This is a genomic window from Acinetobacter sp. ANC 5378, from assembly GCF_013004315.1.
GTDB lineage: Bacteria > Pseudomonadota > Gammaproteobacteria > Pseudomonadales > Moraxellaceae > Acinetobacter.
This window is the reverse complement of the sequence record NZ_JABERK010000015.1, coordinates 57,672-115,342: the sequence shown is the minus strand read 5'-3', so window position 1 is coordinate 115,342 and position 57,671 is coordinate 57,672. Positions and strand designations below refer to the sequence as shown.

General features: G+C 39.9%; 56 protein-coding genes and 6 tRNA genes (1 of these 62 only partly in view). 34 read left to right on the top strand and 28 right to left on the bottom strand.

The window, feature by feature from the left end:
* The first annotated feature begins 161 nt into the window (after positions 1-161).
* Positions 162-650, top strand: coding sequence for a TIGR00645 family protein (locus tag HLH16_RS06060; RefSeq protein WP_171528651.1), 489 nt, complete (start codon positions 162-164; stop codon positions 648-650).
* A gap of 56 nt (positions 651-706) precedes the next feature.
* Here the strand turns inward: HLH16_RS06060 and rnk are convergent, their stop codons facing one another.
* From rnk to HLH16_RS06045, 3 genes are all read right to left on the bottom strand, one after another.
* Positions 707-1,111, bottom strand: coding sequence for a nucleoside diphosphate kinase regulator (rnk, locus tag HLH16_RS06055; protein ID WP_171528650.1), 405 nt, complete (start codon positions 1,109-1,111; stop codon positions 707-709).
* Between the two features lie 166 nt (positions 1,112-1,277).
* On the bottom strand, positions 1,278-2,531 hold the full coding sequence (glyA, locus tag HLH16_RS06050) for a serine hydroxymethyltransferase (RefSeq protein WP_131286478.1): 1,254 nt from the start codon (positions 2,529-2,531) through the stop codon (positions 1,278-1,280).
* Positions 2,532-2,686: 155 nt separating this feature from the next.
* Positions 2,687-3,916 (bottom strand): alpha/beta hydrolase, encoded by a 1,230-nt coding sequence (locus HLH16_RS06045; RefSeq protein WP_171528649.1) that lies wholly within the window; start codon positions 3,914-3,916, stop codon positions 2,687-2,689.
* A 210-nt stretch (positions 3,917-4,126) separates the two neighbouring features.
* Between HLH16_RS06045 and HLH16_RS06040 the strand changes: the two genes are divergently transcribed.
* The 4 genes from HLH16_RS06040 to HLH16_RS06025 all read left to right on the top strand — a co-directional run bounded on the left by HLH16_RS06040 (position 4,127) and on the right by HLH16_RS06025 (position 6,638).
* A complete protein-coding gene (locus HLH16_RS06040) occupies positions 4,127-4,567 on the top strand; it encodes a hypothetical protein (protein WP_171528648.1) in 441 nt (146 codons plus the stop codon).
* 95 nt (positions 4,568-4,662) lie between these two features.
* Positions 4,663-5,361, top strand: a complete 699-nt coding sequence (locus tag HLH16_RS06035; protein ID WP_171528647.1) for an exonuclease domain-containing protein — start codon at positions 4,663-4,665, stop codon at positions 5,359-5,361.
* A gap of 87 nt (positions 5,362-5,448) precedes the next feature.
* Positions 5,449-6,075, top strand: a complete 627-nt coding sequence (locus tag HLH16_RS06030) for a hypothetical protein (RefSeq protein ID WP_171528646.1) — start codon at positions 5,449-5,451, stop codon at positions 6,073-6,075.
* A gap of 212 nt (positions 6,076-6,287) precedes the next feature.
* On the top strand, positions 6,288-6,638 hold the full coding sequence (locus HLH16_RS06025; protein WP_171528645.1) for a hypothetical protein: 351 nt from the start codon (positions 6,288-6,290) through the stop codon (positions 6,636-6,638).
* A 38-nt stretch (positions 6,639-6,676) separates the two neighbouring features.
* On the opposite strand, the gene HLH16_RS06020 is transcribed toward HLH16_RS06025, so the two are convergent.
* Complete coding sequence (locus HLH16_RS06020) at positions 6,677-7,423, bottom strand: IS5 family transposase (RefSeq protein WP_171528644.1); 747 nt, start codon at positions 7,421-7,423, stop codon at positions 6,677-6,679.
* A gap of 255 nt (positions 7,424-7,678) precedes the next feature.
* Positions 7,679-7,897 (bottom strand): hypothetical protein, encoded by a 219-nt coding sequence (locus tag HLH16_RS06015; RefSeq protein WP_171528643.1) that lies wholly within the window; start codon positions 7,895-7,897, stop codon positions 7,679-7,681.
* Between the two features lie 554 nt (positions 7,898-8,451).
* Between HLH16_RS06015 and HLH16_RS06010 the strand changes: the two genes are divergently transcribed.
* Positions 8,452-8,994, top strand: a complete 543-nt coding sequence (locus tag HLH16_RS06010) for a serine O-acetyltransferase (RefSeq protein ID WP_171528642.1) — start codon at positions 8,452-8,454, stop codon at positions 8,992-8,994.
* A gap of 48 nt (positions 8,995-9,042) precedes the next feature.
* On the opposite strand, the gene HLH16_RS06005 is transcribed toward HLH16_RS06010, so the two are convergent.
* Positions 9,043-9,118, bottom strand: a tRNA-Arg gene (locus tag HLH16_RS06005).
* A 178-nt stretch (positions 9,119-9,296) separates the two neighbouring features.
* On the opposite strand from HLH16_RS06005, the gene HLH16_RS06000 reads away from it, so the two are divergent.
* The 7 genes from HLH16_RS06000 to HLH16_RS05970 all read left to right on the top strand — a co-directional run bounded on the left by HLH16_RS06000 (position 9,297) and on the right by HLH16_RS05970 (position 15,824).
* Positions 9,297-10,232, top strand: a complete 936-nt coding sequence (locus tag HLH16_RS06000; RefSeq protein ID WP_171528641.1) for an ABC transporter ATP-binding protein — start codon at positions 9,297-9,299, stop codon at positions 10,230-10,232.
* Complete coding sequence (locus HLH16_RS05995; protein ID WP_171528640.1) at positions 10,229-11,002, top strand: ABC transporter permease; 774 nt, start codon at positions 10,229-10,231, stop codon at positions 11,000-11,002. Before HLH16_RS06000 ends, HLH16_RS05995 begins: the two co-directional genes overlap by 4 nt.
* Positions 11,002-11,817 (top strand): NADPH-dependent 7-cyano-7-deazaguanine reductase QueF, encoded by an 816-nt coding sequence (gene queF / locus HLH16_RS05990; protein WP_171528639.1) that lies wholly within the window; start codon positions 11,002-11,004, stop codon positions 11,815-11,817. The genes HLH16_RS05995 and queF overlap by 1 nt, the downstream gene beginning before the upstream one ends.
* Before the next feature lie 26 nt (positions 11,818-11,843).
* The gene (locus tag HLH16_RS05985; protein ID WP_171528638.1) at positions 11,844-12,494 is read left to right on the top strand and encodes a hypothetical protein; all 651 of its coding nucleotides are present in this window, start codon (positions 11,844-11,846) and stop codon (positions 12,492-12,494) included.
* Between the two features lie 703 nt (positions 12,495-13,197).
* On the top strand, positions 13,198-14,199 hold the full coding sequence (mltB, locus tag HLH16_RS05980; RefSeq protein ID WP_171528637.1) for a lytic murein transglycosylase B: 1,002 nt from the start codon (positions 13,198-13,200) through the stop codon (positions 14,197-14,199).
* 286 nt (positions 14,200-14,485) lie between these two features.
* On the top strand, positions 14,486-15,094 hold the full coding sequence (locus tag HLH16_RS05975) for a septal ring lytic transglycosylase RlpA family protein (RefSeq protein ID WP_131286504.1): 609 nt from the start codon (positions 14,486-14,488) through the stop codon (positions 15,092-15,094).
* 274 nt (positions 15,095-15,368) lie between these two features.
* On the top strand, positions 15,369-15,824 hold the full coding sequence (locus tag HLH16_RS05970) for an Mpo1 family 2-hydroxy fatty acid dioxygenase (RefSeq protein ID WP_171528636.1): 456 nt from the start codon (positions 15,369-15,371) through the stop codon (positions 15,822-15,824).
* A gap of 33 nt (positions 15,825-15,857) precedes the next feature.
* Here HLH16_RS05970 and HLH16_RS05965 read toward each other — a convergent pair whose 3' ends face one another.
* The 3 genes from HLH16_RS05965 to rpsB form a co-directional block, all read right to left on the bottom strand.
* On the bottom strand, positions 15,858-16,391 hold the full coding sequence (locus tag HLH16_RS05965) for a DUF3465 domain-containing protein (protein WP_171528635.1): 534 nt from the start codon (positions 16,389-16,391) through the stop codon (positions 15,858-15,860).
* Between the two features lie 88 nt (positions 16,392-16,479).
* Entirely contained in the window at positions 16,480-17,355 is an 876-nt protein-coding gene (tsf, locus tag HLH16_RS05960) for a translation elongation factor Ts (protein WP_171528634.1), read from the bottom strand.
* A 140-nt stretch (positions 17,356-17,495) separates the two neighbouring features.
* Positions 17,496-18,245, bottom strand: coding sequence for a 30S ribosomal protein S2 (gene rpsB / locus HLH16_RS05955; protein WP_131286514.1), 750 nt, complete (start codon positions 18,243-18,245; stop codon positions 17,496-17,498).
* Positions 18,246-18,452: 207 nt separating this feature from the next.
* On the opposite strand from rpsB, the gene map reads away from it, so the two are divergent.
* Both map and HLH16_RS05945 read left to right on the top strand, forming a co-directional pair.
* Entirely contained in the window at positions 18,453-19,277 is an 825-nt protein-coding gene (map, locus tag HLH16_RS05950) for a type I methionyl aminopeptidase (RefSeq protein WP_171528633.1), read from the top strand.
* Positions 19,278-19,585: 308 nt separating this feature from the next.
* Positions 19,586-20,812 carry a pyridoxal phosphate-dependent aminotransferase gene (locus HLH16_RS05945; RefSeq protein WP_131270104.1) on the top strand — a complete coding sequence of 409 codons (1,227 nt, stop codon included), beginning with the start codon at positions 19,586-19,588 and terminating at the stop codon, positions 20,810-20,812.
* 87 nt (positions 20,813-20,899) lie between these two features.
* On the opposite strand, the gene HLH16_RS05940 is transcribed toward HLH16_RS05945, so the two are convergent.
* Complete coding sequence (locus tag HLH16_RS05940; protein ID WP_171528632.1) at positions 20,900-21,742, bottom strand: DMT family transporter; 843 nt, start codon at positions 21,740-21,742, stop codon at positions 20,900-20,902.
* Positions 21,743-22,197: 455 nt separating this feature from the next.
* Here HLH16_RS05940 and HLH16_RS05935 point away from each other — a divergent pair, with 455 nt between their 5' ends.
* Positions 22,198-22,629 (top strand): PaaI family thioesterase, encoded by a 432-nt coding sequence (locus HLH16_RS05935; RefSeq protein WP_171528631.1) that lies wholly within the window; start codon positions 22,198-22,200, stop codon positions 22,627-22,629.
* 83 nt (positions 22,630-22,712) lie between these two features.
* Here the strand turns inward: HLH16_RS05935 and HLH16_RS05930 are convergent, their stop codons facing one another.
* Positions 22,713-23,171: a hypothetical protein gene (locus HLH16_RS05930; RefSeq protein ID WP_171528630.1), complete on the bottom strand. Its 459-nt coding sequence runs from the start codon at positions 23,169-23,171 to the stop codon at positions 22,713-22,715.
* 238 nt (positions 23,172-23,409) lie between these two features.
* Between HLH16_RS05930 and HLH16_RS05925 the strand changes: the two genes are divergently transcribed.
* Positions 23,410-23,485 (top strand) — tRNA-Asn (locus tag HLH16_RS05925).
* 278 nt (positions 23,486-23,763) lie between these two features.
* Here HLH16_RS05925 and HLH16_RS05920 read toward each other — a convergent pair.
* A complete protein-coding gene (locus HLH16_RS05920; RefSeq protein WP_131286522.1) occupies positions 23,764-24,942 on the bottom strand; it encodes a trypsin-like peptidase domain-containing protein in 1,179 nt (392 codons plus the stop codon).
* A 171-nt stretch (positions 24,943-25,113) separates the two neighbouring features.
* Here HLH16_RS05920 and HLH16_RS05915 point away from each other — a divergent pair, with 171 nt between their 5' ends.
* The 7 genes from HLH16_RS05915 to HLH16_RS05885 all read left to right on the top strand — a co-directional run bounded on the left by HLH16_RS05915 (position 25,114) and on the right by HLH16_RS05885 (position 28,151).
* Entirely contained in the window at positions 25,114-25,872 is a 759-nt protein-coding gene (locus HLH16_RS05915; RefSeq protein ID WP_171528629.1) for a Nif3-like dinuclear metal center hexameric protein, read from the top strand.
* A gap of 153 nt (positions 25,873-26,025) precedes the next feature.
* Positions 26,026-26,652 (top strand): superoxide dismutase SodB, encoded by a 627-nt coding sequence (gene sodB, locus HLH16_RS05910; protein WP_131286526.1) that lies wholly within the window; start codon positions 26,026-26,028, stop codon positions 26,650-26,652.
* Between the two features lie 159 nt (positions 26,653-26,811).
* Positions 26,812-26,887 (top strand) — tRNA-Asn (locus HLH16_RS05905).
* A gap of 5 nt (positions 26,888-26,892) precedes the next feature.
* A tRNA-Asn gene (locus tag HLH16_RS05900) sits at positions 26,893-26,968 on the top strand.
* Positions 26,969-27,220: 252 nt separating this feature from the next.
* Positions 27,221-27,472 carry a hypothetical protein gene (locus HLH16_RS05895; protein WP_250850236.1) on the top strand — a complete coding sequence of 84 codons (252 nt, stop codon included), beginning with the start codon at positions 27,221-27,223 and terminating at the stop codon, positions 27,470-27,472.
* A gap of 103 nt (positions 27,473-27,575) precedes the next feature.
* A tRNA-Asn gene (locus HLH16_RS05890) sits at positions 27,576-27,651 on the top strand.
* A 56-nt stretch (positions 27,652-27,707) separates the two neighbouring features.
* The gene (locus HLH16_RS05885; RefSeq protein WP_171528627.1) at positions 27,708-28,151 is read left to right on the top strand and encodes a DUF2726 domain-containing protein; all 444 of its coding nucleotides are present in this window, start codon (positions 27,708-27,710) and stop codon (positions 28,149-28,151) included.
* Positions 28,152-28,454: 303 nt separating this feature from the next.
* Here the strand turns inward: HLH16_RS05885 and ubiA are convergent, their stop codons facing one another.
* From ubiA to glnA, 4 genes are all read right to left on the bottom strand, one after another.
* Complete coding sequence (gene ubiA, locus HLH16_RS05880) at positions 28,455-29,333, bottom strand: 4-hydroxybenzoate octaprenyltransferase (RefSeq protein WP_171528626.1); 879 nt, start codon at positions 29,331-29,333, stop codon at positions 28,455-28,457.
* A gap of 23 nt (positions 29,334-29,356) precedes the next feature.
* Positions 29,357-29,866 carry a chorismate--pyruvate lyase family protein gene (locus HLH16_RS05875; RefSeq protein WP_171528625.1) on the bottom strand — a complete coding sequence of 170 codons (510 nt, stop codon included), beginning with the start codon at positions 29,864-29,866 and terminating at the stop codon, positions 29,357-29,359.
* Between the two features lie 113 nt (positions 29,867-29,979).
* On the bottom strand, positions 29,980-30,255 hold the full coding sequence (locus tag HLH16_RS05870; protein ID WP_171528624.1) for a hypothetical protein: 276 nt from the start codon (positions 30,253-30,255) through the stop codon (positions 29,980-29,982).
* An 87-nt stretch (positions 30,256-30,342) separates the two neighbouring features.
* Positions 30,343-31,758, bottom strand: a complete 1,416-nt coding sequence (gene glnA / locus HLH16_RS05865) for a type I glutamate--ammonia ligase (RefSeq protein WP_171458762.1) — start codon at positions 31,756-31,758, stop codon at positions 30,343-30,345.
* Positions 31,759-32,721: 963 nt separating this feature from the next.
* Here glnA and HLH16_RS05860 point away from each other — a divergent pair.
* The 6 genes from HLH16_RS05860 to HLH16_RS05835 all read left to right on the top strand — a co-directional run bounded on the left by HLH16_RS05860 (position 32,722) and on the right by HLH16_RS05835 (position 37,000).
* A complete protein-coding gene (locus HLH16_RS05860) occupies positions 32,722-33,306 on the top strand; it encodes an anthranilate synthase component II (protein WP_131286538.1) in 585 nt (194 codons plus the stop codon).
* Positions 33,307-33,323: 17 nt separating this feature from the next.
* Positions 33,324-34,370 (top strand): anthranilate phosphoribosyltransferase, encoded by a 1,047-nt coding sequence (gene trpD / locus HLH16_RS05855; protein WP_171528623.1) that lies wholly within the window; start codon positions 33,324-33,326, stop codon positions 34,368-34,370.
* Between the two features lie 21 nt (positions 34,371-34,391).
* Positions 34,392-35,198: an indole-3-glycerol phosphate synthase TrpC gene (trpC, locus tag HLH16_RS05850; RefSeq protein WP_131286542.1), complete on the top strand. Its 807-nt coding sequence runs from the start codon at positions 34,392-34,394 to the stop codon at positions 35,196-35,198.
* A gap of 15 nt (positions 35,199-35,213) precedes the next feature.
* A complete protein-coding gene (locus tag HLH16_RS05845; RefSeq protein WP_171528622.1) occupies positions 35,214-35,900 on the top strand; it encodes a Smr/MutS family protein in 687 nt (228 codons plus the stop codon).
* 94 nt (positions 35,901-35,994) lie between these two features.
* Complete coding sequence (gene folE, locus HLH16_RS05840; RefSeq protein WP_171458766.1) at positions 35,995-36,543, top strand: GTP cyclohydrolase I FolE; 549 nt, start codon at positions 35,995-35,997, stop codon at positions 36,541-36,543.
* A gap of 97 nt (positions 36,544-36,640) precedes the next feature.
* Positions 36,641-37,000 (top strand): cupin domain-containing protein, encoded by a 360-nt coding sequence (locus HLH16_RS05835; protein WP_131286548.1) that lies wholly within the window; start codon positions 36,641-36,643, stop codon positions 36,998-37,000.
* 302 nt (positions 37,001-37,302) lie between these two features.
* Here the strand turns inward: HLH16_RS05835 and HLH16_RS05830 are convergent, their stop codons facing one another.
* The 5 genes from HLH16_RS05830 to hemE form a co-directional block, all read right to left on the bottom strand.
* Positions 37,303-38,712, bottom strand: a complete 1,410-nt coding sequence (locus HLH16_RS05830; RefSeq protein ID WP_131286550.1) for a diguanylate cyclase — start codon at positions 38,710-38,712, stop codon at positions 37,303-37,305.
* 139 nt (positions 38,713-38,851) lie between these two features.
* Complete coding sequence (locus HLH16_RS05825) at positions 38,852-40,738, bottom strand: Lnb N-terminal periplasmic domain-containing protein (protein ID WP_131286552.1); 1,887 nt, start codon at positions 40,736-40,738, stop codon at positions 38,852-38,854.
* Positions 40,739-40,809: 71 nt separating this feature from the next.
* Positions 40,810-41,280, bottom strand: a complete 471-nt coding sequence (locus HLH16_RS05820) for a DUF3015 family protein (protein WP_131286554.1) — start codon at positions 41,278-41,280, stop codon at positions 40,810-40,812.
* A gap of 147 nt (positions 41,281-41,427) precedes the next feature.
* Positions 41,428-42,228, bottom strand: a complete 801-nt coding sequence (locus tag HLH16_RS05815; protein ID WP_171458767.1) for a DUF817 family protein — start codon at positions 42,226-42,228, stop codon at positions 41,428-41,430.
* Positions 42,229-42,267: 39 nt separating this feature from the next.
* Positions 42,268-43,338 carry a uroporphyrinogen decarboxylase gene (gene hemE / locus HLH16_RS05810; protein ID WP_131286558.1) on the bottom strand — a complete coding sequence of 357 codons (1,071 nt, stop codon included), beginning with the start codon at positions 43,336-43,338 and terminating at the stop codon, positions 42,268-42,270.
* Between the two features lie 204 nt (positions 43,339-43,542).
* On the opposite strand from hemE, the gene HLH16_RS05805 reads away from it, so the two are divergent.
* The 3 genes from HLH16_RS05805 (at position 43,543) to HLH16_RS05795 (ending at position 47,029) form a co-directional block, all read left to right on the top strand.
* On the top strand, positions 43,543-44,778 hold the full coding sequence (locus HLH16_RS05805; RefSeq protein ID WP_171528621.1) for a L,D-transpeptidase family protein: 1,236 nt from the start codon (positions 43,543-43,545) through the stop codon (positions 44,776-44,778).
* A gap of 232 nt (positions 44,779-45,010) precedes the next feature.
* Positions 45,011-45,709 carry a pirin family protein gene (locus tag HLH16_RS05800; protein ID WP_171528620.1) on the top strand — a complete coding sequence of 233 codons (699 nt, stop codon included), beginning with the start codon at positions 45,011-45,013 and terminating at the stop codon, positions 45,707-45,709.
* Between the two features lie 348 nt (positions 45,710-46,057).
* Complete coding sequence (locus HLH16_RS05795) at positions 46,058-47,029, top strand: methyltransferase (protein WP_171528619.1); 972 nt, start codon at positions 46,058-46,060, stop codon at positions 47,027-47,029.
* A 174-nt stretch (positions 47,030-47,203) separates the two neighbouring features.
* Here HLH16_RS05795 and HLH16_RS05790 read toward each other — a convergent pair.
* The 6 genes from HLH16_RS05790 to lldP form a co-directional block, all read right to left on the bottom strand.
* Positions 47,204-47,293, bottom strand: a tRNA-Ser gene (locus HLH16_RS05790).
* Between the two features lie 97 nt (positions 47,294-47,390).
* Positions 47,391-49,424, bottom strand: a complete 2,034-nt coding sequence (locus HLH16_RS05785; RefSeq protein WP_171528618.1) for an NADPH-dependent 2,4-dienoyl-CoA reductase — start codon at positions 49,422-49,424, stop codon at positions 47,391-47,393.
* 170 nt (positions 49,425-49,594) lie between these two features.
* Complete coding sequence (gene dld, locus HLH16_RS05780) at positions 49,595-51,292, bottom strand: D-lactate dehydrogenase (RefSeq protein ID WP_171528617.1); 1,698 nt, start codon at positions 51,290-51,292, stop codon at positions 49,595-49,597.
* Between the two features lie 419 nt (positions 51,293-51,711).
* Complete coding sequence (gene lldD / locus HLH16_RS05775; protein ID WP_171528616.1) at positions 51,712-52,866, bottom strand: FMN-dependent L-lactate dehydrogenase LldD; 1,155 nt, start codon at positions 52,864-52,866, stop codon at positions 51,712-51,714.
* A gap of 3 nt (positions 52,867-52,869) precedes the next feature.
* Positions 52,870-53,613, bottom strand: coding sequence for a transcriptional regulator LldR (gene lldR, locus HLH16_RS05770; protein ID WP_171528615.1), 744 nt, complete (start codon positions 53,611-53,613; stop codon positions 52,870-52,872).
* Positions 53,614-53,632: 19 nt separating this feature from the next.
* Complete coding sequence (lldP, locus tag HLH16_RS05765; RefSeq protein WP_171528614.1) at positions 53,633-55,312, bottom strand: L-lactate permease; 1,680 nt, start codon at positions 55,310-55,312, stop codon at positions 53,633-53,635.
* Positions 55,313-55,823: 511 nt separating this feature from the next.
* On the opposite strand from lldP, the gene argG reads away from it, so the two are divergent.
* The gene (argG, locus tag HLH16_RS05760; RefSeq protein ID WP_131286580.1) at positions 55,824-57,167 is read left to right on the top strand and encodes an argininosuccinate synthase; all 1,344 of its coding nucleotides are present in this window, start codon (positions 55,824-55,826) and stop codon (positions 57,165-57,167) included.
* A 61-nt stretch (positions 57,168-57,228) separates the two neighbouring features.
* On the opposite strand, the gene HLH16_RS05755 is transcribed toward argG, so the two are convergent.
* Positions 57,229-57,671, bottom strand: the final stretch of a protein-coding gene (locus HLH16_RS05755; RefSeq protein WP_171528613.1) for a diguanylate cyclase. Its footprint extends 817 nt past the window's final position; only the last 443 of its 1,260 coding nucleotides appear in the window; its start codon lies off the right edge, out of view; its stop codon occupies positions 57,229-57,231.

Sequence of the window (57,671 nt, the reverse complement as noted above, 5' to 3'; positions counted from 1 at the left end):
AGATTCCTGATTTAGCGGTTGAACTTTTAGGTATATAGTGAGTGGTATAAGTAAGTATTTAAATAAACACAAGCCTTTAAAAAACATAAAAAAATGTCGAATTTTAAAATTTAATTATTTATGATCAAGTCAAAATATTAAGAATATAGCTTGAGGAATGAATGGAACGTTTCTTTCACAATACCATGTATGCAGCACGCTGGATTTTAGCCCCCGTCTATTTTGGGCTTTCATTTGCACTGCTGCTTTTGGCAATTAAATTCTTTCAGGAAGTCTGGCATGTTTTACCGCATATTTTTGAATATTCTGAAGCAGACTTAATTCTTGTGATTTTGTCTTTAGTGGATATGAGCCTAGTGGGTGGTTTAATTGTGATGGTGATGTTTTCAGGTTATGAAAACTTTGTTTCACAACTGAAAATTAAAAATGAAGATACCCGCCTCAATTGGCTTGGTACCATGGATGCAAACTCACTTAAACTTAAAGTTGCTGCTTCCATCGTTGCGATTTCGTCTATTCATCTGCTGCGCATTTTTATGGATGCCAAAAATATTCCGAATGACAAAATCATGTGGTACATCATCATGCACCTGACCTTTGTCATTTCAGCATTTATGATGGGTTATCTGGATAAAATCAGTAAGCATTAATTATTTTTGTCTTCATCAAAAAAGCCCCTAGATCTGGGGCTTTTTATTCAAAACGATTATAGATAATCGCCTTCACGTTCTGGCTGATACAACACTTTTTCAATCTTCACTTTCATCAAATGACCATCGGGCTGCGGCCATTCAATTTCTTGTCCTTCTGCCAGCCCCAAAATTGCTGCGCCTACCGGTGCCAGTACATTGACTTGCCCTTTTTCACCGCGAAAATCATGCGGATACACCAAGGTAATATCCGTAGATTCGCTAGCAGGCGCAATAATAATACGCACACGCGCATTCATGGTCACTACATTTTCAGGAACATCTTGTGGAGCAACAACCTCAGCACGCGCAAGCTCATCTTCGAGATGCTGCATCGTTGGACTCAGTTTAGATTGATGATCAAGCATGGTTTCTAAACGTTGAAGATCTTGTTGAGAAATAATAATTGTTGGTTTAGCCATTTACCTGATTCCTTTGAACGAAAGATGTCATTAGAGCAATAGCAAAATGAGTTGTATCTTTTATGGAGTATTGTTCTGTTATAGCAGAAATATGAGATTCGAAAAATATGACTTTTAATCATATATAAAAAAAGCCCCCTTGAGGGGGCTTTCTCAAGTCGTTAACTTATTTTGCGTAAACAGGAAATTTAGCACAAACAGCCGCAACTTTTTCTTTAACCGTAGCGATTACCGCTTCGTCGCCTTTCGCATCCAAAATGTCTGCGATCCAGCCAGCAAGTTCACGTACTTCAGCTTCGCCGAAACCACGTGTTGTTACAGCAGGAGTACCAATACGGATACCAGAAGTCACGAACGGAGAACGTGGGTCATTTGGTACAGCATTTTTGTTCACAGTAATGTGAGCAGCACCTAACCAAGCATCCGCTTCCTTACCAGTCACGTCTTGTTTGATCAATGACAATAAGAACAAGTGGTTTTCAGTACCACCAGAAACGATATCATAACCACGTGCGATTAATACTTCAGCCATTGCTTTAGCATTTACCACAACTTGTTTTTGATATTCTTTGTATTCAGGTGTCATTGCTTCTTTAAAGCAGATTGCTTTAGCCGCAACAGCGTGAACCAATGGACCGCCTTGGTTACCTGGGAATACTGCAGATTGAAGTTTTTTCTCAATCTCTTCGTTTGCTTTAGCCAAGATTAAACCTGAACGTGGACCACGAAGTGTTTTATGCGTAGTCGTTGTTGTAACGTCAGCGATTTGTACTGGGCTTGGGTAAACACCCGCAGCAACTAAACCAGCAACGTGAGCCATATCTACAAACAGGTAAGCGCCAACTTTGTCCGCGATGTCACGGAAACGTTGCCAATCAACGATTTGGCTATATGCAGAGAAACCAGCAACGATCATGCGTGGCTTGTGTTCTACAGCTAAACGTTCAACTTCTTCGTAATCAATCTCGCCAGTTTCAACATTTAAGCCGTACTGAATCGCGTTATACGTTTTACCCGAGAAGCTAACTTTTGCACCGTGAGTCAAGTGACCACCGTGAGCCAAGCTCATACCCAAAACTGTATCGCCCGGGTTAAGAAGTGCCAGGTAAACAGCAGAGTTTGCTTGTGAACCAGCATGTGGCTGAACGTTAGCATAGTCAGCACCAAAGAGTTCTTTAGCACGGTCAATCGCCAATTGTTCGATGATGTCTACATATTCGCAACCGCCATAATAGCGTTTACCAGGGTAGCCTTCCGCATATTTGTTAGTGAGTTTTGAGCCTTGAGCTTCCATAACTGCTGGAGAGCAATAGTTTTCAGAAGCGATTAGCTCGATGTGCGCTTCTTGGCGCTCACCTTCAGCATCAATTGCTTTAGCTAATTCCGGGTCAAATTCAGAAATCGAGATATTGGCAAACATTAGCGAGGTCCTATAAATTAGGGCTTTTAAGCCGTGCTAAGATTGGCGCGTATTGTAGCATGAAGTTTATAAATATCGAGAATGAACTTTGTTCAGTTTAAAATAAAAATAGCTCATGTTTAGTTAAAAACATAAGCTATTTAGGTCAAATCAAGTTATTGAATTGGCATTAGAGATTTTACATCTGCAATTATTTTAGGAATATTCGCAGTATATGCAGTTGTATGATCCCAAGCTAAGTCATATTCCAAATCTATATTATCAGTCATTCCTAGTTTCGTCGCATTGGTAATAAGGTCAGCTGTCGCATTTGCTGGAACAGTCGTATCCGACCCACCTTGGTATATCTTCACTGGCGTCGTAACTTTCACAGATAAGGGCTGAGAAGTCGTATTCAAAAATGTTGAAATTGCAGGTATTTGCATAAAATTACTTTGTGTTAAATAACCTGACAATGACTTATTGGTGTCAGCGGCAGTTGCCATTTGATTATTAAAATTTATTCCTAATGGTTCTGAACAGACTGTTTCAGCTTGAGTGGCTATTGTTGCTGCATTTGTTTCAAAGACTTGAGCATATGTCGGTGGTGAAGGTTGACCCTGCAAACCCGCAGTAATCAGGGCAACATAGGTATTTAAAGAAGCTAAGGTGGAGACTTGATCTTTGGCTGGTAAATTCGCTACAAGCTGTTTTCCTGTATTAAAAATCGTTTGTAAATTAGATGCAGGTGCAACTACAACAGCTCCTTTATAATCAAGATTTGCACGCGAAGCATATTGAGCTGCCCCTAATGCTGCATGTCCACCTTGCGAGTGGCCTACTGCCATCCATTGATTAGATACTTTTGCCCCCAAATAATTACGTGCAGCGACAACCGCATCAGTAATAGAATAAGCCTCGCTTTTTAAATTGAGGAAAGGATGAAACTCATTACCACTTGGCTCGCCCAAGCCTTCATAATCAGGTGCCACCACCACATAACCTGCACTTAAAAGTTGAGTAATCATTCCTTCAATCTCTACCTTCAGTTTACTTCGACTCGGTGCACATTGATCCGCCACACCAGTAGTACCATGCGCCCAAACCACAATTGGCCAACCTTTTACAGGTGGCGCTGTTTTTGGTGTAATGACCAATGAGGTCGCTTGAACTTCCTGACCATTCACCCCCAACATTTTATAAGTCATCACCACGCTTTGACCCGCCACGCTGGTCATATTTGTTTCGGTATAAGGCGTAGGAGTAGAAACAACGGGGTTCTGAATATTATTAACCGGAATTCCATTATTAGGAACTGTAGAGCTTGAATCTCCACTTCCACTTCCACAAGCTGTTAAAAAAATGACCGAACTACCCATTAACACCGTTAATAATGTTTTTTTCATTTTTATATTTCCTTATATATTTTTATTTTGATGATTTTTAAGTAATCATGAATACAAACTATTACCTTTATTTAATATTTGAACAATGTGATTTAACATCAAATTTAAAATACAAAAATTGGCCGGATTAAACTTAATACAAATTATTGATTTTTATAAATTTTAATTTTATACTTTTACAAATATCAAACACTATTAATTTAACAAAATATGTCTGCCTTTATTTGCTTTATTCTTGGTTTTCTATTGGGTTACGCTATACGAAGTTTAAAAAAAGAAAAAACCGTTAACAACGTTGTACGTCGCTATTCTGCACCGATGACCTATCAACAAAAGCTCCACCTAAAAACTCATCATCAAAATGATAGTGACCGCATTCGTGAATTGAATGAATTAAGCCGAAATCAAAGCGTATTTTTACGATTGCTTAAACAAACGTTTATAAATCATGAAATCGCCATTAAACAAAAACGTTTTATCATTTTAGATCGCGACTATCTGCCATGTGCAATATTTGAATACCGTGATGGCACTCAAGCCATTAAATTGATGGATCATGAAGATGGTCTGCCTTTATATCTATATAAAGGTCTCATTTCGAGCGATGAATTAAAACAAGACTATTTAAACATCATCTCTGGGCAGGAATAATAAAGAATAGTTAAAAGTCACTGTTTTGAGTTTGTGTCAGCGCATTTGAAAGTGTTAAATTTATTCAAACTTCCGCTATAGTTATGGATCAGGTCATGCAAGCAATTATTCTCGATACAGAAACCCATACCTTAAATGGACAGCCGATTGAGATTGCGTATGCACCGGTTCAAATTAATGATGGAAAACTTACCCTCGACAAGACACAAATTTTTGACCAACTGTATAGTGTTGATGAACCCATTTCTTATGCGGCAATGGCGGTACATCATATTTTAGAGTCTGAATTAGTCGATCAGCCCCACTATACGACCTTCACCCTGCCAAGCGACACCACTTATATTATTGGTCATAATATTGATTACGATATTCGCGCACTGGAAAAATGTGGCGTGGATTCCAAAAATATTAAAGCCATTTGCACCCTTGCCCTTGCCCGTTTAGTCTGGCCAGATGCTGAAGCCCATAATATTTCTGCGCTCATTTATATGATTACCAAAGGCAGTGCAAAAGCCCGCGATATGATTAAAAAAGCACATCGTGCCGATATGGATATTATTTTAACGGCGAATATTTTGATGCATGAAATCCATCATCTAAAAATTAAAACTATTGAAGAACTTTATGAAGCGTCTGAAGATGCGCGTATTCCACGTAGCATTAATTTTGGCAAACACCGTGGTACTGCCATCACTGATTTACCTGCAGATTATATGCAGTGGCTGCTTCGTCAAGAAGACCTAGACCCTTACCTGCGTAAGGCGCTCGAAAATGCAAAGATCGTTACTCTATAATCTTTTGATTTGTAATATTTTTACATATTATTGTCATTATTAATGAATACAATCTGCCTTAATTTATTTTGGAGAGTAAATTAAGGCATGTCTCAATATCACAAAACTGACTTAGGCATTGAAAGTTTAAAACAGCGTTCAATGGATTTGAATGCTCGCCAACGTCGACTGTTACTCCTCATTGGAACAGAAGATTTTAATCTCCTTAATGAACAATTTAAAAAACGTATTGCACCGGTAGAATTACTCGAACAATTACTCGATATGGGCTTAATTGCTTGTTCTAGCGATGAGCAAATTCAAACAACGGTTTCTTCACCTGCAGTTAATAGTGAAATTGAAACCAGTCTCTCAACTCAAACCGCAACAGCACTTGCTGAGAAGTTGGCTAAACCTATTACCACAACTTCTTTATCGCCCTATATTGCAGCAATAGCAGATACTGAAGTAGAAAAAGAAGTCATAGAAGTATCTGTCGAAGCTTTAAACTTTGAGCAAGTAAAACAATTAATGGCACATCTTCTACAACAAAACTGCGGCTTAATGGCAAAACAACTGACTAATCGAATTCTACAAACCCAAGATTTACGCAGTTTAAAACTGTGTCAGATGCAATGGATTACTGAATTACAAGAAAGTCGTATTCCAGCCCACGAGTTAAATCAATGTTTAAAACAAATCAATTTTTCTCTACAAAAGCTAAATGCCTCATAAAATTTAAGAGGATTTTTCTGTTTTATGATTCATTTCAGGTCTTAGCTAGACAACTGCATTGATTTTTTCTTTCGATAAAACAAAGAGATTAACATCATCATAATCAAATTGTATAAAGTAAAATCTTAAAAATCCCATCTAAATACGACCTTTGCTCAATGGAGAATATTCTCTAAAAACTTCATATAGTAAGTATTTCAGGGGAATTCATTATGACGTCTCGACATTATTTAGAATTTCATCCAGCAGATAATCCGATGTACTTAAAAAAAGTAGGCAATTGGGTACTGACATTTTTAAGTGCTAGAGATGAATTGGCCAACATCCAACTTGCCATTACCAGTGTATTGCCGCGCCAAGTCAGTGAAAACCTGCAACCTGTTCGAGTCATCATTCACAAAACGAACGTTGAGAATCGTTGGCTGATTCAGCAGATTGAATGTTATGACAGCGCGCAGGGTAAGGATGAACAATTTAGCTGTAATGATGAAATTGGAATTAAAGTCATGCACAGCATTATTCAAGAATTTGATAAATATGATGTCGAAATAAATTTATTATAAGTTTAGGGTCTGTTGACATTTACTGTTCATAATTAAAACTATAAAGGTAGCCATAAAAATATACAGGCTAAAGCAACAGAACTTTGATAATTTATTTTGAGCTTGTCATATCGAGTGGCTATTCCTCTAAATTGCTTTAATCTACAAAACATATTTTCAACTAAATGCCTGATTTTATATAAATACCAGTCCATATGATCATTGTTCGACTGGCTATTTATTTTCTTTGGTATATTCGCTTTTGTCCCTGTTTTTCTGATCTGTTCACGCAGTGGTTCTGAATCATAGCCTTTATCTGCGCATACCACTTCTGTCTCTTTTAAATCTAATGTTGATATTAAATCAGGTGCAACTTTGACGTCATGTGTGGTTCCATCGGTAATCATGAAATCAATAGGATTACCATGAGCATCAACAATCAAATGTATTTTTGAGGAGTTTCCTCCTACACTTTTAGAAATGGATTGATTCGCTATGCCGGCAGCATGTTGATGAGCACGTACGTGAGAGCCATCAATAAAAATCCACTCCATATCGGGGCATGATGCTAATAATTTGAATAATCTAATTAACTTACCGCTGCTTGACCAACGATTAAAACGTTTGAAAATAGAGTTTAATCGACCAAAACAGGAAGGAATATCTCGCCAAGGACAGCCTGTTCTAATTCTATAGAGAATAGCTTCAATAAAATGACGTAAATTTGAGTTGTGATGAATGCATAAATTACGCAGAATAACTTTCAACTTTTGCCAGTGTTGATCTGTCAGCATGGTACGAGGCATAGCGAATAGTAAAATTGGGTTTGGCGATTTAATTTTACTACTTCGCTATTTTTTAAGCTAAAAGTGTCAACACACCCTAGCCTTTAGCTCACTTCGGTGAACTTTTTTATTTAATTTCTTTGATGATCAATAACCCTTAAACCAATAGAAACCACTCATTTAAACTTAGGCGCATTAAAAAACTCACCCTGTAGGTGAGTTTTTTAATCTCTGATACTTTTATTTGAATAAGCTGCATATTTAATCATATTTGCATTACTCGATAATGCGATAGATGCTGTCTGAATTACGGCTCTCAAAAAGCAGTTCAATACTGGGCCGTATAATTTCACCCGCTATAATAATATGTTCAATTCTTTGAAATATTGACAGTTTATTCAACTCAGCATTTTCAGGAAGATCCCGAAGTAATGCATGCACTTCATGTATCTTACTAAACTGGTCTGTTACTTTCACCTCAATCATTTGAGTCATGGTGGGTTCTCTTCTTAGTTGATTTAATGAACCTTTTTATAGCATATGTTCTGTCATAGACATTGCTTGGAGATGTTAGATTTTTTGGCAATGTAATTTTTTATAATCAGATACATGATATCTCTTTTAAATCATGCAGACAAAAAGCTAGACATAACTCAAAACAGTATCATTTCCTCCCTACACGCCTAAGCTTGTTAAAATTTAAATCATAAAAAAGCTTTTTGATTTAAAAATAAGAAAGCCCGCATTTCTGCGGGCTTTTATGTTGGAAGGCTAGTGCTGATTTCTTGTTCAACCCTAAGGTTGTAAACTCAACGAGCTGTCATTTATCCGTCCAACTACTTTGTAGCGTCATCTACGACCTACTGTAGTTTTACTATAAGCGTATACAATTTTTCTGGCAAGACCGGTTAACATTCTAAAATAATTGTATAAAAAAAATACAGTTGATAATTTTCAATTTTAGTAGATCATTCCATGCATCATACCTATAGATCATTCTTCAGTTGAATCAAGTAAAATAACACAGCATTTTTGACGAGTCTGACGCAATGTTAGTTCAATTGATTTTAAGCGACTTATATCGATATTGTGGCAACACAAAATTCAGTTCATTTATTAAAAACTACTTTTTTAATCGTGGCTTTAATTTCAGTTTTTGGCTTCGTTTAGCTGGCTCAAAATCGATTATTGCGAAATTGGCTTATCCAATTTTTTATTATAAAAAGAAAAAATACGGTATCGATATTCATTGCACCACAAAAATCGGTTATGGACTCTATATCGGTCATGGTGGGCCATTAGTGGTCAATCCAACTGCGATTATTGGCAATAACGTTAATCTTTCACAATACATGACTATTGGTGCAAATGGCGGCAGTCAAGCAGCCATCATCGGTGACAATGTTTATATTGGACCCAATGTCTGTGTGATCGACAATGTGCATATTGGAAACAATGCCACCATTGGCGCAGGCAGTGTAGTGACGAAAGATATTCCAGAAAATGCAACTGCAGTCGGCAACTATGCCAAAGTTATTAACTATAACAATGCCGGTAAGTCAGTAAACAGACGTTGGCCGATTGGAAATTAAAATTCCAAATATAAAAAAAGAGGACAAAATGTCCTCTTTTTCAATATCTGGTGCGCTCAGCGGGACTCGAACCCACGCCACAGGCTTCGGAGACCTGTACTCTATCCAGTTGAGCTATGAGCGCGCGTGCACATCATAACAAAAAAAACCATAAGGTAAAGCAACTATATATAAGTCATCATTTTTTGTGCTCAGTCTTTATACAATGTTCCATAATTGCAACATAGAATTCCTGCTTATTTACTTGGTTTATTAGTAAAGATCACTCACAATACTCATACTATTCACCATGTGAGAACTTCATGACTGATGCATTGACCTTGAGAGACGTATCTAAAACTTACCGAAATGGTTTTCAAGCACTGAAAGGTATTAACCTAACTGTACCTGAAGGCGAGTTTTATGCACTCCTCGGACCTAATGGCGCAGGTAAATCAACCACCATCAGCATCATCAGCTCTCTCACTAAAAAAACTTCCGGTACGGTTGAAATTTTTGGGCACAATCTGGACACTCATCCATCTGAAGCCAAACAATGCTTAGGCGTCGTTCCACAAGAATTTAACTTTGGTCAATTTGAAAAAACCTTTGATATTTTAGTGACTCAAGCCGGTTATTACGGCATTCCCAAAAAAATTGCTGAAAAACGAGCTGAAGAATATTTAGAAAAACTTGGTCTTTGGGATAAACGTGGCGTTCAAGCGCGTATGCTTTCGGGCGGTATGAAACGTCGTTTAATGATTGCACGTGCCATGATGCATCAACCTAAACTATTGATTCTGGATGAACCAACCGCAGGTGTAGACATTGAATTACGTCGTTCGATGTGGGACTTTCTCACTGAAATGAATGAAAAAGGTACGTCTATTATTTTGACGACCCATTATTTAGAAGAAGCTGAAATGCTGTGTCGTCGCATTGCCATTATTGACCGCGGTGTCATTAAAGAAGATACCAGCATGAAGTCTTTCTTAAATCAGCTCAGTGAAGAATCATTTATTTTTGATCTGGTTGAACCGATTCAACCGATTAATATTGAAATTATTGGTGTACGTTTTAATTTAATTGATCCTGTTACTTTAGAAGTCACCATGGACAAGGCACACACCGTGAATGAATTGTTCCAGCTTATGGAAGCGCAAGGCATTCAAGTGCGCAGTATGCGTAATAAATCGAATCGCTTAGAAGAACTGTTTGTGAAAATGGTTGAAAAAAATCTTGATGGAGCTGCGCAATGAACTTTAATCAACTCAGTGTTGCGCTGTATACCCTTGTGCATAAAGAAGTGCGTCGCTTTATGCGCATTTGGCCACAAACCTTGTTACCCCCTGCCATCACCATGAGTTTGTACTTTGTGATTTTTGGTAATCTGGTCGGCTCACGCATTGGTGAAATGGGTGGCTTTAGCTATATGCAGTTTATTGTGCCCGGCCTGATTATGATGGCGGTGATCACCAATAGCTATGCCAATGTCTCTTCCAGTTTCTTTAGCGCAAAATTCCAAAAAAGCATTGAAGAACTGATCATGAGTCCTGTGCCCCTGCATATGATTCTTTGGGGCTATGTGATTGGTGGCGTCTGTCGAGGTGTTTTGGTTGGCATTATTGTGACTGCAATGAGCCTGTTCTTTACTGACCTTTATATTACCAACTGGTTTGTGACGATATACACCGTTTTAATTACCTCGTTGTTGTTTTCACTCGGCGGTCTGATTAATGCGGTTTATGCGAAATCTTTTGACGATATTTCAATTATTCCAACCTTTGTACTGACTCCACTCACCTATTTAGGTGGTGTATTCTATGCCATTAGTGCTTTAAGTCCATTTTGGCAAAATCTCTCTTTAATTAACCCGATCGTATATATGGTCAATGCCTTCCGTTTCGGCATTTTAGGTCATAGTGATGTCAATGTTTCAGTTTCATTGAGCGTCATCACCTTATGTTGCGTAGCGCTTTACGGCATAGCTTACTATTTACTTTCTCGTGGTTTAGGAATGCGTGAATAATGAGTGTAGAACATTCTCTCTTAGGTAAAGACACCAATTATCCAACAGAATATCAACCCGATATTCTGTTTCCAATTGCACGTGCGCAAGCGCGGGAAAAATACGCCCATGTTGAAGGCATTCAACAAGGTAAAGACTGGTGGCATGTTTTTGAAATTTCCTGGTTAAATGCAGCTGGCATTCCACAGGTTGCAATTGGTCGTATTACCTTACCGGCATCTTCGCCCAACCTGATCGAATCCAAATCACTCAAGCTCTACTTTAACAGTATGAACTTTACCAAATTCGATTCAAAAGATGCTTTTATTGCGACGGTTGAAAAAGACTTATCCGCAGCCGCAGGTGCACCGATCAGCCTGACTTTATTTCAGGCTGATGATCTGGATATTTCCAAACCTGAAGGGATCTGTATCGATGATTTAAGCCCTGAACGCTTAGAGAACCATCCAGATGCGACTTTATTAAAATTAGATCCAGAAAATAGTGACGAAGTCGAAATTCAACTGTATTCACATTTACTACGCAGTAACTGTCCAGTCACTGGCCAGCCTGATTGGGGCACAGTTTTTATTCGATATCAGGGTAAAAAACCTTGTTATCGCAGTATTTTAGCTTATATTATTTCTTACCGTCAGCATAATGGATTCCATGAACAATGCGTGGAACAGATGTTTGCCGACATCTGGCAAAACCTTGCTCCAGAAAAGCTGATGGTATATGCAACGTATACACGTCGTGGTGGATTAGACATCAACCCTTGCCGTGTATCGGATGCGACATGGATGCCTCGCCCCATTCGTTTGGCGCGACAATAAAATGAAGAACATTGAGGTTTTTTAACATGCCATTTTTTGGGTTTATTCCTTCTGCAGAATTATTAACCAGTATTCAAACCGCTCAGGAAAAGAAAAATTCCAGCGAACCGCTTTACCCTTTACGCGACAAAATAGCATTGCTGATTAATGAAGAAATCATTGATGCCATTTTGACCGAACTTGTTCACCATTTTCCAGCCAGTGATAAACGTGATACTGCTGAAAAACTCGCAGGTTACATCAAATCAACCGTTGCTGTTTTATTGAAACAGCTGATGGGGAAATCTCCAAATGATGTGGTCAAACAATCGATTGAATTTTCTGAAAAAAGCTTGTTCAAAGATGCGGAAGGTAACTTGCGCGTAGGCGAACGTTTGGACGCAAGTTTGGTGACCAATCTCAAACACAGTTATGCGGAAATTAAAGCCGGCAATGACGTCAATAAAGCGGCGCTCACTGAATCGTATAAGCAATTTGCTGAAGCGACTGTTCGTCATTTTATGAGTGACTTTAATAAGACCCTAGATTTGGGCATGATCAAGCGTAAAACTGCAGATATCGGATCTGCTGCGGTAATTAAAGCAGTCCATATGGCAGTGGACAAAATCATTCCGAATCTCAATAAAGCTGAGCTTTTGGCACTTGCGGAATATCACGATACCTTATTTCATCCTTAAGCACTTTTAGAACAATCTAAAACCTGGCAATAGCCAGGTTTTTTTATGGCAAGATTTCGCTCTCAATTAATAAGTACAGTGAATCAATACCGCCTTTATGCGGATTCAGTTCGATCAGGTATTACAAATTGGCTTTGTATTACCTTGATTTCAGAAAAAAGACAGTCATCTTTTTCCCACTCTTACATTTTTATGCAAATCATTTCGATATAAAGTGATGAGGGAACATGATTTTGCGTCACCACTAAATATCGGATGATTTGCTCGCAACAAGTCCCTGTTTAGCAGCGCAATGTATTGTGATGTATTTTCAACCAAAAACTGCTTGAGAAAGCACAATTGCCACTAAATTTCTTACCCTAAGCCTAGATAGACCGTATCATTGCAAACAATGTAAAAGACCAGACTTGATCAGCTAAAACAGGCGGATGATCTTTTATTTTTGTCCTTCAACTGACAATAGCAAAGCATAGCCAAGAAAACCGGTCTCAAATACGCAGATTTACGCGCAGACCTACGATCTTTGTCTTTTTTTGTATACGTACTTGTTGATGCAGCTCTGGTCAATGTTATCTTAAGCCCCAATAGAAATTCTGTTACCTTTCATGCGATAGATTTTCAGTCATTCAGTCTGAAATGGCAGCTTTTAGCGTCGTGATGTCAATTGATACACACTGATTATGTTTTTGGAACTTTGAGTAATATGTTAAATATCAACTTTTATAACAAAATTAAACGTCTTCCTTTACTTCTCGGTGCACTTTCCATCACCAGCTTCTGCCAAGCCAATGATTTTTATAATCACCCTGCATATAACAGCTTCAAGCAAAAAACCATGCAGACTTATGGCTTAAGTGCCGAGCAAGTCGACTGGGCCATGAATGGCTCAAAAAACCTGCCCAATATTATCAATATCATGAATCGTCCAGGTGAAAGTAAGCCCTGGTACCAATATAAAACCAACTTTATGGCTGAAAGCACCATTCAGCGTGGGGTGCGTTTCAAAAATCAATATGCCGATACCTTAAACCGTGCAGAACAGCAGTTTGGTGTGCCTCAATCGGTGATTTTAGGTGTTTTAGGAGTAGAAACCGGTTTTGGTGTCAATAAAGGCAATTTCGTCACCCGTGATGCCTTGGCAACTTTAGGTTTTGGCTATGAACGTCGTGCACAATATTTTCAGGATGAACTCTCTGCACTGATTGCATGGACCTATAAAGATGGTGTTCCAACCAGTTCAGTGACAGGTTCGTATGCGGGTGCAATCGGCTACCCTCAATTTATGCCAAGCAACATTCCCAAACTAGGCGTTGACTATGATGCTGACGGGCATATTGACCTGAGAAATTCAGCGGTAGATGCGATTGGTTCGATTGCCAATTATTTGGCTCAACATGGCTGGCAACGCAATCAACCGATTGGCTTTTCTGCACGCTATATAGGAAATAATCCAGAATCAATTATCGCCAAAGATTTGGAACAAGCAACACCTTATGGAGTCTTAAAGAATCAAGGTGTTACACCAACAAATCCGATTGTGAAAATAGATGATCTCGATATGGTGAATATTATTCAGCTTCAAGACAGCTATGCGCCAATTTATTATATAACTTACCCAAACTTTCAAGTCATTACGACCTATAACAAGAGCCGTATGTATGCCACTGCGGTATGGCAATTAGGCACTGAAATCGCCAGTCGTTAAGACTGGTTTTTACGAAAAACAACCAAAGTCAAGATTTTTTTATGCAAAATGGCGCACAAAACAGGCGTTTTAAATATATGGTTACAATATTGATTATTTTTTAATCGAAAAACGTTCTATTTCTGTCCTTTTTGTAATATTTTCAATTAAAGAGTAGACAGCTTTAGCATGGCATGAATATTATCCATCTCGTCAAATGTAGTTGCAAAAGAGAATTAACAGACTGGATTGCTTATATTTCAAGCTTTTAAATGAAATTAAGTCAATGGTCTTTAGGAGTTTAATAATGCATTCATCGATAAAGTATATTTTAGCCTTAACCACCACTTTTGCCCTGAGTCAGTCTCAAGCGGAATTGGTACAGTCATCATTTAATACAGATCATGACAACTCTCGCTTAGCCACGCGTGTGCTCAATAAAGACGCTCAAAATTTTAATTCACACTTCTCAAACTTAAATAGTCTTTCAATCACTGAGCGTTCTGGCGATAAAATCCGTCGTCAAACCATTGCAGCAAAAATTGAAATTCCTGAAGACGAGCCTTCAGTGATTGAAAAGCTAAACACTGTTGCATCAAACACAGTTCGTAAATTTAGCCAAACCGGCGCAGCATCTTGGTACGGTCGCCAGTTTCATGGTCGTAAAACAGCAAGCGGTGAAACATTCGATATGAATGGACTCACTGCAGCTCACCGTAGCCTGCCATTGAACTGTTATATTCGCGTAACCAATAAAACCAATGGTAAGAGTGTCGTAGTGAAAGTGAATGATCGTGGTCCATTCCATGGCAACCGCGTTCTAGACTTGTCTTATGGCGCTGCAAAACAGTTAGGTATTACTAATGCAGGTACTGCAAAAGTAAATATTGAACGTGTTGATGGTCCAAATTCATAAGATGATGCTAGTCTCCTAATACATTTGACTTAAAAGCCACTTCACAGTGGCTTTTTTAATGTCTATCAAAAAGCAGGCTTAATTTACCTACCCCGCTCCTGTTACAAAAGCCACTTCTCACAATAAAATACCAACAACGTATAACATCTTTTAGATCATCTGAGTGGCTGGTTAAAAATCACGATGATTGAATTTTGACCCGCTCCTAGTTCTGGTTTATATTTTATTTAAATAAAAATAAGCCTATAGATCCTAAATCCAGCTGGAGTGGATGATGAAAACAATAACCGAATGGTTAGATGAATATAGTGAGAGTCATCAAGACAAAACCAACAAAGCCATTCATTGGGTTTGTGTGCCAGCAATTCTTTTTTCAATCATTGGAATTCTTGCTCATTTCAGTGCGTTATTCACCGCCCTGATATTGGTCTTAACTTTTGTCTTTTATGCGCGGCTCGATCTGGTACTTGCTGTGGCAATGGCTGCCCTACTCGTTGTCATGGCGTGGCTTATTTTTATCTTACCTGTAGGTGCCGGATTCTATATCGCAATTTTTGTTTTGGCTTGGATTGGGCAATTTTACGGGCACAAAGTCGAAGGTAAAAAGCCTTCTTTCTTTAAAGACCTCCAATTCCTCCTCATTGGCCCAGTATGGTGTGTGGATGCCTATCTAGGTAAATTGATACCCAAATGGAAAAAACGCCAAAAAAAGCAAATGACAGCGATTTAGACACCATTATCATTTCAGCCTTTCGAAGAACCTTTATTGATAGGTTCTTCCTTTATACTTCAACCAACCGTCGGCATGGCTTTTTTGTGGGTCATGATGAGTCCAGTGAATTACACCACCCTGTTGACTGTATTCATATTCACCATAAAATTGGACAATTTCACCCTTTTCCAAGCCATCCAGACGCGGACTTAAGTCAATATTGTGAGCGACCAATACCGTTTTCCGATTAACCAATTCCAGAATAAATTTTTGATGACGTGAACCCTTATTATCATCAGGCAAAATAGCTTTCACTCGCCCGCTGGATTGGACTTGAATATCACTTTTTTGTTCTCGAAATGCCTGTTGAATTTTTTCATCATCATTTTGAGTGGATAAATTTGCTGATTTCGATTCTACAAATGCTTTCTGATGTTCTGATTTCGATAAAATTTCAGTTTGTGGTTCTAAATCCGTGGGCGATTGAGTTGAAGGATTCTGCTGTTCCTGTAAATCCATTCCAAAATATGCGGCAATTAAGACAACAATAACTGCGCCAACCCCCACATTGGTTTTATTTACCATCGTGCTCTTCCTAAAAATTTAACCATCTTCATAAAAAAAGCCCCAAATGGGGCTTTTTTCACAAAATAGTTTTACCTAAAGGCAATAATTATTTTGCAGCAGCTTGAGCAGCAGCAACTTCTTCAGCGAAGCTCATTTCTGCTTTCTTCTCAATACCTTCACCTACTTCGAAGCGAACGAATTGAGCAACTGTAGTACCAGTTGATTTAAGAACATCAGCAACTTTCTTGTCGTTGTCGATTACGTACATTTGACGCTCAAGAACAACTTCGTTCAAGTATTTTTCAACTGAACCAGTCACCATTTTTTCAACGATGTTTGCTGGTTTACCAGATTCTAATGCTTTGGCTTCAGCAATTTCTTTTTCTTTAGCGATAAGATCAGCAGATACGCCTTCAGCATTTACAGCAACTGGGTTGAACGCAGCAACGTGCATTGCAATACCTTTACCAGTCGCAGCATCACCTGTGTAAGACACAACAACACCGATTTTTAAACCGTGTTTGTAAACTGCAAGGTTTTCGCCTTCAACAATTTTCGCACGACGAACTTGGATGTTTTCACCGATTTTTTGAACAAGAGCAATACGCGCTTCTTCAACAGTTTGGCCATCTTCAAGTTTCAATTCAGCGATTTGAGCCGCATCAGTTACGTTTGCAGCAAGAGCAGCAGCAGCAACTTTAGCAGAGAAACCAGCAAAGTTTTCGTCTTTAGCAACGAAGTCAGTTTGGCAGTTTACTTCTAAAAGAATCGCTTTGTTGCCTTCTTGAGCAATCGTGATCGCGCCATCAGCAGCAATGTTACCTGCTTTTTTAGCTGCTTTTGCTTGACCAGATTTACGAAGGTTATCAATCGCTAACTCAACATCACCATTCGATTCTGTTAATGCTTTTTTGCATTCCATCATTGCAAGACCAGTACGGTCACGTAATTCTTTTACCATGCTCGCAGTAACTGCAGTCATGTTGTTCTCCTAAATACGGTAGAAAAATGAATCTGTTCAACAAAAACGGCCCAAAGTGTTCTCTGGGCCGTTCTGCTTTCTTGACGCTTAATTTGCCACCATTACATGTCGCAAAAATGACAACCTTGCGTCAAAACGCATTAAGCCTCTGGAGCTTCTTTAACGTCTTCAGCTTTCGCTTGAGCGTTTGCTTGTGATTGAGCGTACTCTTTACCAGCAAGAATCGCATCAGCCATAGCAGAAGCATAAAGTGTAACAGCACGGATTGCATCGTCATTACCCGGGATAACGTAGTCTACGTTGTCTGGGTTAGAGTTTGTATCAACGATACCGATTACAGGAATACCAAGGTTTTTAGCTTCTTTAATCGCGATTGATTCGTGGTCAACGTCAATTACGAATAATGCGTCAGGTAAACCACCCATGTTTTTAACGCCGCCTAAAGCACGTTCAAGTTTTTCCATCTCACGACTACGCTCTAAAGCTTCACGTTTAGTAAGCTTAAGGAAAGTACCGTCTTGAGATTGAGTTTGAAGGTCTTTTAAACGGTTGATTGATTGACGAAGAGTTTTCCAGTTCGTCAACATACCACCTAACCAACGGTGATCAACATATGGTTGACCAGCGCGTTGCGCTTGTTCACGGATGATGTTAGATGCAGCACGTTTAGTACCAACGAACAATACTTTGTTCTTTTTGCTAGCAAGATTGTTAACAAAGTTCAAAGCATCATTTAACGCAGGAACAGTGTGTTCAAGGTTGATGATGTGAATTTTGTTACGCGCACCAAAGATGTATTCACGCATCTTTGGATTCCAGAAACGAGTTTGGTGACCAAAGTGCGCGCCAGCTTGAAGAAGGTCGCGCATGCTTACGTTGTAATCTGCCATTTTCTATACCTTAAAGTTTGGGTTAGGCCTCCATATACCCGCATTCTCCACCTCGAAAGGCACCCAGAGAAATGTGTCGATATATGTGCGGATTTTGTTGCCCCATCCAACAAAGCCCGTGAAATATATTCACGAAAAAGCATTTGATAAAATGGGCGGCTATTTATACCATAGTCACATATAAATTTCCAAAAGTTTTTAGAGATCATGAACAGTACTTACCAAGCTCCACGTCGACTCATTAAAACCCCTGACGAAATTGAAAAAATGCGTGTGGCGGGACGACTGGCAGCAGAAGTCTTGGATATGATCAAACCGCATGTTGTTCCGGGTGTGACAACCCTTGAGCTTGATACGATTTGTCATGACTATATTGTCAATAAACAAGATGCCATTCCAGCATGTTTAGGTTACGGTGCAGCGCCTGGTCGCCCTGCATTCCAGCATGTGATTTGTACATCTGTGAACCATGTGGTGTGCCACGGCATTCCATCTGACGCTAAAGTGTTAAAGAAAGGTGATATTTTAAATATCGATGTCACCGTCATCAAAGACGGCTACCACGGCGATACCAACATGATGTACATCGTCGGTGGTGAAACCTCCATTTTGGCTGACCGCCTGTGTAAAGTTGCTCAAGAAGCGATGTATCGTGGCATGGAAACGGTTAAACCCGGTTCAACCATTGGTGATATTGGTCATGCCATTCAAAAGTACGTTGAATCTGAACGCTTTAGCGTAGTACGTGAATATTGTGGTCATGGTATCGGTACAACTTTCCATGATGAACCGCAAGTCCTTCATTATGGTCAGCCAGATACCGGCATGGTGCTTGAAGAAGGCATGACCTTCACCATTGAACCTATGGTGAATGCGGGTGTTTGGCAAACTAAATTATTAGGTGACAAATGGACTGTAGTGACTAAAGACCATAAGTTATCTGCACAATATGAACACACGCTTTTAGTCACCAAAACTGGTGTTGAAGTACTGACTGCACGTCCTGAAGAAGACTTGTCTCGTTTCATGTAATTCTTCTATTTAAATTGCAGCTTAAAAATGGCTACATTGAAGTAGCCATTTTTATATTTAAACTTTTTTTATTTCATCCAGTCGCGTTACTTAGGTTAAAGCGCTTTCCAAACATTCAATTTCTTGAGTTATTTTCTATTCCTGTAAAAACATAAAATCATCTCTATAAAAGCCAAAACTATTGAAACAATTATTCATAAAAATATATTTTTTACATATCGTATATTTCTTGCACCCCTTTCTCCTGTTTTTTAGGCTAAGATAGTGTGCTTTTTTATTTTTTAATCCCTATAAGAAGGAATACTGCCGTGGACGTACGTCTCTCTGATCGTGTCAATGCCATCAAACCGTCCCCTACACTTGCTGTTACCAATAAAGCTGCTGAACTTAAAGCTGCTGGTAAAAACGTAATTGGTTTGGGTGCAGGTGAACCAGATTTTGATACCCCACAACACATCAAAGATGCAGCAATTACTGCGATTAACAACGGTTTTACCAAATATACCGCTGTTGACGGTACTCCAGGTCTTAAAAAAGCGATTATCGCAAAATTCAAACGCGACAATAATCTTGATTATGCAGCAAACCAGATCCTGGTTTCTTGCGGTGGTAAACAATCATTCTTTAACTTGGCACTTGCTTTGTTAAACAAAGGTGATGAAGTGATCATCCCTGCGCCATACTGGGTAAGCTATCCAGACATGGTGATCATCGCTGAAGGTGTTCCAGTTGTTGTGAAATGTGGTGAAGAACAACGTTTCAAAATCACTCCTGCTCAATTAGAAGCAGCAATCACTGACAAAACGCGTTTAGTGGTGCTTAACAGCCCTTCTAACCCTACAGGCATGATCTACACTAAAGCTGAATTAGAAGCTTTGGCTGAAGTGCTTCGTAAATACCCAGAAGTATTGGTTGCTTCAGATGACATGTATGAACCAATCCGTTGGGATGACGAGTTCTACAACATCGCAACTGTTGCTCCAGACCTTTATGACCGCGTAATCGTACTTAACGGTGTGTCTAAAGCCTATGCAATGACTGGCTGGCGTATTGGCTATGCAGCGGGTCCTGCTAAGCTTATTGGCGCAATGAAAAAAATCCAGTCTCAATCAACTTCAAACCCGACTTCGATTTCTCAAGTTGCTGCTGAAGCTGCATTGAACGGCCCTCAAGATGTGCTTGAGCCAATGATTGAAGCATTCAAACGTCGTCATGACCTGGTTGTTAAAGGCTTAAATGACATCAAAGGTATTACTTGCTTACCTGCTGATGGTGCATTCTATGCATATGCAAACATCCGTCCATTGATTCGTGCAAAAGGCTTAAAATCTTGCACAGAATTCTCTGCATGGTTATTGGAAGAAACGGGTGTTGCTGTTGTTCCTGGTGATGCATTCGGTCTAGGCGGTTACATGCGTATTTCATATGCAACTGCTGACGAAGTTCTTGTAGATGCACTTGCACGTATCAAGAAAGCTGCTGATTCAATCGAAGGCGTTGACGCTGCGATTGCTTCAATTGCTGCTGAAAAATAATCTGCTTTTTCTAAAGCCAGATTAAAAAAACCCGCGATTTTCGCGGGTTTTTTTAATAGCAAAGTTTTATTCAATATAAAAAATGACTTAGTGATTGCCTTTAACGCTATGCTTGCCTGCATAAATAACCAAAAAAATTCCCAGCAAGACAATCACGGTAGATAAAATAATCCGTAGTCCGATTGTTTCGCCAATAAAAAGTGAACCACCCAAAATAGCTAAACATGGCACACTCAATTGCACAGTACTTGCATCTATACGATCTATACGCTTAACAATGAAATACCACAATACATAGGCGCCCCCCGAGGTTACGCCACCTGACAGCACTGCCAGAGCAACACCTTGAGGAGTGAGCATTGCATCTTGATGCAATACAAAATAGGCCATCATCACAAAAGGGATCGCCAGAAGGAAATTACCCACACTACCCGATAACGGATTTTGCATGTTCTTACCCAAAATACTGTAAGCCGCCCAAGCCAAACCTGCAATCATCATAATGATCGAATAACTCAAACTCGGCGCACTCGCACCCGGTAACAGCAGAATAATGATTCCGGTTAACGCCATCATCAAACCCAGACCACGTTTTAAATTCAGTTTCTCACCATGAAAAACAGCATAAAACACCATGGTCAATTGCACCGTTCCAAACAGTAAAAGTGCGCCAACACCCGCATCAATTTTAAGATAAGCATATGAAAATGCCACAATATAAATCGCCAAAGCCAATGCGCTATTTAAATGCCATTGTATGAGCTGACGCCTCTGACTGAGCAACCACAGTATCAATAAAACCCCAGCACCACTACAAACACGAATCACACTAAAGCTTAACGGGTCAATTTCATGTCCCGCTAAAGCCAAACGGCACAACACTGAATTTGCAGCAAAGGCAATCATTGCCAAAGTTATTTTTAAGAACATTGTTGAGCATCCATATTCAACGACGGGCTTCTATTATTCATTATCATAGATATACAGATTTAGACATAAGCTCCAATCTTTATCTCTAATGCCTTATATCAAATAAACTTATAACCCCCTGTTTAAGCTCATCACAAACTCCAAGTTAATGTATTTAGAGATCACTTTATTTGATTAATCCTTGTCACCCCAACGACTCAAAAAATACAAATCATTATTTTTATTTAAAATTTTTATAAAAATAAAATTGATAAATTTTTTATATGCACTCCACTCTCTAGTTTAATTATTATATTAACCTTATGTTTTAAAGCAGATAGTTACCAAAAACCTATAATAAACAGCATTCCTCAAGCATATAACATTATCTGAGTTGACTTGATGAATATGCAGCAGCCAACTAACGTATTCAGCAGTGCCTTTTTAGAACTTAATAATCATTCAGGAAGATCGTAATGAAGCCCAAAGAAATGACAGGATTGCAACTTTTACAAGCCATGTGTACAGGGAAAATCCCACCTGCAAGTATTAGTGAAACTATACCAATGCAGCCTTATGAAGTTTCAGAAGGAACGATTCATTTCAAAGTAAAAGCAGATCATCGCCACTTAAATCCTTTAGGGGGCGTACACGGTGGTTTTGCCGCAACAGTACTGGATTCCGTCACCGGTTGTGCGGTACACAGTATGCTGGAAGCAGGTGTAGGCTATGGCACCATCGACTTGAATATAAAAATGTGCCGTCCCATTCCCAAAGACAAAGAACTACATGCCGTGGGCACCATTATTAATATCAGCAAGAACTTGGGTATTTCTGAAGGTAAAATTATTGATGAAGATGGCAAACTTTATGCGCATGCTACTGCGACTTGTATGATTATTCGTTAATATAGAAGTGCTGTATTTGGAGCACGTCCTGATTCAACTAGAGCTTAAGTTAAGTTACTTAAGCTCTTAGCCATCACTCATCATTAAACAGCCGATTTAAGTGATTTCGTTAACTCTGGAAAAGGCACTTCTGGACGTGACGTCGCTTTATAAATACATAAATATTTGAACACACTATCGAGAGATACCGCGAGTTTCTTCTGTTCCGACACTGACCACACTTTCGAGTTATTGCGTCCGGATAAAGCGCTGCCATTCAGTTGATACAAATACAGATCATGATCACGTTGCAAAGGTTGCTTACGACCATTTGAATAGCTTTCTAGTAATAACTGACAAGGTGAATCAATCAACCATTTATCACTAAACCACAGCTGCAATAAATCACCCAGATATAAGGCTTGAGTTCCTACAGGCCACACCTGGACATAAGCATCTTCAACGGCAGTTTGATAGCGTTGTGGATCTTGAATGATAGAAAGGTAATTGTCTTGATAAAAAGATAAATTTGAAAAGATTTCGGCAATCGTCAGCGTATGCATTCGCTTTCTCCTGTTTAGCCATTTTAGTGCTGGCAAGTTGGTTTAAATCCACACTGTTTGAACTTTCATTCAAACGCTCTGTTATGCATTTAATCTAACAAGCCGATTTTGGCTGTGCAAGTTTTTTTAACATTTTTGATTTATTTGTCTAAATAAAAAGCATACAGCACAAAAATTAAGGAATCATGACACTTTTAGCTTGACCCTCTACAAAATCTCCTTATAATCGCATGCAGATTCTCCAATAGCTCAGTCGGTAGAGCGACGGACTGTTAATCCGCAGGTCCCTGGTTCGAGCCCAGGTTGGAGAGCCAAACACGAAAAAGCCCGCAGCATTAAAGCGGGCTTTTTTTTGCCTAAATAATCCATAACTATTCAAATCATCATAAAAACAATGATCTTAATTGGCTCTTTATTAAAATCAAATCTGCAAATATCTATCCGCTATCAAGTTAGTCCACTCATAGTCATAAATTGATTGAGATATAAAAATTCGTAGTGAAATAATGGGTAAACAATAAAAAAAGCGCATCGAAATGCGCTTTTCTCCATTCATCCCATCTTAATATGGATGAATGTAAAGATTATTTTATTACTCCGGTAAAGGAATATATTGTGAATTATTATTCTGTGCTTTACGTTCAGTCACCACCACATTCAGGATTAATGGTTTCTCATCTCGAATCACTTCAATTTTGATTGTGCTATTCGGAGCTTGCAACGCAACATAATTAATCAAGTGCGATGCAGAAGTAATGGTTTCACCATTTACCTGAATAATTTTATCGCCTTTCTTGATTCCAGCCTTGGCTGCAGGACCTTGAGGAAGCACGTCTGCAACTACGACACCTGTTTGTTTAGGCTCAAGAATATTTTCCTGTTGCACTGGCATGAGGCTAATACCCAACCAGCCACGAACCACGCGACCATCTTTTAAAATTGAATTCAGGATTTGCTGACAGACCTTCGCCGGAATAGCGAAACCAATACCCAATGAACCACCGGATTGCGAGAAAATAGCCGTGTTCACCCCAATCAAATTACCCGCCACATCAATCAGCGCACCACCCGAGTTACCCGGATTAATGGCAGCATCGGTTTGAATGAAGTCTTCATAAGTGTTGATCCCCAAATCCGAACGATTGGTGGCAGAAATAATCCCTTGAGTGACGGTCTGCCCCACACCAAATGGATTACCAATGGCAAGAACAACATCCCCCACTTCATTAGCACTGAGTTTAAAAGGCAAAACCGGCAGCTTGTCGAGTTCAATCTTAATCACGGCAAGATCAGAATCGGGATCAGTACCAATAATTTTTGCTACCGCACGACGCCCATCATTTAATCCCACGACAATTTGATCAGCCTGTGCAATCACATGATTATTGGTCAAGATATAACCATCTGAACGAACAATAACACCAGAACCTAGGCTATTTTCATTTTGCTCCTGACCGAATTGATCTGGCACTTGATCACCAAAAAATTCACGAAATGCAGGATCATTTAACAAAGGATGTTCAGCTTGCTTCACTTTCTGGGTGGTAAAAATATTTACTACCGCAGGCGCAGCAACTTTAACCGCAGCATTATAGGATTCAATACCGCCTGTTCTCGTGGTACTGACTAAAGGCTCCACTTTCTCTACCGGCATTTTTACACCATCAGATGCAACAGGTGCTTTAGGCTGCTGATATTGTTGCCATGCAAGAAAACCCAGCGTGACCAAAATGAGTAAAACCCAAGGTAACCATGTAAAGGTGCGACGCACGTTAATTTCCTCTAACAATATTTTAATTCGTTGATGACTAAGTAATTTATGCGCCATTGTAAAATGAAATACAGCAGGAAACATAAAAATAGTGCAAGAGTTTTGTCATGCTTTAGTTACAATTCAAAATATGTTTTGATGATGTTAAATATTTAGGCTGTTGAAAAATTTATGGCAAAGCTCAATGAGATTATTCAGTGGTGTAACCAAACCCTGAAATCACACGAATTTAAAGACTATGCACCCAATGGTTTGCAAATTGAAGGCAAATCCGATGTAAATAAAATATTGTGTGCTGTCACCGCATCTCAAGATGCAATTGATGCAGCGATTGAACAAGGTGCGGATTTGCTGCTGGTCCATCACGGCTACTTCTGGAAAGGCGAACCCTACCCAATTACCGGCATGCGCGGTAAACGCATAAAAAGCCTGATTCAACATGATATTTCATTGGTGGGTTATCATTTACCTTTAGATAGTCACCCTACTTTAGGTAATAATGCGGCGATTGCAGATATTTTAGCATTAGAAAATATTGAAGCTTTAGACCCAACCGAACGTAATCCGATTGGTAATATTGGTTATTTAAAACAGCCTGTGTCTGCTGTAGAATTTAAACTGTATGTATCGCAGCGTTTAGATTTTAATGCCATTCATCTTGCTGCTGATAAAACATCAATCCAAAAAATCGGTTTCTGTACCGGTGGTGCACAAGATTGTATTGGCAAAGCAGCTGAGCAAAATTGTGATGCCTACATTTCTGGTGAAGTCAGTGAGCGCACCTATTATGAAGCCAAAGAACTGAACGTGCATTATTACGCTTGCGGGCATCATGCAACCGAGCGTTATGGCGTACAACGCCTTGCAAAAGCTATTTCAGAACAGTTCGATATTGAGTATAGTTACTTCGAATTAAACAATCCGATTTAATTTAAATTTGACGGTTTGACATTTTCTTTATACGTATAAATTCAGGCTTTATTCTGTATTGTTATTTATAAGCAATGCGCAATTTAGGCAAAGAATCCATTACAATAAGGCCACTTAATGTCAAAACCCAGCAAAACGCAAGGAATTGAAAACATGACAACGATTACTTTACCGGCACTTCCATACGGTTACGAAGATCTTGCTCCACACATCAGCAAAGAAACTTTAGAATACCATCACGACAAACACCACAACACTTACGTTGTAAACTTGAATAACCTGATCAAAGGTACTGACCTTGAAGGTAAAACTTTAGAAGAAATCATCAAAGCATCTGCTGGTGATGCTGCTAAAGCTGGCGTATTCAACAACGCTGCTCAAGTTTGGAACCATACCTTCTACTGGAACTGTATGGCTAAAAACGGTGGTGGTAAAGCGACTGGTACTTTAGCTGCTAAAATTGATGAAGCTTTCGGTTCTTATGAAAAATTTGCTGAAGAATTCGCTGCTGCTGCAACCACTCAATTCGGTTCAGGTTGGGCTTGGTTGGTTGCTGACCAAGTAAATGGCAACTTGTCTATTCTTAAAACTTCAAATGCTGACACTCCACTTGCTCACGGTAAAGTTGCAGTGTTGACGATTGACGTTTGGGAACATGCTTATTACATCGACTACCGTAATGCACGTCCTGCTTACATCAAAACTTTCCTAGAAAGCTTGGTAAACTGGGATTATGCAAATGCTAAATATGCTGGCCAAGAAGCTGGCGTTGAAAAATAAGATTTAAAATAAATTTTATTTTCTGCATAAAAAAACCACCCATAAAGGGTGGTTTTTTTATTTTTAGGGCATATCTGCATAATTATAAGGCAAATGATTCATTTGTTTATATTTACGTGTTGACGACTTAGCTTTTCATCCCTAAAATGCGCATCAGATTCTCCAATAGCTCAGTCGGTAGAGCGACGGACTGTTAATCCGCAGGTCCCTGGTTCGAGCCCAGGTTGGAGAGCCATCTATTCTTCCATAGCTCAGTCGGTAGAGCGACGGACTGTTAATCCGCAGGTCCCTGGTTCGAGCCCAGGTGGAAGAGCCAGATTCTAAAAAGCCCACTCATGATGAAGTGGGCTTTTTTTATCCACCAAATTTCTTTTCACATCTCGTATCCCCTACTTTGGATCTGTTTTCTGAGATCCCCCCTCTTTATTAAAATTGTTGATCATTCCCCTATCTATTGTTCGCTTATTAAAATTTAGTTATGTTAATTCTAATAAAAATATTTTAATAAGCCGCCATGAATGCAACCTGGTTAAAATCTCTCATTTTCTGGATTATTTTGATTGTTGTCATGTTCGCAGTGTTTCAATGCAGCCAAAATTCTGAAAATAAAAAGCAGGCTTCCGCGCTCATGTATGAACGCTTATTTCATTGCACCCGTAACTTACCCCAAAAGAACCCAGAGGTTTTAAAACACATTCAACAACAACTCAAACCTGAGCTTACCCAAGCCGAGCTGATGCAATTGCTCAACGAATGCCGTAAAGCACACCCCTTACAAAGCAAAGAAAATTATATAGACCTCATAAAATCACTTAAATAATCAGCAATAAGTTTATTTTTAAAACATTCAATTCATTTTCATGGTTTTTTTAAGCATAAGCCCTTGACCCCTTCAGCTTAGATACATAGAATGCGTATCAGATTCTCCAATAGCTCAGTCGGTAGAGCGACGGACTGTTAATCCGCAGGTCCCTGGTTCGAGCCCAGGTTGGAGAGCCAAATTCTAAAAACCCACTCTACTTGAGTGGGTTTTTTCTTATCTGTAGATTCGTATCGTGTTTAATTCCAGTTCATCTGCCTTTCTTGTGATTGGTATTATTGCCAGTCTTGCATTGATCATCCTGTGTGCTCAGCAATATTTCAAAACTAAAAAAAAGTTTTATCCCAAACGTGTCATTACGCCTTATGAATGCAGAATGTACGTGCGTTTAAAAGAAGCCTTTCCTCAATATCATGTCTTGGCACAAGTTGCTTTTAGTGCATTAATTACCAGTCATAATCTTAAAATTCGCAACAAGTTCAATCGCAAGGTCACCGACTTCGTTTTACTTAATGAATCGCTACAAGTTTTAGTGATTATTGAGTTAGATGACCCGACGCATTTATACAAAGTTGAAGAAGATAAATTTCGTGACCACATGCTGCATGAAGCCGGTTATCGTGTATTACGCTACACCGAAATTCCAAATGTCAGACAATTGCATAAAGACATTCTTTAGAAATTCACCAATAAAAATCTATTTCTAAATAGCCAAGCCGCTAAAGGTAGCGTAATCGGCGCTCAAACAATCAGTGGAATAAAATCCAGTTTAATCTGAGACAAGCCAGCATCATTCAAATACAGCTCATGATGCTTGTGATCGATGGGATAATTTGCACAACGCCATATCGAATTTTATACGTACTTTTTATTCTGAGTTATTTCAATACCACGATATTTTAATTAAGCATAAAAAAGCATCTGGCTAAATACAATTTAGTAGATGCTTTTTATAAAATTCAACTTTCAGACCAGCACAGCATTAAAGCAATGCAATAAAGATTCCAGCAAAGATGATCAAGCCTATCCAACGATTATGACGGAATGCCCAAAAGCAGAGTTGTGGATTTCTATCCTTGGTTTTTGTCCACTGATAAATAAAGTCAGCTACAACAATGAGCAAAGCCATTAATCCAAAAGGTACAAGTAAAGACTCTCGGAACAAAGCTGCACCAATCAACAACACACTTGCTGCCTGTAATAGCGAGATGATTTCGATGTCATATTTTCCGAATAAAATCGCAGTTGATTTCACCCCAATTTTTAAATCATATTCGCGGTCGGTAATCGCATATTGCGTATCGTAAGCCACTGTCCAGGCCAGATTACCAAAGTATAAAAGCCAACAGGTCAAATCGGGTGTTTGCCCGACTGCGGTATAGGCCATTGGAATCGACCAGGAAAATGCAGCCCCTAAAAACACTTGCGGCAAGTTTGTATAGCGCTTCATGAAGGGATAGATAAAGGCTAAAAACAACGCACCAAATGACCAGTAAAAGGTTTCTATCGGCAAGAAGAACAATAGTGCCGCACTTGCCGCGACAAGAATTAAAAATACCCAAATGGCTTCTATCGGCTTAATTACCCCTGTCGCTAAAGGTCGATCTTTGGTTCTGGCAACAGCACCATCCACTTTACGGTCTGCAAAGTCATTTATGGCACAGCCTGCTGCACGCATAAAAACCACACCCAAAATCATCAACAACAGTATTTTTAAGTCGGGTACACCTTTGGCTGCAATCCACAATGCCCACATGGTTGGCCAAAACACCAACTCTGTGCCAATCGGCTTATCAAAACGACATAAATAGTAATACGCTGCTAAACGCTCACGCCATGTAGTCTGTTTCGCAATATCCATGACAGTCCTTAACCAAATTTCTGTTAAATATTTTTTTGTGAAGTATTTTGCTGAATAAACTGTTCAAAAGCAGACAAAAAAGTCTCTTGAACAATAAATTTACAACCATGCCAAGTATAGCAACTTTGCCGTGTCCAACCCTCTTCAAGCAGAATCACACGGCGCTCGCAATGAGGATTGGTGCGTTGAAACAAGAACCAGCCGATGGGCTTTTTGCCAATATGCTGGAAGATACGTGCACGAGATTGCAGACTTAAAATTGGAAAGATACTTTTTGCTTTCACCCAAGGCTGATCTTCACAGCCATATAAATAACTTTCACGCACCCATGAGGTATGCTGATGCGGCATGTTCATCCACTGGCTGTCTGCAAAGCTTAAACGCAAAAAATGCTCTTGGATCGGCTGTACCTTAAACTCTCCATCCGCTAAATCTGTCAGTTGCTGCGTGAGTGAACCCGATGCATACAACCATTCACGTAATTCAGCAGGAATCTGTTTATCCTGTCGTTTACATGCTCGCTTGTTTTGCATAAGTCCCCTGCTCATTTAGGTTGATTGATTTTAATCTCATATATACATCATGTTAGCAATAGCCAATATTAACTCAGCCATGACTCTTCCCCATCATATCCCATCAAATGCGATCAACAATTATCTGTTTTGGCAATCACTTCAAATTTGCCCTGCGGGGTCTTGATTAAAATCATCCCTTCAGCACTCAAATAAAAACTTTTTGGATAATCAAAGTCTAGAGCGAGTTCTGGATTTTTTAACCCCACAAATTCAGCTTGTTTATAGCCTTCCACCGTGCGTCCCACTTCTACATAGGTCACGGCAGAAAAGTTCATTTTAAAACCTTGCTCATGATCTTTAGGATCAATCCACGGATAAAAACTGGTGTGTTTTTTACGTTGTGCCATAGTATTTACAATAATGAGTTTCAAAAACAATGATACAAAAAAACCCGCTACATGAGCGGGTTTTTAAAGCTTAAATTCTTAAAAGAATTAAAGGCTGTAATACATATCAAATTCAACTGGGTGAGTAGTCGTGTTCAGACGACGTACTTCTTCAGTTTTAAGTTCGATATAGGCATCAAGCATTTCTTTAGTGAACACGCCACCTTTTAACAAGTAGTCATGATCAGCAGCAAGTGCTTCAAGAGCCATATCTAAGCTGTGAGCCACTGTAGGGATTTTCGCTTCTTCTTCAGGAGGAAGATCATACAAGTTCTTGTCAGCAGCTTCACCTGGGTGGATCTTGTTTTGAATACCATCAAGACCAGCCATCAACAATGCCGCAAAACCTAAGTACGGATTCATCATTGGATCTGGGAAACGTGCTTCAATACGCTTGCCTTTAGGGCTAGAAACGTAAGGAATACGGATAGAAGCAGAACGGTTACGTGCTGAGTAAGCAAGCATAATCGGCGCTTCATAATGCGGAACCAAACGCTTGTACGAGTTTGTAGAAGGGTTTGTGATTGCATTCAATGAACGAGCATGTTTAATCACACCACCAATGAAGTAAAGCGCCATTTCTGACAAGCCTGCATATTCATCACCAGCAAACAAGTTCTTGCCATCTTTAGAGATCGACATATGAACGTGCATACCAGAACCGTTATCGCCAACCATTGGTTTAGGCATAAAGGTTGCAGTTTTAGCATATTGATGCGCAACGTTCCAAACAGCATATTTGAACTGTTGAACTTCGTCCGCTTTACGAACCATCGTGTTGAAGCTCACACCAATTTCCAACTGGCAAGATGCAACTTCGTGGTGATGTACTTCTACACGACCAGGGCCCATGATGTCTTCGATTTTTGCACACATTTCTGCACGCATGTCATGTGAAGAATCCACAGGAGGAACTGGGAAGTAACCGCCTTTAACACGTGGACGGTGACCAGAGTTACCACCTTCGTAGTCTTTGTTTGTTGACCATGCAGCTTCTTCAGCGATCAATGTATGGCGCGCGCCAGACATATCGATTTCCCATTTCACTTCGTCAAATACGAAGAATTCTGGTTCCGGACCAAAGAATGCAGTATCACCGATACCTGTAGATTTCAAATATTCTTCTGCACGGCGAGCAATTGAACGTGGGTCACGGTCGTAACCTTGACCAGTTGAAGGCTCGATCACGTCACAAGTTACAACAACTGTTGCTTCAGCAAAGAACGGGTCAAGGAAGCATGTTGCAGCATCTGGACGTAAAATCATGTCAGATGCTTCGATGCCTTTCCAACCGCCAATTGAAGAACCATCAAACATTTTACCGTCTTCAAATGTATCTTCGTCAATCGTATCTGCTGGGTAAGTTACGTGTTGCTCTTTACCCTTAGTATCAGTAAAGCGAAAATCGACCCATTTTGCGCCACTTTCTTGGATGAGTTGAAGGACCTTGTTCGCCATGCTCATTGTGCTCCGATGATTTTTTGTTGCACCTGTTAAGTGCGTGTTAGTAGTTGGCAGTTATAAAGCAAATCCCGTACCAACTTTAAAAAACAAAGATAAAATATTGAATTCTTTATCAGAATAGAAGATTTAGATACTTTAGTTTGACGCTATTATACTGTGTGCAAATGTAAATGCACCATATTCAAACACTCTTAATTACTTTTGCTTAAAAAGCCACTTTCAGTGTATCAAAATGGTGCGAGTTTATTTTTAAAAGTTGTAAATGAGCCTTGTTTTCATCTATTGGGTTCACTTTCCTTTTCATCAGATTAAAATATATACTTAAAAATCAACTTACATCCATGTCGATGATTTAATTACTTAATATTTCAACTATTTAATTTTACCCCATTGTATAAATTTAAATTTAGAATGAGATTATCTTATTATTTTTTCAAGATTTTATATTCAAGACAGTTTGACTCGTAGATTTTTTCAGCATTTTAATAAAGAAAGACTGTGCGCCATTTTGGGGATTAAGGTTGGATCACATTTCCTTCTATGCATGCTCCTTTATTAAGTTCAGCTTCAACTAATCAAATTTTCACACCCATAAAACTTACTTATAGTTAGCCTATTACTTAAATTCAATTTCATCACCTCATTCATTGCTTTTAAATCGAAATAAAGCCTCCATATTCTTTAAAGATGGTTTCAATGGTTGAAATAAACAGCGATGAATTTCATTCAAGACAAAATGTAAATAAATCAGCTTATTCTTATCCTGTGATTCCTCTAAAATCATTATCATAGAAATAGTTCAGCCGAAAATGCTTATTTTTTGCTATGATTATTCGCACTCCATTTTTTATCCGTTTCAATAAACTTTATTGATATAAGGTTGTGCATTGAAACTGGAAACAATGTGAGTATTCCTGGACTATTCGAGCACATATAAGTGCGTAAATTTCAATAGGTTAGCTCATGCTTTTAATGATCGACAACTATGACTCCTTTACCTATAACATCGTTCAATATTTTGGCGAGTTAAATCAAGACGTAAAAGTAGTCCGTAATGATGCCGTGACATTGGAAGATATCGAGCGATGGCAACCCAAGTATCTGGTGATTGGTCCTGGCCCGTGTTCGCCAAGTGAAGCCGGAATTTCAATTCCAGCGATTCAGCACTTTGCCGGCAAAATTCCATTGCTTGGCGTGTGTTTAGGACATCAAGCCATTGGACAAGCTTTTGGTGGCGATATTATTCGCGCAAAAAATGTCATGCACGGTCGTTTGTCCGACATGTACCACAGCAACAAAGGCATTTTCAGCAACCTGCCTTCTCCGTTTTCGGCAACGCGCTATCATTCACTGGTGATTGATCAGGCGACTGTGCCGGATTGTTTGGAAGTGACCTGTTGGACCAATGAAGCCGATGGCAGTATGGAAGAAATCATGGGTGTCAAACATAAGACATTAGCCGTCGAAGGCGTGCAGTTCCACCCTGAATCTATTTTGAGCCAGCATGGTCATCAAATCTTCCAAAACTTTCTCGAAATTTATGCATAAAGAGCGTAACGAAAATAATGAACATTCAACAAGCTTTAAATAATATTACCAAACAGATTCACCTGACCCAGCCTCAAATGGAAGCTGTGATGCGCAGCATCATGTCGGGTGAGGCAACCGATGCACAAATTGGTGCGCTGATGATGGGCTTACGCTTAAAAGGCGAAAGCATTGACGAAATTACCGCAGCTGCTCGCGTGATGCGTGAATTTGCGATTAAAATTGATGTTAGCGATATTCAATATTTAGTTGATATCGTCGGTACTGGCGGTGACGGTCAAAACCTGTTTAATGTGTCTACTGCCTCTGCCTTTGTGATTGCAGCTGCGGGTGCAACCATTGCCAAACACGGTAACCGTGGTGTTTCAACCAAATCAGGTTCATCGGACTTGCTTGAGCAAGCAGGCATTAATCTTGATTTAAACATGCAACAAACTGAACGCTGTATTCGTGAAATGGGCGTCGGTTTCTTGTTTGCTCCGAATCATCACAAAGCCATGAAATATGCAGCGGGTCCACGTAAAGAATTGGGCTTCCGCAGTATTTTCAACCTGCTTGGTCCACTCACCAACCCTGCTGGCGTAAAGCGTTTTGTGATTGGTGTATTCAGCAATGAATTGTGTCGCCCGATTGCCGAAGTCATGAAACAACTCGGTGCTGAGCATGTCATGGTAGTTCATTCCAAAGATGGTTTGGATGAAATCAGTCTGGCTTCTTCAACCTATGTCGCTGAGCTCAAAGATGGTGAAATCACCGAATGGATGATTAACCCTGAAGATGTCGACATTGAATCACAGACTTTAACCGGTTTAATTGTTGAAGATTCAGCTGAAAGTTTGGCTTTAATTAAAGATGCTTTAGGCAAGAAAAAATCGGCAAAAGGTGAAAAAGCGGCCAACATGATTGCACTCAATGCAGGTGCAGGCATTTATGTCTCCGGCTTAACCACAAGCTATAAACAAGGTGTGGCACTGGCACATGACATTATTTATGGCGGACAAGCTTTAGAAAAAATGAGTGTTTTGTCTGAATTCACCAAAACACTCAAAGAATACGAAGCTTAAGGCTAGATAGGAAATATTGTCATGCTAGATATCGCAAATACCATTTTAGGTAAAATTGTTGACCGTAAACAGGTCGAATTTGCTGTACGTTTAAAACAACATAGTTATAAAGATGTTGAAGAACTGGCGCAGGCAGCAACACCGGTGCGTGGTTTCGCGCAAAGCCTGTTAAGCAAACGTCCAGGTGTAATTGCTGAAATTAAAAAAGCCTCTCCGTCTAAAGGCGTGATTCGGGAAAACTTTAATCCTGCTGAAATTGCCCAGCAATATGAGCAAGCGGGCGCAGCCTGTTTATCAGTATTAACTGATGTGGATTTTTTCCAAGGTGCAGATGAAAATATTTCGATTGCTCGTCAGCACTGTGCCCTTCCAGCACTACGTAAGGATTTCCTGATTGATCCTTATGGTGTCATTGAAGCACGTGCCTTGCATGCAGACTGTATTCTTCTGATTGTGGCCTGTCTGTCTGACCAGCAACTGGAAGAAATGTCGAAAACCGCCTTTGAACACAATCTAGATGTTCTGGTTGAAGTGCATGATGAAGCTGAGCTTGAACGTGCACTGAGACTTTCAGAGCGTTGTCTCTTAGGCGTGAATAACCGTAATTTAAAAACCTTTGATGTCGATTTAAATACATCACTTCGTTTGAAAAAACTACTTGAGCCTTCACGTTTACTGGTGACTGAAAGTGGTATTGCTACCCCGAATGATGTCCACATGATGCAACAGCATGACATTCATGCCTTCCTTGTGGGTGAAAGTTTTATGAAACAGCCTCGTCCAGATCATGCATTCACCGCATTATTTGGTCAGCCTGAAACTGTTTGATGAATAATTAAGATTATGAGTAAACATGATTCTTCGCTTTCGAAAGATCAGTACAACTTGCTGAAATCTTTTAAAAAGCAAATGACCAATCCGCATTCAACTGCCATTGCCAAACAACCTGAGCCTAAAGCTCAGGCCCAGCAAGAACAGGAAGATGATTTCGATTTGTTCCAAAAGTCGATGCAAGGTGTCAAAAAAATGGACACCAGTAATATTGCAAAGATTGAAAAAGACAAAAAGAAAAAAATGGATGCACAAACTTTAGCGAAACGTGCTTCAGCCACTGGCCCAATGCAAATAGACAATGCAGAGCTTTCTGACACCCAAGCCATGCTGAATCCGGTAGCCAGTCAAGCTACATTAAGCTATCGCATTGCCACTTTACAGCACAAAGTTTTTGAAGATTTAAAAGCCGGTAACCTGCGCTGGTTTGAAGCAGTTGACCTGCATGGCTGTACGGTTGAAGATGCGCGAGCTGCGGTGTTACAGATTATTCAAATGGCCAAAGATGAAAATCAGAATGTCATTAAAATTGTGCACGGCAAAGGTCCGGAAGCCATTTTAAAAACTTATGTCAATGGCTGGCTTCGTCAGCACCGTGATGTTTTGGCGTTTGTCAGTGCACCTGAAAAACAAGGGGGCACGGGTGCAGTTTTAGTCTTGCTAAAACGAAGCGAAAAAAACCCTAAATTTAAACAGTAATCGGAATTTTTCCCCAAAACACGGCATTGTAGCGGTTTTCTGCTACAATGCCGTCCTTGTTCGATATCAGTGTAAGTGAACACGTCTTATGTCTATGCAGCAATCCTACGCCAACATTTTAACTGCCGTTGGTGAAGATCTTAATCGTCCTGGTCTTAAAGATACGCCAATGCGTGCTGCTAAAGCTTTTTCGTATTTAACGTCTGGATATAGCAAAACTTTAGAAGAAGTGACCAATAATGCGGTCTTCCCTTCTGACAACCGTGAAATGGTTTTAGTCAAGAATATTGAATTCTATTCTTTATGCGAACACCATTTATTGCCTTTCTACGGTCGTGTGCATATTGCTTATTTACCTGAAGGCAATGTTTTAGGTTTATCTAAATTTGCCCGCATTACTGAAATGTTTGCGCGTCGTTTACAGATTCAGGAAAACCTGACTCAACAGATTGCTGAAGCTGTGGCTGAAGTGACTAAAGCACGCGGTGTTGCGGTGATGATTGATTCTGCACATATGTGTATGATGATGCGCGGTGTGGGGAAACAGGAATCCACCACCCGTACGGTTTCTTTTGTCGGTGATTTCAAAACCAATAAAGATGAACGTCGTGAATTCTTGACAGCTTTACCTGAAAGTCTTTAAGATCTTTCAGCTTTTAAAAAGCCCCGATTGTTCGGGGCTTTTTTATATAGGCTTTAACTTTTTGCATTTATGCAACTTTTAACTTTAAGGATCAATCATGTCATCTATTTGGTTAGCAGGTCACGGTTTAACTCAGAGTGAAGTAACGATTGATTATCCCCGTCCCGATCGTCTGGTTGCAGGCAATCCTAAACGTATGACCCAAAGTTTATATGAGCATCCCAATATGAACTGTGGTATCTGGACCTGTGAAGTGGGTGCATGGAATATTCAATTTGCGGCCAACAAACAGGAATTCTTTCAAGTGATTGAAGGTCTGGTACGCTTGCATGATGCCAACACGCAGAATTTTGTCGAAATTAAAGCGGGTGAAGCTGGCATTATCCCGCCCGGCTTTACTGGAAAATTTGAAGTGGTTGAAGCCGTTAGAAAATATTTTGTCGTAGTGGAAGCCTAAAACCTGTGGATACAGGTTTTTCCTTTTATGTTTTTATAAAAATTTTAAAATAGTAGCGAACTTATAGGTTCAGTATATGTCATTACTGGAACCCTTCTCTCCTCGCTCGCTATCTATCGTAGATTAATTGCGAAAAAATTGATCAGTTTTTCTTAGACTATTTACAATAGAATGATTTTGTCTGTGCTGATATGGCATGCATTTTTTTACAAATGGGATGAAGCCAAAGCCCATCCCGAATACGTAGTGCAAAAACAAAAAATCCAAGACTGGATGAAGCAGTCCAATATTTAATGTTTTTGTTAGAGTTGTACAGACTCTGGGGTGTTAGCAACAGCAACCTGCAACTCGTTTTGAGCCAGATAGACACGATTTCGACCGCTATTTTTGGCTGCATACAGTGCTGTATCTGCCGTATCCAGGAATTTTTGATAATCTGGATGACCATCGTAAAGTGCACATCCGATACTGACTGTAAAATTAAAACTACTTCCCATGGTGGTGCGAATAGTGGTTTCCTGAATGCACCTACGAATATTTTCTGCAATTTCTTGCGCTCTGCCTAAATCACTATCCACCAACAGCAATAAAAACTCTTCCCCACCCACACGGAAGGCATAATCACTGCCCTGAACTGATTCCAGCAACACTTCACCAATAAACTGTAAAGCCAAGTCACCAGCTGCATGTCCAAATTTATCATTAATTCTTTTAAAGAAGTCTGCATCAATCGCGAGCAATGACAATGGAGTATTGTTTTTACGGGAAAAATTAATTTCACGCGAAACAATGGTATTTAAATAACGGCGATTGAGCAGTTGAGTGAGGGAATCGCTGCCCGAGTCGATATAGTCAGCCACCTGAAAAAGCTGATCGACCAGATGCTGAATCTCTCTATTATTTTCACGAATATCCTGAATCAACTGAATGGCTTTATCTTTTTCGATCGCATTTAAAACCTGCTGACTCAGCAGATCAATCTGGTAAATACGATCAATAATGACCGAAACCTGCTCAGAACCAGTAAATGCATAAGCGGCTTTATGGATAAACCATAAGCCAAATTCAGATTTTGACAGCAACGGATGAGTAAATTTAAGCTCATCTGAGAACACCTTAAACATCAGCTCATTTTCCCAGTTTAATAATGAGCTGCGTTGCTTGTCTTTTTGTGAAGCTACATCTTGCATGGCAGAAAATAAACGATAGGTATGTTTTATATCATTATTCTTTTCCAGGTTGAATTCATAAGACCGACACATGATTTCAGTTGAAAAGCCCATGATTTGGACAATGTAACTGCAAACAGTGAACATATCCTGTTGTGGATTTTGAGCCACCAGTTCAAATACTTTGCGTTCAATCTCACATATGCCGCGCATGATTAACCACGATGGAATGCCCACACGTGCATGCACGTGACCCACCTTGTGCTGTTTTTGCACAGCTTCGCTATAGCGTTTATTGATGCCGACACTAAAGCTCTCAAGCAGCCAAGCATTCAGTGTGTTGAGCAAGCGTTGTTGAATCAAATCATCTGAAAAAAATTCCGCAGACTCTTTCTCGACCAGCATTTTTTTATAAAATTCTTCAACCAAAATCAGCGAGTGATCTTGTATAAATTGAAAGGCATGCAGTAAATCATCGGATGAATAATTTTGACATATATGTTCCCATTGCTCAGCCAGCATGGCCATACATTCATTATTCATACAATTGATTCCAAGCGCTTTTTAAAAGGGAGATAATTACCTTATTAATATAACAAATAATGATAAAAATTACTTTGTGAACGCATAATTTTTTTATATAAATAATGAGGAAAAACCTGCATTTATTAGAAATTTTACTCTAAAAAAATCGCACATATCCCGCACTGGTTTTCATCCAGTCTTTGCTGTCTTGTTGTTGATATTGCCAATTGAAACGAATAGCATTCTGAGGATTCAATACATATTGCAGTTGAGTATTTAACCGCAATTGCCATTGCTGAGAGTCTTGCCAATACGGCAACTCTACTTGAATTAAAGAATTAATTTTATCTGACCAAATGTTCTGACAGCCTAAGGTAGGTCCCATTCCGAAACGCCAGCCATGATCCAATGCCTTGCCGGCTTGAATATGATTTTGAATTTGCGCATAACATAAATGTTCACGCGCTTGATCGGCATAGCTATAGCCCATTTGCACTTTTAAATTGGCTACGCCATGTTGCTTATATTCACTAAATTGCCCACCCTGCTCTAATGCTTCTTGCTGCCATCCCAAATTAAAACCCCAACTCAGTGGTGTTTTAAACGGCGTAATCGGGTTATAGGAATTCACCGAAAGAAAGTCGAAATGATTCAGCTTTAACTCATCTTCACGATATTGAATTGAACCCTCCCAAAACAATAACTGGGTACCCGTTCGGAAGCCCCCTTGCGGATCAATCAGGTCGTGATAAGCCTGACGGTGTCCCAACTCGATAAATTTCTCACCCTGCACTTCGCCCATATTGACCGAAAAATAACGCGCATCATGCGCTTGCGTTGGGTCAACTTTCGGTCGTACAGGTTCTTGGCGCTGTTTTTCCAAATCAATTTGACTGCGCAAACTCAATAATTGACGTAAGCGTGGCTGTGCAAAACTCGGTTCAACTTTATGTCCAATAAACTGAAGATATAAGTCGTCATAGGCCATTTCTAAAATTTTGGCGCGATCTCGTCCCTGATACTGTTCTAAAATCGTCGGCATGTCTTTTATTTCAACAAAAGCGAGCTGATGTGCCACCTTGGCTAAAGTTTTACCATGCTGTCTTACTTGTGATAATAACTGGGTTTCCAAGGCAGGACGATAGACTGTATCTTTGACCAAGCCTTGCTGCTCAATGGCTTTAATTGTTTCAACAGGAATTGATGCCACTTTAAATTGTTGTTTTAAATTAAGCGTTGGACGAACCAGATCAATCAAACCCAATAAACGATAAGCACAGTTATCACTGACGAAATAATAGGGAAAAGTCACATGTTTCATTTCCCAAATATGTTCGACTAAAAATCGGGTTTCGTCGGGACTTAAGTTGAGTTCATATTCCCACAAATCACGGCTCTCCAAGTCACCATATTCTTTCACCTTACGGTAATACGGCATTAAGGAATATTCACCGGGGTATTGCCCTGTTAAGCCATTCCAGGCAAAAGACCAACCTTCACCACTCGTCACTGTTGCTGCATAATTAACCGCATACGAAACTAAATTGAGTTGCTTTTGATCTTTCGGATCTAAGCGCAATAAGGTATGCCCAAACATCGAACTTGGATTACCCATAAAGTCGGTCGCGTAAATCAGCGTCGCTTTATAGGGTTTAATTTGTCCAATCCAATCATCCAGTTCTGGACAAGTCACTGTAGGTAATTGCTGTTCTTGAATATGCAATTGCTGCATCAACCAATGACTACGTGCAGGAAAGCGACAACGAACCGACTGATTCGGTTCTGCAGATTGGAATAGCGCTTGGATATTGGCGTGTAACTCTTGCTTTAAATCTTTCTTCCCATCATTTGATAAGAAATAGCCTGAATAATTGACTTCACTTTGAGCTTTTTCATTGGCATACATTAACCTTTGCCAAGTGATGTCTTGGTCCAGTTTTTGCTGTTCCGCATCTTCTATATAAGGTTGAGCAGTTTGGGAACTAGTTGCTGAATAGGCAACAGGTGAGGACATTAAAACAAAAACTAACGCAATCGGTTTCATTCAAATCTTTTATTTATCATTTATTCAATCAGAAAAACCCTGTCAAAATGACAGGGTTTTGTGCTCAACCATTATACGTATGCTTTAAGCACTTCATCTTTAGCCATAACTGCTTGTAAAGATGCAAGAACTTGTAAAGAGTCTTGATTTTCTGCTGAATAAATTTCAGAGAAGTTTTGTTTAGATACCGCAAAGAAACGGGCTTTATCTTGAGATTTAATGTTTAGAAGTTCAGCAAGGACATTTAAGCTTTCACCCTGACCTACCGCCATGTCACGCGCTAAGGATTCAGCATTTTCATTGGTAAACGTCACCGCCTGTGCAGTCACTGTACCTGTACCACTACAACCTAGCGTACCAAAAGTAATACCGAATAACTGGTTCGCAAAAAGACCATTGGTGGTTGCAGCAAGAATTTTAGGCACCTTACCCGATTGACCTGCCCAGACTTGAGAACCGATACCACAACCGGCATCTCTATCCGCAAATGCTGCTGTAGAACCGAGTGCTACAACTGCAGCTAAAGCTAATTTTTTCAACATGGTTATTCTCCAGAATTTATTATCCGAGTGTTTGTAATTATTCCCAATTGTGTAAGTTTTATTACACCTCTGTAAGATAACGGCATCTTTCTGATAACGCAAAACAATTTACACTAAAGATATCGACCACCAACCAAGCAATTGAAATTATTTATTTTTTAGCTTCCAAATACCTTGTTCACTACGATTTCCCAGTATATTCAACACCAAAACCAGGCTCAAAAGCAGTAATAAATACCAAGAACCCAACTTGCCCCACCCCACCATATGCCAGGCATTAACCTGACTCGGATAGAGCCAAATTTTATAAAAAGTACTGATATTTTCCGCAATCCAAATGATGAACGCTAGAATCATGAGTACGGGTAACATGGGGAGTTGTATCTGATGTTGCTGTAGCTGAAAGCGAATTTTGGTTTTCCAGAAAATAATGACGCTCCATGCAAAGAGCAAATAGCGAATATCTGGAACAAAAAATTTGCTCATAAAATTAATATAAGAAAGTACTGCCAAAGCCATCATGTTAAGAAAATTGGGGAGCTTCTCAAACGACACCTGATACAGCCTTAATGAGCGAGCAAAAAAACTGCCTACTGCTGAATACATAAATCCAGCGAATAATGGCACGGTCAAAATTTTGAAGATTGCAGGCTGTGGATACTGCCATGAAGCGATTTGCGGATGAGTCAGAAAAATTTCCATGACTATCGCCATAATATGAAACAAGGCAATGACTTTAGCTTCTGGCCATGATTCCAGTTTTAAATACAGCAAGCAAACTTGAATAATTAAGGCATAAAACAATAAGTAGTCATAACGAAAAAAACCGTAAAACTCCTGGCTTCCCATGGATGCGGTAAATACAAAAGCAATCAGGAGTAAAATTCCAAATAAGGCAGCCGAAGCTGCCTTAAATGAGAACTCAAAACATGATTTAAAAAGACTGATCAAGGTTGAATCCTAAAAAATGAGTTTACTCACACGCACTTAAAGATATTTGGCGCTATATTCATGCACGGTATCAATAAATACTTTAGGATTCGCAGGATCGACCCATTGGGTAATACCATGACCCAAGTTGGCGATATAACCGGTTTTTTCACCACCCGCATAAGCATCGTCAAGCATGGCTTTGGTTGCTTTTTCAATAGATGCTGGTGTGCCATATAAAGTGGCTGGATCCAAATTACCTTGCAACGCGGCACGACCATTGACTGTTTGACGTGCCACATTCAATGGTGTGGTCCAATCCAGACCTAAGGCATCTGCACCCGTTGCCAGCATCGGTTCGATCCACTGACCGCCACCTTTGGTAAATAAAATCACCGGCACTTGACGACCTTCATTTTCACGTTTTAAACCTGCAACAATTTTCTGCATGTAGTTCAATGAAAATTCGATATATTCACGGTGTCCAAGTGCTCCACCCCAACTGTCAAAAATCTGTATCGCTTGTGCACCGGCATCAATTTGCGCATTTAAATAATCAATCACGGCGATAGCCAATCGATCAAGCAAGGCATGTAATACTTCGGGTTGGGCATACATCATATTTTTGGTGTAACGGAAATCCTTACTTGATCCGCCTTCAACCATATAGGTTGCAAGCGTCCAGGGACTGCCCGAAAAACCAATCAAGGGAACTTGCCCACCCAAGGCTGAACGAATGGTGGTTACAGCATTCATCACATAATCTAAATCAGATTTGGCATTGAAGTTGGGTAAATTCGCTACATCTTGTTCAGTACGAATGGTTTTATGGAACTTCGGACCTTCACCCGCTTCAAAATACAGACCTAGCCCCAAAGCATCCGGCACAGTTAAAATATCTGAAAACAGAATAGCTGCATCCAGGTCATAACGACGCAAAGGTTGCAAAGTGACTTCACATGCAAAATCATTATTTTTGCACAAGGAAAGGAAATCACCCGCTTTGGCACGTGTTTCGCGATATTCAGGCAAATAACGCCCGGCTTGACGCATCATCCAAACTGGTGTGGTATCTACTGGCTCACGCAATAAGGCACGTAGAAAACGATCGTTTTTTAGAGTCGTCATTTACTTTCCCATCTCATTTTTTAATCTTCGAACCATCATAACAAAAAGCCCGAAAATTTAGTAACTTCTCTCGCATCTAAAAAGCAATCACGGGAAATGTAAAATAATTTTTACACAAAACAAATACTGCATCTCCTCATTTTTTCTGCAATACTTGTGTAGTTTTATCAAATTGTTAATGAATAATTTTTAAGGTTGAATTACATGTTCGTTCGCACATTGCTCGCTATGAGTTTAAGTTGCATTTTGGCGGGTACAGCGTTTGCCGCATCTACTGCTGAACAGCCTTTAAATCCCAAAAAGATTGCTGATACTGCAGTTCAAGATCCGATTGATCCACTTGCAACCGAGCCAGCATCAAGCGCTCAAAGCACTGAAACCCATATTACACAACAAGAACAGCGAGACTTGAATAAGGCGTCGCAAACCTTAGAAGATCTTAAAGAAACTGAAGATGATACTGCTGCAATCGGTGTGGCACCAACAACAAAAACACCAACGACCACAACCAGTTCTAGTGCTGCTGCCGCCAAAGCATCATGGACCTTGGATGGCCTGAATAATGCCGAATGGTATGAAAATATTGGGAAAGGTCAGTTTCCTGTTTATGCTCGTGCCCATGTCATGTTAAATAATGCTCATGCTTCACCAGGCGCGATTGATGGTTCAAGTGGTAAAAATACCCTGAAAGCGATTGCGTCATTCCAGCAAATCAATGGCATTAAACCGACAGGTATTTTAACCCAAGAAACCTGGGAGGCTTTAATTGCTAAACAAGGTTCTAAACCTGCATTTATTGAATACACAATTACCGATGCTGACCTGAAAGGTCCTTATGCTGCATCTATTCCACACGATTATGCCTTGCAAGCCAAAATGAAAGGCTTGTATTACACTCGTGTGACCGAAATGCTGGGTGAAAAGTTCCATATGGATGAAGACTTTTTGAAAAAGTTAAATCCTAAAGTAACTTTCAAAAAAGCCGGTGAGAAAATCATTGTTGCCAATATCCGTAACGAAGTACCGGAAGATATTCATCTGATCGTTGCGCATAAAGGTGCGAAACAACTTTACCTATTTAACAGCCGCAATCAAATGATTGGTTCATTCCCTGCGACCATTGGTAGTTCGGACACGCCTTCTCCAACGGGGACTTATAAAGTCACCGGTGTAGCACCAAATCCTTGGTATAGCTACTCACCAAGTAACTTTCTGCAAGGAAACAACACTAAACCACTTTCTTTACCACCAGGTCCAAATGCTCCAGTCGGCAATATCTGGATTGGTTTAAGTAAAAAATCATTTGGTATTCACGGTACACCCAACCCATCTGCAATTTCTAAAACTGCATCGCATGGGTGTATCCGTTTAACCAACTGGGATGCCAACGACTTGGGTAAAAAAGTGAAATCTGGCGTAACCGTTAAATTCCTAGAATAATCAAAATATTGATGATTAACGAGCCTGCATTTATGTGGGCTTTTTTTACAAAAAATAAAATGCCATTTATTTTAAAATTACTCATAATGTGATCTATTTTACATTTTATGAATATTGACAATAAAAAATCACCGTCGCATAAATAGAATGATATGTTGCTTTTATACTATTTTTATCATTTTTATAGCACGGTATTATCATTCTAATTCCAAATAATTAAGGAGCATCAAAGATGAATGCTTTTTTACATCATGCTGAAAATCGAGGTCATGTTAAAGCCGGCTGGTTAGACACCAAACATAGCTTTTCTTTTGGTAGCTGGTATAACCCTAAATATATGGGCGTCAGTGTACTTCGCGTCATAAATGATGACACCATCGCTGCGCATAATGGTTTTGGTACACATCCCCATGAAAATATGGAAATCTTAACCTGTGTACTTGATGGCACGATTTCACATAAAGATAGCATGGGTAATGAACGGCATATTAGTGCAGGTGAATGGCAACTCATGAGCGCAGGTACAGGGGTTCAACATAGTGAAATGAACAATGGCGATACCCCTGTTCATATGTTGCAAATTTGGATTCACCCTGATGTGCAAGATGCAGAACCCACTTATCAACAAATTCAGTGTAATCCACATGACCAACCGAATCAGTGGCATTTAATTGCTGGACCAAATAACAATGCGCCTATGCATATTCGCCAACAAGCTGAAGTAAAAACTGCGGTCTTGGAAAAAGATCACCTGCTTCCTGTTGAAGCCACCCAGCAAGTCAATTATATACATGTCATTTCAGGGACAATCCAGATTGAAGATCAAATTGTGAAAGCTGGCGATGCGCTACTTTTTACAGAAAATAATGAAATTAAAGCCTTGGAAGACAGTCAATTTATCTGGTTTGATTTACCGAAGGTTAAAAATTAATACTGTGTATTGATAAATCTCGACTTGAGATGATTATTGCAAAATAGTCATCTCAATGTAGCTTCAGAAAGTGAATATCAAAAAATAAAATGAATAGTTTATTCACTCTAATTATCGTTATATTTTCTTGCATCTATATATATAAAAAATACAAATTAAACCAATAAGCAGCATATCTTTACTCAAAAAAACCGCCTTTTAGAGGAATATCCTCTTATCTATTTTTAAATCACCAGATCTATAAGCTTGCTTTAATTAATAAAGGCCGATCGGTCATTGCTTTGCAAATGCTTAAATCAGGTCAAAAGACTTTAAATTTATTTTTAATAATCAGAAGAGAAAATCCATATGAATCAGATTTTAGATGCTCAAACAAGCCAACAACACGCTTTGCTTTTTTTATTGAATTTTTTAAAACAACGAGACTATCACTTTACGGTCATTACCCCGCTTTCCCATCAACGGATTCTGAACCGAAACAACAACACAAAAAGTAAAGATATTACCCTTCGGGATATATTCGGCTGGAATTTAGCCTGTGCAGAAAAGGATCTCGAACCTGAACTTTTTGCAATTTTAAAAGAAAATCGACTTATTCATTTCCACGATGGTCAGTGGTTCAGTCATGTACGAGTTGCATCGCTAGATAATGAACTATTTATTCATTCCAGTTTCCCCACCATTCAACATGACGCGGTTTTTTTTGGACCCGATACTTATCGCTTTGTTTATCATTTAAAACAATATTTGGCAGGTAAAACTCAGCCATTCAAGCGAGGTTTAGAATTGTGCTGCGGCACTTCAGCTGCCGCGATTAGCATTGCCAAACATTATCCAAATTTTAATGAAATGATGGTGGCTGATCTTAATCCGAAAGCGTTGTTGTATAGTCAAATCAATGCGAGCTTTACAGGTTTAGACAATATCTTTCCAGTCTACAGCAATTTATTTGGCCATCTTGAAGGAACATTTGACCTTATTTTTGCCAATCCTCCCTATTTAATAGACGCAGATCAACGTCAATATCGTCACGGTGGTAATGAGTTAGATGGCAATGAATTGTCATTTAATATTGTAAAAGAAGGACTTCCAAGGCTTAATCCTCAAGGTTGTCTGTTTTTATATACTGGGGTGGCTATCCGGCCAGACAGTAATCCATTCTTAGAAGAGCTTGAAAAGTTGATGGAGTCTGAATCAAATGTAAATTGGTCTTACGAAGAAATTGATCCAGATGTTTTTGGAGAAGAATTGGATCAGCCTGCTTATCAGCATATTGAACGGATTGCTTTGGTTTTGGTGAAGTTGGAAATGATGCGTTAAGAAGTGCTGTGTTACCAAAATATTTAAAATTCAAAATTACCCAAAAAAATAAATGATTTATTTAATTTTTTCCACGAGTTTTATCCGGTTCTTTTTTATTTATCGTATTCATTTTTGTACAATTAAAATTACAGACATTAAAAAAGCCCCTGTTTTCACAGGGGCTTTTGAATTTGGCGGAAGCGGTGAGATTCGAACTCACGGAGGACTCACACCCTCGTCGGTTTTCAAGACCGGTGCATTAAACCGCTCTGCCACGCTTCCATGTGGGCCATAATACGGATCTTTTTAAAAACTGACAAGTAAAAATTACAACTAAACCATTCAAATGAATATTGTTTCACCAACTCAACTCAAAAAATCATAATTTGGCTGCTAATTCAGCACCTTCACGGATCGCACGCTTCGCATCCAGCTCTACTGCCAGTTTTGCACCACCAATAATATGATAATTCGCCAAGGTAAATTCATCTTCCTTTGGCATAATGTCTTTCACTGACTCCTGTCCTGCACACACGACTACAGTATCTACCCGTAAAAGTTGGTCATAGCCATTGGTTTCAATCCATAAGCCTTCATTGGTAATGGATTTATATCGCACACCACGTAACATCTTCACAGCATGTTTTTTCAATTGTGCACGATGCACCCAACCTGTGGTTTTGCCTAATCCAATACCCAACGGCGTAGTCTTACGTTGCAATAAATAAATTTCACGTACCGGATGATCGACTTCAGCCGCCTGCATGCCACCTTCAGAGATATAATTCGGATTTGGGTCAATCCCCCACTCACGTTGCCAGTCTGCTAATGGTTGCGGTTGAGGCTGATGTTCAGGTCTCAACAAAAATTCAGAAACATCAAATCCAATCCCCCCTGCACCAATGACAGCAACTTTATGACCTACAGCAGCCCCACGCAATACTTCTGCATAAGACAAAACTTGTGGTGCATCACTGCCTTCAATCTTTAAACTGCGAGGTACAACCCCTGTTGCAACAATGACTTCATCAAAACCTTCACGTTCCAGTTGTTCACGATTCACTTTGGTATTTAATCGAAGCTCTACGCCTGTTTTTTCAATCTGGACTTTAAAATAACGAATGGTTTCGTGAAATTCCTCCTTACCTGGAACGACTTTGGCTAAATTAAATTGCCCACCGACCTCAGTTGCTGCTTCAAATAAAGTGACCTTATGACCACGACTTGCCGCTACTGTCGCAGCAGACATTCCTGCCACACCACCACCAATAACAGCAATCTTTTTAGGTACTTTGGTTTTTAAGTAAACCAGTTCAGTTTCATAAGCAGCCCGAGGATTGACCAGACAGGTTGCTCGTTTATTTTTAAAAGTATGATCTAAACAGGCTTGGTTACAGGCAATACAGGTATTAATTTCATCAACCCGATTAGTCGCAGTTTTACTGACCCAAAAGGCATCGGCCAAAAGTGGTCGTGCCATTTGCACCATATCTGCTTTTCCAGCCGCCAAAATGGCTTCGGCGGTTTCCGGCATATTAATACGGTTAGATGCAATCACAGGAATTGCCACATGTTTTTTCACTTCTGCGGTGTAATCGGCAAATGCAGCTCGCGGTACCGAAGTGACAATGGTCGGAATACGTGCTTCATGCCAGCCTATACCTGTATTGAGCAAGGTAACCCCTGCTTCTTCCAGTGCTTTTGCAACGGTAATCACTTCACCCATGGTATTGCCGTCATGCACCAGATCCAGCATCGACAAACGGAAACAGATAATAAAATTTTCACCGATTTTTTCACGGATGGCTTTGACAATGTCAACGGCAAAACGTATGCGGTTTTCAATGTCACCACCCCAGCGGTCAGTACGCTGATTGACATGACGGCTTAAAAATTGATTCAGCAAATAACCTTCAGAGCCCATGATTTCCACACCATCATAACCGGATTTTTTGGCAATGCTGGCGGTATGTGCATAATCCTCAATGGTATCGAGAATTTGTTTTTCACTCATTTGACGTGGTTTAAACGGTGAAATAGGCGATTTAATTGGACTGGCAGAAACCACAAATGGTTGATAGCCATAACGACCAGAATGCAGAATTTGCATCAAAATTTTTGCGCCATGCTTATGCACAGCATGCGTGACTAAACGATGTGGTGCCACATCACCCAAGTTGTTCATGGTACCGCCTGCAGGCAGCAACCAACCCTGACGGTTCGGCGAAATTCCCCCGGTGATAATCAGACCCACGCCACCTTTTGCACGCTCCCCAAAATATGCCGCAAGTTTTGGATAATTATAAAAACGATCTTCCAGACCTGTATGCATAGAACCCATCACGACACGGTTTTTAATGGTCGTAAAGCCTAAATGTAGTGGTTTTAAAATATTTGCATAGCTTGTTGTCATGATGAATCCTTAATTTATTGGCTTTGCAACTTGTTGCATCCTACTTTACCTATTTTTAGCATTTTGTTTATGACATCTTTTCAACATTGTCTGACGAAACAGTCAATTCAGCAAAAAAAAGGTGCAGTTTAAAAACCACACCTTTTAAAAAATTATTTTGATCTGAGCCATCAATGCCAATGTTTTAATTTAGAGGTATGACCAATGCCGACATTGAAACTATTGGTCGGATCCAGCTTTTGATAATGATGTTTTAAAGCCGGTTTGGCTACATATAAATGTCCAACATTATGCTCTGCCGGATATTCTGCGCCACGTTCATCTAATAAATGCCACATTTGATGTTCCATTGCGATTGGGTCCACCCCTTTTTTCACAATATAATCCTGATGGAACACATGACATAAAAAATGACCGTAATACAGTTTATGAATAATCAGATCATCCATTTCCTTAGGCAAAGTTTCTATCCATTCACGGTCATTACGGCGTAAGGCAATATCCAAGGCCACAATATCTTCCACTTCACTGCGATGCGTATCACGATAACGGATCGCGGCGCCAGCAACGGCAAAACGGTGCAGAAAGGCTTTACGGCCTTCATCTTCATCACAGAGGAAATAATTTCCAGTGATGTGAGATGAAAAATATTGTTTTAAAAATTGCTCAACTTGCGCAACATCCTGATTCTCGATACGCAACACCAGATGGTGTTCATACAAATCACGAAATTCATTCATTCGTTTTGGCAAATGCGAGGGTAAAAATTTGCTCACCATTTGCAGAACTTTATCTGACAATCCTTTCATGCCTACTTTTTCCAAGTAGCCATCGACTTTATCTTTCATGGCAAAAGCGGCGGGCACTTTGGCAGTCCCGAACTTTTCAATGAACATGAAAGTATCTTTGCCGTATTCAGCACCAATATCATAAGCCACACGGTGAATATATTCGCCTGCAATTGGCAAGCGTGGTAAATCGGTTAACAGGAAACGGCGAATAGCGGTTAAATCATCTTGGTTATTGGTTCCGACATAAAAGACCTGACTGGGAATTTTTTCAAAAGTATCCAGACGCACAGCGAAAACACAAACTTTACCTGCCGAACCAGAAGCTTCAAACAAACGGGATGGATCGGCATTAAATCGTGCCGGAGTATCTTCATCGACCTGAGTGACGTCATGGGCATAATGCCGATCTGAAGCACAACAACTAGAATCATGCTGAATATCATCATTTTGATATTGCTGATGTTCTAATTTGGATAAAATTTCTTCTGGTGTTGAGCCTAGATTTACACCTAAATGATTGACCAGTTCCAGTTGCCCATATTCATTTACCCGCGCATACAGTGCAAGTTCGGTATAGGCAGGTCCACGACGAACCAAAGCTCCACCCGAATTATTACACACCCCACCTAAAACCGAGGCTCCAATACAGGAAGAACCAATCACTGAATGCGGTTCACGATTAAAAGGCGCAAGTTCCTTTTCAAGTTTGTCTAGGGTTGCACCGGGTAAGCAAATGACTTGTTTACCGTCATTAATGACTTGAATACCTGCTAAACGACGTGTGCTCATCAGAATGACTGGACGATCATAATCATCGCCAAAAGGGGTCGATCCACCGGTGAGTCCGGTATTGGCAGCCTGCATAATCACAATACAATTTGCCTGAATAGCAGTTTGCAAAACTTGCCATTGTTCAACTAAAGATCCGGGTGCAACAACGGCAAGCACTTGCCCTGAACCATAGCGACGACCTTGACGGTATAAACGGGTATCATTGTCATCCGTCAATACATGTTGCTTGCCGACAATAGCGATGAGGTTTTGAATGGTATGTTGAGAAGCGAATGGAGTAGACATCGTTCAAACCCTTTATAAATTTATTGATCAGTTACTACCTACAACTCAACAAATAAATTTAAGACTGATATAAATAACAAAAATTGATACCCGGCAATGTCTTTTGTTGCTGTTCGAGGCAGGCTGAAATCTGACACGTTTTGTTTCTGCGAGAGATGGATTAAGTTTTGCCAGTTGACGAGTTCAACAAAAGACAAATGGTTTTGCTTACTTTTCCCGAAAGAAAAGTAAGGTATGAGCTACTGCTAGTTGCCTTATAAGCAGTAAGACTCCGTCGAGTAATACATTAAAAAATTTCCATTTCCCTTTTTTAAAAGGATGAGCAACGCTGTTGCACAAGAGAAGAGACTTTTCAATATTGATCAAATAATATCCATTATTCTCAAATCACGGCTGCTCAATTAGAGGGATTAAACAAATCACTCAGCCAACTCTTTATCCAGCTTCACCAAACAATCAGAAGTAATATCTGCAATTGTTTTTGCACCTGTTAGCGTCATGGCTACACGCATTTCTTTATCAATCAGATCGAGTAGATTCGAAACACCGGCACCACCTGCTGCACCTAGCGCATAAACAAAGGCACGTCCCAACATGCAGGTATCCGCACCCATCGCCAACATACGAACCACATCTAAACCGTTACGGATACCGGAATCGGCCAGAATTTTAATCTCGCCTTTCACAGCATCGGCAATCGGAGGTAAAGCACGGGCACTGGATAAAACACCATCCAACTGACGCCCCCCATGATTTGACACCACAATACCATCGGCGCCAAAACGCACCGCATCTTTGGCATCTTCAGGATCTAAAATACCTTTGATGACCATCGGTCCATCCCAGAACTCACGAATCCACTCCAAATCTTTCCACGAAATAGACGGATCAAAGTTATTGCCCAACCAGCCAATATAATCTTCAAGCCCAGTCGGTTTGCCTAAATATTTTGAAATATTACCTAGGTCATGTGGACGGCCATGCAAACCGACATCCCAAGCCCATTGCGGATGTAAGCAGGATTGCATATAACGACGCATTGCAGCATTTGGACCACTCATGCCTGAATGGGCATCACGGTAACGTGCACCGGGTACTGGCATATCCACGGTAAATACAAGGGTTGAACAGCCTGCAGCTTTGGCACGTTCCAAGGCATTTTTCATAAAGCCACGGTCACGTAACACATACAGCTGGAACCACATTGGACGCTGGATGGCAGGTGCTACTTCTTCAATCGGACAGACTGAAACCGTCGACAAGGTAAAAGGAATGCCTTTTTGATCAGCTGCTACTGCGGCTTGGACTTCGCCACGGCGTGCATACATCCCGGTCAATCCTACTGGCGATAAAGCCACAGGCATCGACAAGGTTTCATTGAATAATTTGGTTTCTAAGCTTAGTTCCGACATGTCGTTTAAAACACGCTGACGTAAAGCAATTTTTGATAAATCTTCTATATTACGTTTTAAGGTATATTCCGCATATGCCCCACCATCAATGTAGTGAAACAAGAATGGCGGTAAACGACGTTTCGCAGCTTCGCGATAGTCATTTGCAGAAGAAATAATCATAACTTAGATCCTATTTAATCGATTCGCACGCTGACGACGAGCTTCTTCTTCATCAATCAAACGTACCTGTTGAACTACAAATTCAATATGCCCACAGACAGCTTTTCGTGCAGCTTCTGGGTCTTGACCTACAATTGCATTCATCACTTGTAAGTGCTGATCATGCAACTGTTCAAAATGGCGTGGTGCGGTATAGACTTTGCGTCGACCGAGCATCACGTTGTATTGCAATAAATCGAACAGACCACGCATCATCTGAATCAACACCAAATTGTGTGAAGCTTCTGCAATTGCCAGATGAAATTTAGCATCCGCAATAGCCGCTTGAGCATCATCACCGAGCGACTGAAAATGATTGATCTGTTCATAGCATTGACGAATATTTTCTAAATCTGCTGGCGTAGCACGCTGTGCCGCATACCAGGCCGTTCCACCCTCAAGCACCATGCGCGCTTCTTGCACATCAAAACGATACTCAGGGTCTTGATGCATCAAGTTTGACAGGGGTTCTACAATTTGGTGCTGTGACCACGTTGCGGGAAGCTGCTGTAAATAGGTCCCCGCACCGGCTTTACTCAACAAAATACCGATACTGCTCAATTGTTGAATCGCTTCGCGTAAAGAACTTCGCGACACACCCAATTGCTCACAGAGTTTACGTTCTGCAGGCAAACGTGCTCCGACTTGCATATTGCTTTGTTCGATCAATAAGCGTAAGCGTTGTACAACTTGGTCGGAGACTTTCATTTATTTTCCTTGTCCGTAATTACGGAATCATCCACGGGAATACATAAGCTTGTAATGTCACGATAATACCAATCATGACTGTAAAGCTAATACTATGTTTTACCGTAAATCGGAATAAATCTGATTCTTTGCCCACAAGACCCACAGCCGCACATGCGATGGCGATGGATTGAGGCGAAATCATTTTACCTGTGACACCACCACTGGTATTGGCAGCCACCAGTAAGACTTCCGGCACCCCAATTTGCTGAGCCGTGGTTGCTTGCAGAGCTGAGAACAATGCATTTGCAGAAGTATCTGAACCTGTGAGAAATACCCCGACCCAACCCAAAAATGGCGAGAAGAAAGTAAATGCCTGACCGGTATGTGCCAGTGCCAATGCCAAAGTCGCAGATAAACCTGAATAGTTGGCAATAAATGCAAAAGCCAACACCATACCAATCGAATAAATCGGGGTTTTCAACTCATTGACTGTTTCAGCGAAAGTTACCACTGCTTCTTTCGGCTTCATTTTTAAATAAATGATGGTAATGACTGCAGCAATCATGATTGCCGTCCCTGTCGCAGAGAGCCAATCAAATTTATAAATGGCATCGTAATCTTTCGCTTCAGGCACTACAGGCGGTAATTTTTGAATCAATTGGTGCAAATAAGGCACTTTAATCGAAATCACCAAATCACTGAGCGCACCATCTTTAGCAAATAAATCTTTAAACGGTTTGATACTCCACACCGTGACCATCGCCGTTAAGACTGCAAATGGAGACCATGCTTTGGCAATTTGACCCAAGGAATATTTCGGTTGATTGCTCAGGTCTATATTTACATTACTGTTTAAATTGCCCTGATCTTCATTTTCAAAACGGAAAATATGTTTTGGCTGCCAAAATTTCAGTAATACAGTCAAACTCACCAATGAAGCAATCGCAGCGGTAATATCGGGTAATTCAGGACCAACAAAATTCGATGTTAAATATTGAGCCAGTGCAAAAGAACCACCACCGACTAAAATCGCAGGCCAGGTTTCTTTGACACCGCGCCAGCCATCCATAATTGCCATGATCCAGATCAACACAATTGGTACCATAATGGGCAATTGACGACCGACCATTTGGCTAATTTCAAAGGTATCCACACCTGAAACCTGACCTGCAACAATGATTGGAATCCCCATTGCACCAAATGCCACAGGCGCAGTATTTACAATCAAACACAGCCCTGCTGCATATAAAGGTTTAAAGCCAAGCCCAACCAATAATGCCGCGGTAATTGCGACCGGTGCACCAAAGCCTGCTGCACCTTCCAAAAAGGTACCGAATGCAAAACCAACCAACAGCATTTGTAAACGCTGGTCTTCAGTAATCGATAAAATTGAAGAACGGATGATGTCAAACTGACCCGTTTTCACTGAAACCTTGTAGAGGAAAACTGCGCCAATAATGATCCAGGCAATCGGCCAAAGACCATAAAAGAAGCCATAAACCATCGATGAAAGCGCCATCGGCAATGGCATATCATATAAAAATAATGAAACCAAGAATGCGAGAGCGACGGTAATGGTTCCCGCCACACTGCCCTTCATCCGAAACACCGCCAGTGCGAGAAAGAAAAATACAATGGGAATCAGTGCAATCGCGCTTGAGATCCAGATATTGCCCATAGGATCATAAATTTGTTGCCATTGTTGAAGCATTTTCATCTCCTTGAAATGCTTAAGCGACTTAATATCGAGCTTTGATCATCCCTACAAACAGCTTTGGTATGACCAATTTAATTAAATCCAGACCAACAGAGATCTTTCATAACTAATTATGCTAATTAATGTCGAAATAAAGATCAATAGTTAATTTAATAAACAATATTGGTATGACCAATTTAATGAATTTTTGATTAATTTATTCTCATTTTTAAGGTATTTTGATTTTTTTCAATTTACAAATTTAATTTAAATTCATAGATTTAATAAAATTGAATTATTCACCTATAACTTTGGTCTTATGCTCGCGATAAATTCAGCCATATTCAGCTTTTAAAGCTGATTTATCTTTATTTATTTTTTAAATGAATTGAATAAAATTTTAGCGATTTTTTGAATTTTGCTTTTTTTTTGCAAAAACTTGCGCTTTGAAAGGTGTTACAATATCTTCATTCAAAATTCTCCTTGGCCACCAATATACGTGGTGCCTATTTCAAAATAGTTAGGACTAGCAATGACTGATAATGCAACAATCTTGCAGAATGTACCCGTAGGCAAAAAAGTAGGTATTGCCTTCTCTGGTGGTCTAGATACTTCAGCTGCCCTTTTGTGGATGAAACAAAAAGGCGCAGAACCTTATGCTTATACAGCAAATTTAGGTCAACCTGATGAAGATGACTACGATGCAATTCCTAAGAAAGCTGAAGCGTATGGCGCAGTAAAAGCGCGTTTGGTTGACTGCCGTTTACAGCTTGCACTTGAAGGTATTGCTGCAATTCAATGTGGCGCATTCCATATCAGCACTGGTGGTGTTCCTTATTTCAATACGACTCCATTGGGTCGTGCAGTAACAGGTACCATGCTTGTTACCGCAATGAAAGAAGACGACGTAAACATCTGGGGTGATGGTTCAACTTATAAGGGTAACGACATTGAGCGTTTCTACCGTTATGGTTTGCTGACTAACCCGAACCTTAAAATCTATAAACCTTGGTTAGACCAAACGTTTATTGACGAGTTAGGTGGTCGTGCCGAAATGTCGCAATTCTTAATCGACAACGGCTTTGACTATAAAATGTCAAAAGAGAAAGCTTACTCAACTGACTCAAACATGTTGGGTGCGACTCACGAAGCCAAAGATCTTGAGTATCTTGATGCCGGTATCAAAATCGTAGACCCAATCATGGGCGTTGCATTCTGGAAAGAAGAAGTTGAGGTCAAACCTGAACTTGTATCTGTGACTTTTGAAGAAGGTACACCAGTTGCATTGAACGGCCAACGTTTTGACAATCCGGTTGAATTGATTCTTGAAGCGAACCGTATCGGTGGTCGTCATGGTCTAGGGATGTCGGATCAAATTGAAAACCGTATCATCGAAGCGAAATCTCGTGGGATCTATGAAGCACCAGGTATGGCGCTACTTCATATCACTTACGAACGTCTTGTAACGGGAATTCATAACGAAGACACCATTGAACAATACCGTATCAACGGTTTACGTTTAGGTCGTTTATTGTACCAAGGTCGCTGGTTCGATTCTCAAGCATTAATGCTTCGTGAAACTGCTCAACGTTGGGTTGCTAAAGCAATCACAGGTACTGTGACTTTAGAACTTCGTCGTGGTAATGACTTCACCATCATGAACACTGAATCTGAAAACCTCACTTATGAAGCTGAGCGTTTGACGATGGAGAAAGGTGATTCTATGTTTACGCCTATGGACCGTATTGGTCAGTTAACCATGCGTAACCTGGACATTACAGATACACGTGCGAAACTTGGCATCTATACCAACGCAGGTCTTCTTGCTGTGGGTACAAGCTCTGCAGTGCCTCAATTAAAAGACAAAAACAAATAATTTTGTTTGATGTCAAAAAACCGCCTGAATGGCGGTTTTTTTATGGCTGAATTTTGGGTCTTTAAGCAATATTTGACGCACGAATAGATTGATAATAAATCTGGTTTCGCCCCAGTTGTTTAGCCCGATATAAAGCCTGATCGGCAATCTTAAGTACTTCTTCTTTGCTTAGTTCATTTTCCCCACGATAAACTGCAATCCCCAAACTAATCGTGATATAGCTCGACACCGATGATTTGGCATGTGGAATTTCCAGACGCTCTACTGCCTTAAAAATATTCGATGCAACTGCATAGGCACCATGTGCATCGGTCTCAGGCAATAACACCACAAATTCTTCGCCACCATAACGCGCAACAAAATCCATATGCCGAATGGCGCCTTTAATGGATTTAGCAATGGAAAAAATAACATCATCACCTTTTTGATGACCGTAAAAATCATTATAGTTTTTAAAAAAATCCACATCTATAAACAAAATGGATAAAGAAGTGTGGTCTAGAC

Coding starts and splice junctions, on each gene's coding strand:
- glnA (WP_171458762.1), bottom strand. CDS start 31,758: ATGAGCATGGCGAACAAGGTCCTTCAACTCATCCAAGAAAGTGGCGCA.
- rpsB (WP_131286514.1), bottom strand. CDS start 18,245: ATGGCAGATTACAACGTAAGCATGCGCGACCTTCTTCAAGCTGGCGCG.
- HLH16_RS05875 (WP_171528625.1), bottom strand. CDS start 29,866: ATGCAAAACAAGCGAGCATGTAAACGACAGGATAAACAGATTCCTGCT.
- HLH16_RS05975 (WP_131286504.1), top strand. CDS start 14,486: ATGCATTCATCGATAAAGTATATTTTAGCCTTAACCACCACTTTTGCC.
- HLH16_RS06015 (WP_171528643.1), bottom strand. CDS start 7,897: ATGACTCAAATGATTGAGGTGAAAGTAACAGACCAGTTTAGTAAGATA.
- ubiA (WP_171528626.1), bottom strand. CDS start 29,333: ATGGATATTGCGAAACAGACTACATGGCGTGAGCGTTTAGCAGCGTAT.
- HLH16_RS05985 (WP_171528638.1), top strand. CDS start 11,844: ATGCCATTTTTTGGGTTTATTCCTTCTGCAGAATTATTAACCAGTATT.
- HLH16_RS05860 (WP_131286538.1), top strand. CDS start 32,722: ATGCTTTTAATGATCGACAACTATGACTCCTTTACCTATAACATCGTT.
- sodB (WP_131286526.1), top strand. CDS start 26,026: ATGACAACGATTACTTTACCGGCACTTCCATACGGTTACGAAGATCTT.
- rnk (WP_171528650.1), bottom strand. CDS start 1,111: ATGGCTAAACCAACAATTATTATTTCTCAACAAGATCTTCAACGTTTA.
- HLH16_RS05835 (WP_131286548.1), top strand. CDS start 36,641: ATGTCATCTATTTGGTTAGCAGGTCACGGTTTAACTCAGAGTGAAGTA.
- HLH16_RS06025 (WP_171528645.1), top strand. CDS start 6,288: ATGACGTCTCGACATTATTTAGAATTTCATCCAGCAGATAATCCGATG.
- HLH16_RS05845 (WP_171528622.1), top strand. CDS start 35,214: ATGAGTAAACATGATTCTTCGCTTTCGAAAGATCAGTACAACTTGCTG.
- HLH16_RS06020 (WP_171528644.1), bottom strand. CDS start 7,423: ATGCCTCGTACCATGCTGACAGATCAACACTGGCAAAAGTTGAAAGTT.
- HLH16_RS05870 (WP_171528624.1), bottom strand. CDS start 30,255: ATGGCACAACGTAAAAAACACACCAGTTTTTATCCGTGGATTGATCCT.
- queF (WP_171528639.1), top strand. CDS start 11,002: ATGAGTGTAGAACATTCTCTCTTAGGTAAAGACACCAATTATCCAACA.
- HLH16_RS06000 (WP_171528641.1), top strand. CDS start 9,297: ATGACTGATGCATTGACCTTGAGAGACGTATCTAAAACTTACCGAAAT.
- trpC (WP_131286542.1), top strand. CDS start 34,392: ATGCTAGATATCGCAAATACCATTTTAGGTAAAATTGTTGACCGTAAA.
- mltB (WP_171528637.1), top strand. CDS start 13,198: ATGTTAAATATCAACTTTTATAACAAAATTAAACGTCTTCCTTTACTT.
- HLH16_RS05795 (WP_171528619.1), top strand. CDS start 46,058: ATGAATCAGATTTTAGATGCTCAAACAAGCCAACAACACGCTTTGCTT.
- dld (WP_171528617.1), bottom strand. CDS start 51,292: ATGTCTACTCCATTCGCTTCTCAACATACCATTCAAAACCTCATCGCT.
- lldD (WP_171528616.1), bottom strand. CDS start 52,866: ATGATTATTTCTTCTGCAAATGACTATCGCGAAGCTGCGAAACGTCGT.
- glyA (WP_131286478.1), bottom strand. CDS start 2,531: ATGTTTGCCAATATCTCGATTTCTGAATTTGACCCGGAATTAGCTAAA.
- argG (WP_131286580.1), top strand. CDS start 55,824: ATGACTGATAATGCAACAATCTTGCAGAATGTACCCGTAGGCAAAAAA.
- HLH16_RS05915 (WP_171528629.1), top strand. CDS start 25,114: ATGGCAAAGCTCAATGAGATTATTCAGTGGTGTAACCAAACCCTGAAA.
- HLH16_RS06040 (WP_171528648.1), top strand. CDS start 4,127: ATGTCTGCCTTTATTTGCTTTATTCTTGGTTTTCTATTGGGTTACGCT.
- map (WP_171528633.1), top strand. CDS start 18,453: ATGAACAGTACTTACCAAGCTCCACGTCGACTCATTAAAACCCCTGAC.
- HLH16_RS05940 (WP_171528632.1), bottom strand. CDS start 21,742: ATGTTCTTAAAAATAACTTTGGCAATGATTGCCTTTGCTGCAAATTCA.
- folE (WP_171458766.1), top strand. CDS start 35,995: ATGCAGCAATCCTACGCCAACATTTTAACTGCCGTTGGTGAAGATCTT.
- HLH16_RS05930 (WP_171528630.1), bottom strand. CDS start 23,171: ATGCATACGCTGACGATTGCCGAAATCTTTTCAAATTTATCTTTTTAT.
- HLH16_RS05895 (WP_250850236.1), top strand. CDS start 27,221: ATGTTCGCAGTGTTTCAATGCAGCCAAAATTCTGAAAATAAAAAGCAG.
- HLH16_RS06030 (WP_171528646.1), top strand. CDS start 5,449: ATGTCTCAATATCACAAAACTGACTTAGGCATTGAAAGTTTAAAACAG.
- HLH16_RS06035 (WP_171528647.1), top strand. CDS start 4,663: ATGCAAGCAATTATTCTCGATACAGAAACCCATACCTTAAATGGACAG.
- tsf (WP_171528634.1), bottom strand. CDS start 17,355: ATGACTGCAGTTACTGCGAGCATGGTAAAAGAATTACGTGACCGTACT.
- HLH16_RS05785 (WP_171528618.1), bottom strand. CDS start 49,424: ATGACAACAAGCTATGCAAATATTTTAAAACCACTACATTTAGGCTTT.
- HLH16_RS05965 (WP_171528635.1), bottom strand. CDS start 16,391: ATGGTAAATAAAACCAATGTGGGGGTTGGCGCAGTTATTGTTGTCTTA.
- lldP (WP_171528614.1), bottom strand. CDS start 55,312: ATGAAAATGCTTCAACAATGGCAACAAATTTATGATCCTATGGGCAAT.
- HLH16_RS05935 (WP_171528631.1), top strand. CDS start 22,198: ATGAAGCCCAAAGAAATGACAGGATTGCAACTTTTACAAGCCATGTGT.
- HLH16_RS05995 (WP_171528640.1), top strand. CDS start 10,229: ATGAACTTTAATCAACTCAGTGTTGCGCTGTATACCCTTGTGCATAAA.
- HLH16_RS05830 (WP_131286550.1), bottom strand. CDS start 38,712: ATGAATAATGAATGTATGGCCATGCTGGCTGAGCAATGGGAACATATA.
- HLH16_RS05805 (WP_171528621.1), top strand. CDS start 43,543: ATGTTCGTTCGCACATTGCTCGCTATGAGTTTAAGTTGCATTTTGGCG.
- HLH16_RS05800 (WP_171528620.1), top strand. CDS start 45,011: ATGAATGCTTTTTTACATCATGCTGAAAATCGAGGTCATGTTAAAGCC.
- HLH16_RS05820 (WP_131286554.1), bottom strand. CDS start 41,280: ATGTTGAAAAAATTAGCTTTAGCTGCAGTTGTAGCACTCGGTTCTACA.
- hemE (WP_131286558.1), bottom strand. CDS start 43,338: ATGACGACTCTAAAAAACGATCGTTTTCTACGTGCCTTATTGCGTGAG.
- HLH16_RS05970 (WP_171528636.1), top strand. CDS start 15,369: ATGAAAACAATAACCGAATGGTTAGATGAATATAGTGAGAGTCATCAA.
- trpD (WP_171528623.1), top strand. CDS start 33,324: ATGAACATTCAACAAGCTTTAAATAATATTACCAAACAGATTCACCTG.
- HLH16_RS06060 (WP_171528651.1), top strand. CDS start 162: ATGGAACGTTTCTTTCACAATACCATGTATGCAGCACGCTGGATTTTA.
- HLH16_RS06010 (WP_171528642.1), top strand. CDS start 8,452: ATGTTAGTTCAATTGATTTTAAGCGACTTATATCGATATTGTGGCAAC.
- HLH16_RS06045 (WP_171528649.1), bottom strand. CDS start 3,916: ATGAAAAAAACATTATTAACGGTGTTAATGGGTAGTTCGGTCATTTTT.
- HLH16_RS05825 (WP_131286552.1), bottom strand. CDS start 40,738: ATGAAACCGATTGCGTTAGTTTTTGTTTTAATGTCCTCACCTGTTGCC.
- lldR (WP_171528615.1), bottom strand. CDS start 53,613: ATGAAAGTCTCCGACCAAGTTGTACAACGCTTACGCTTATTGATCGAA.